Below are 57,671 nucleotides of genomic sequence, written 5' to 3'. Positions count from 1 at the left end.
ATGCACAAACCAGAAAAGGCAATCGCCCGTCCTATATTCGCGCAGCCAGGCCCGAGCAGGCTATTCCCCTGTATGAAGACTTTGTAAAGCAGATGGAAACCCTCTTGGGAAAGGAAGTGGGGAAGGGTATTTTTGGGGCAGATATGAAGGTGTCCCTGCTCAATGATGGCCCGGTTACCATCTGGATAGATACAAAAAGGAAAGAGTAGGAATCAGATAATTAGCAGGCAGCAATACAGAGCCCTTAATTAGAATTGTTTAAAAATATTATGCAAAAAGGATCGGAACAAGTAGTTTTGGCAAAAACGACTTCGGATGGATCTGCACAACGCCCAGGAGGAGGTAGATAAATGGATTAAAGCCCACGGGGTCCGTTACTTCAACGAGCTGACCAATATGGCACAGCTAACGGAAGAAGTGGGGGAGGTAGCCCGGATTATTGCCAGGCGGTACGGGGAACAAAGCGAAAAGGAATCGGACCGGGAAAAAGATCTCGGGGAAGAATTGGCCGATGTCGTATTTGTGGTATTGTGCCTGGCCAATCAGACGGGGATAGACCTGGAGGAGGCTTTTCGAAAAAAACTGGATTTAAAGGCCCGGCGCGACCACAGCCGGCACCAGAATAATCAAAAACTAAAATAATTGCCCCCGGGCTTTTATTTGTAATCTGCTGGTATTTTGAATTTAGAACTTACCGCCCCTACTGACCTCAGGATACAGCAATCCGTTCAAATTACGGGTTCAAAAAGTGAAACAAACCGCCTTTTATTGCTGCAGGCGCTCTTTCCGGAACTTACAATTGAGAATATCTCCAATTCAGACGATGCCCGGGCTATGAGGCAGGGATTGGCCAGTAAAGGGGGTGTGGTGGATATTCATCATGCCGGTACTGCCATGCGCTTCCTGACAGCATATTTTGCCAGCAGGGAAGGAACAGAGGTTGTACTTACAGGCTCAGCTCGCATGAAGGAGCGACCCATTCACGTTTTAGTGGAGGCCCTGCGTTCCATGGGTGCAGATATTACCTACATGGAAAACGAGGGTTGCCCGCCCCTTCGGATTAAGGGAGTGGCACTGAAAGTATCCAGGGTCACTTTGCCGGCAGATGTCAGCAGCCAGTACATATCTGCCTTGTTGCTGATTGCCCCTTCCCTGCCTGAAGGACTCAGGCTGCATTTAAAGGGCAACATTACTTCTGTTCCCTATATACAAATGACTCTGGGTTTATTAAGCCGGCTGGGAATCAAGAATAGTTTTACCGGAAACACGGTTGAGGTATTGCCAAAACAAAGACTCTCTCCTATAACGCTTACGGTAGAGTCTGACTGGAGCTCTGCATCTTATTACTACTCCCTGATGGCACTCAGTGCAGTGGGCAGCAGTGTCCGGCTTTCAGCTTTCCGGGAAGATTCCCTTCAGGGAGATAGTGTGCTGCCGGAAATCTTTAAAAACCTTGGGGTAGTTACAGAATATACCGAAGGCGGTATTTTCCTGAAGCACACGCAGGCTGCTAAAATTGATCGTTTTCAGCTAAACATGGTAAAGTGCCCGGACCTGGCACAAACCCTGGCGGTTTGTTGTTTTGGCCTGGGGATAGGATGCGACCTCGACGGCTTACACACTTTGAAAATAAAGGAGACGGATCGGCTGCAGGCCTTGAAATCGGAATTGACCAAACTGGGTGCAGAAATTTCTGTTACCACACATTCGCTCCACCTGGAACCGGCCACAACCATTATAGAAGCTCAGCAAATAGCAACCTTTAACGACCACCGCATGGCAATGGCTTTTGCGCCCCTGGCGCTTAAAACCCGTTTGATAATCGCCGATGCCGGGGTTGTTTCTAAGTCCTATCCGGGTTTTTGGGAAGATATGGAAAGCCTGGGCCTGCACCTTCGCCAATGCTAAGAGAAAACTGCATGCATACTGATTTCACAGGCTTTTAACAGTCGGGTATGCAGGCTGTCAGGGAACTAATTACATCATTTACTTGACTTCCCCTCCTTCAGGGTAGTATATTTGCAGCTGCTAAACCAGAAAATAGCTATACGCGCATGAAACTATCCCACTTTAATTTTGAACTTCCTAAAGAATTACTGGCTGAATATCCCGCAGAAAACAGGGATGAATCCAAATTAATGGTAATCCACCGTGAAACGGGGAAAATCGAGCACAAATTATTTAAGGACCTGATTGATTATTTTGAGGAGGGGGATGTAATGGTGCTGAACAATACCAAGGTATTTCCGGCCAGGCTTTTTGGAAACAAGGAAAAGACCGGGGCACGGATTGAAGTGTTCCTGCTCAGAGAGCTCAATGAAGAACAGCGGCTTTGGGATGTATTGGTAGACCCTGCGCGGAAGATCCGGATTGGGAACAAACTATACTTTGGTGAAGATGAATCCCTGGTAGCTGAGGTAATCGACAATACCACTTCAAGGGGGCGTACCCTGCGTTTCCTCTACGATGGTTCCTATACGGATTTCAGGCGGAAATTGCGGGAGCTGGGACAAACCCCACTGCCCAAATATATCAAAAGGGATGTGGAGCCGGAAGACGAATCGCGCTACCAGACTATCTACGCCAAGCACGAAGGGGCTGTTGCTGCTCCTACGGCTGGCCTGCATTTTTCCAAACACCTGCTGAAACGCCTTGAAATAAAGGGCCTGGAATTTGCGGAACTCACCCTGCATGTGGGGCTGGGAACCTTCAATCCGGTAGAGGTAGAAGACCTTTCCAAACATAAAATGGACAGTGAGGAACTGATCATTGATGAAAAGGCAACTGAGATCGTAAACAAGGCAAAAAGGGAAAAAAGACATGTAATAGCTGTGGGAACTACCGTCATGAGAGGGTTGGAAAGTGCAGTCTCGTCTGAGCATATGCTCAATACGCACGAAGGCTGGACCAATAAATTTATTTTCCCCCCTTACGAATTCAGTATAGCCACGGCAATGGTAACGAATTTTCACCTGCCGAAATCTACCCTGCTGATGATGGTATCTGCCTTTATGGGGCACGACCTGATGAAGCGGGCTTATAAGGAGGCCATACTGGAAGGCTATCGCTTTTATTCCTACGGGGATGCCATGCTGATCCTTTAAGCACCGGAACCGGGCCCAGGCAGCCCACAAATGAACCCAAGGATATGAAAGGAAGTGAGAAGCGGGATATCAGGGCCATGAGCCGGGAAGACCTGCGTGCTTTTTTTATGTCGGTGGGGGAAAAAGCCTTCAGGGGAAATCAGGTTTACGAATGGTTGTGGCAGAAAGGGGCTCATTCTTTTTCGGATATGACGAATCTGTCACTGGAGCTCCGCGAGCATCTCGACACTAATTTTACCATCAACCATATTGCTGTAGACAAGATGCAGCGAAGCAAGGACGGTACGGTCAAAAATGCGGTAAAACTGCATGACGGACTGGTGGTAGAGTCTGTTCTGATCCCTGCTGAAAACAGAACAACTGCCTGTGTTTCCAGCCAGGTGGGCTGCAGCCTGGATTGCCGTTTCTGTGCCACTGCCCGCTTGAAACGGATGCGAAACCTCAATGCGGATGAAATTTACGACCAGGTTATGGTGATAGACCGGCAGAGCCGGCTGTATTTTAACAGACCCCTGAGTAATATTGTTTTTATGGGGATGGGAGAGCCTCTGATGAACTACCCGAACGTGATGAAGGCCATCGATAAAATAACCTCCCCGGATGGGTTGGGGATGTCTCCCAAGCGTATTACTGTATCCACATCGGGCGTTCCCAAGATTATTCGTAAAATGGCGGACGAACAGCCCAGGTTCAGACTGGCTGTGTCTTTGCATTCAGCCATAGAGGAAACCCGCACCTCCATTATGCCTTTTAACAGCACCTTTCCCCTAAAAGATCTCCGCGAAGCGGTTTGCTACTGGTATGAGAAAACAAAAAGCAGGGTTACCTACGAATATGTAGTCTGGAAGGGGATTAATGATGGCCCTGAGGACATAGAGGCCCTTCTGGAATTTTGCAAGGCAGCCCCCTGCAAAGTCAATCTTATCGAATACAACCCAATTGAGGGTGGTGAATTCCAACAGGCCCCAGATTCGGCTGTGGAGAATTACATACACCACCTGGAAGCTGCGGGGATTACGGTAACGGTAAGAAGGTCTCGTGGGAAAGATATAGATGCTGCCTGCGGACAACTTGCCAATAAGGAAACCGCCTGAACCCAGTTTAAATTACGTTTTATGAATAGCGCAAAGGCACAGAAAGCTGTTACAGCTCTTCTGCAGGGAGGTAGTAATGCTTGCGTATCTGCCGTTTAACATAAAGAAAACGGGCAATTCCGATGGTTAGCATAACTGGTGAAAGGGCCGTAAGGAAATAACCGACAGCCACAATTTCCTGTAATACTTCAATTTTCAGGATGGCAAAGCCAGAACTGAGAAATACTATAAAAGTTCTGAAATAAGCCAGGAAGGTGCGTTCATTGGCCAGGCGGGTTCGTTCAACAGCAAGTAAATCAGTACGGCTTAATTTTAATTTTTCCACATCCAGGAAGTTGCGATCCAATAATTTTGCAAGTTAAAAATACTTTTTAAAAGGACCTTAACCACAAATAAGGGGCCTAAGGCTTTTAAGAAGGCCATTTTCGTTATTTTTACGACGCATTAGTACAAATGGCGGTAAACTCGTAACTCTTGAAAATAGCCTCCCTGATCAAGGAACCTATCGAGCGGGAAATGGAACTGTTTGAAAAGAAGTTCCATGAATCCATGGCTTCTCAGGTGCCGCTGCTCAATCGGATAACCTACTACATAGTAAACCGGAAGGGAAAACAGATGCGCCCTATGTTTGTATTCCTTACAGCCAAACTACTCAATGAAGGGAAGGTTAACGAGCGAACCTACAGAGGGGCATCGGTAATTGAACTGATCCACACCGCAAGCCTGGTACACGACGATGTGGTAGATGACAGCTACAAGCGCAGAGGTTTTTTTTCCATAAATACCCTCTGGAAAAACAAGATTGCCGTTTTGGTGGGGGACTTCCTGTTGGCCCGGGGCATGTTACTCTCGGTGGATAATGGAGACTTTGACCTGTTGCGGATTATCTCGGTGGCCATGAGAGAAATCAGTGAAGGGGAGTTATTGCAGATTGAAAAGGCACGGCGCCTGGATATAACCGAGGAAGTCTATTATGAAATAATCAGGCAAAAGACCGCCACCCTTATTGCGGCCTGCTGCAGTTTAGGAGCCTGCTCTGTGCGGCCAGACTCGGAACACATTGAGACTTTCAGAAAGTTCGGGGAACTATGCGGGATGGCCTTCCAGATAAAAGATGACCTGTTTGATTATGGCGAAGATCGCATAGGGAAGCCTACCGGGATCGATATAAAAGAGCAAAAAATGACTTTGCCGCTTATTTACGCCCTGAACCAGGCAAATTCCAAAGACCGCAAATGGCTAATTAATTCCGTTAAGAACTACAATAAAAACCGCAGGCGTGTAAAGGAAGTTATCGCTTACGTCAAAGACAGTGGAGGCCTGGAATATGCAGAGTCTAAAATGATGGAATTTAAAAATGAGGCCCTGGAGATACTTGCGTCTTATCCCCGTTCGGACTATCGGGAAGCCCTGGAGTTGATGGTGAACTACGTTGTGGACCGCAGGCAATAAGCAATGTTATTTATGCTTTGCGGACTTTTGTTTGAAGGAATTTACTTAGGGGGAAATACCCTCCCCACCCCGGCTTTAAGATAAACGATCCCCCTGCATTTTACTGGCACAAAATTTGAAGTTTTAGAGAATAAGGAAAAAATTTTCCAGCTCAGGCAACCTTTTTAAGACTTATTACGTCTGGCATAATAGAACCCTGTATGAAAATGAAGATTATTTCATTGTTTCAGTCTGAAAAAGCATTGCTGCGCAAGGCGAAATCCGGGAATAGGGAGGCACAAAAAGCCCTTTACGACCAGTATGCGCCAATGATGCTGGCAACATGCAGACGATACATAAAAGACCTTCATTTTGCCGAAGACGTAATGATTGAAGGCTTTGTAAAGGTATTTAAGAACCTCCATAGTTTTCGCTGGCAAGGCAGTTTTGAGGGTTGGATGCGGAGGATTATGATCCGTGAGGCCATCGATTTTCTCAGGAAGCGACAATTTGTTGTCTTTGATCAGGAGCAATATGCATTTCAGAGCAGTTCCTATCAACCGGGAGACTCTCTTGAGTTGGAGCAACTGGAAGAACTGATCGATCAATTGCCGGAGGGTTATCGCCTGGTTTTTGTCCTTTATGCAATAGAAGGCTACAAACATGCGGAAATCGCTCAAATGCTGGAGATAACTGAAGGCACTTCAAAATCGCAGCTGTTTAAAGCGCGAAGGATTTTACAGGAACAGATACAAGCAAATGAATTAAGCAGATATGGCACCCGTTGAATTTGAAAAGAAACTACAAAAAGCCCTGAGCTCCCGTAAGATTCAGCCAAGTGAGGCTGCGTGGGAACGGCTGGAATCAAGGCTTGACGCCGGGAGGCCGGGCAAGCGACAAAACAGCTCCTACAGAATCCTGTTGGTCGCCGCTTCGCTGGTTGTATTAATAGGGCTTCCGTTTTATTTGGGCTTGTTCTCCAAAGAATCCCAGGAGCCTGCCATAGTGGAAAGCCCCGTGGAAAAGACTAAGAGCGAGCAACCGAATAATGCTGCAGAAGTACCATTAAACGAGCAGAATTCGGAAGGCTGGGCGGCGGTACCTGAAAATGAGGAACCTGGAACAGCTGTAAAGCAATCCTTACCGGAACCGATTCCACTATCGGAGGATTCCCGTTTACTGGGCATTGAAGAAGCCAGGCTGTCTGATCCCGGTTCAAAAGTAGTATTGGATTCGGTTAGTTTAAGTAGCCTTGATGCTTTGGTTGCTCTTCAGGTAGATGCTGTTTTGTTGCAGGTGGAAGGCATGGAGGCAGCATCCGGGGAGGTAAGTGATGCTGAGATAGACTCGCTACTTCGGGAGGCACAGGCCCTGATCAGGATGCAAAGCCAAACGGCAACCGATTCTGTGGATGCCCTGGCCTTGCTAAGTGAAGCGGAAGCCGAAATGGACCAGACTTTCAGGGAGCAACTATTCAACAAACTGAGAAAAGGCTTTAACAGAGTGCGGACGGCAGTTGCAGACCGCAACGAATAAGGAACCCACAAAAACATTGAAATATTAAAGGACTCCCGAATAAGGAGGAGGGAGCGGTTTATTCATCAATCATTAAAATCAATTCAAATGAACACCATTACAAGAGTAGTTATCACATTCATTTTAGTGCTCTGTATTTCCGGTCTTAATGCACAGGAGCAAAATCACACATCTGAAATTGCCAAATTAAAGTCGCAGCGCGAGCTGGTGGAAAAGCAGGAGAAGGAAGCCCTGAAACTGGAAGTAGCTGAAATAGATGAGCGCTTCCAAAAGGGAGAAATTTCCGCTGAACAGGCAAAGGACCTGAAAAGTGCTGCTGCACAAAAGAGGGCCCTTAATATTGAAAACCGCCAGCGGATTATAGATAATAAAATTGCGCTTTTGGAACGCAATGGGGAGGACACCCTGACCCTGTCGGATACACTGTCTTACAAGACTCGAATCCGTGTGGGCTGGGGGCAGGAAGAAGATGACATGCGGGTTTTCGGAATCCGTTTTGATGAGAACTGGAAGGAGCAGCCTGTAAAATATGACCGCCGTACCTATTCGGACCTGGTGGTTGCCGTAGGCCTGAACAATGCTATTATCGAAGGGTCTTCCCTCAGTGATTCACCGTATAAAATTGGAGGTAGCCGGTTTTTTGAATTGGGCTGGGCCTGGAGGACCCGGGTTTTTAAGAACTCCAATTTTATGCGATTGAATTATGGCTTCTCCTTTCAGTTTAACGGCCTGAAGCCAGAAGGCAATCAATATTTTGTGACCGAAAATGGACAAACCGAACTGCAGGATTTTGAATTTGACCTGAAGAAATCAAAATTTCGGATGGATAACCTGGTTTTCCCGGTTCACCTGGAATTTGGGCCTTCGAAAAGGCGGGACTATTCGGATAAATTCCGTTATTCGCTCAGGAATCAGTTTCGTATCGGATTAGGAGGATACGGCGGCTTTAACTTGGGTACCCGCCAGAAATTAAAATACAACAGAAACGGGGAAAGCGTAAAGGATAAACTCAAGCGGGGATATAATGCCAGTGATCTCATCTATGGCCTCAGTGCCTACATTGGCGTAGATGGTGTCCTTTTGTATGCCAAATATGACCTGAATCCGATTTTTAAAGATGCCCTGGTGGAACAACGCAATGTATCGCTTGGCCTGCGTTTTGACCTTTAACAGGTAATTAGTAAATACAAAAAAGGCGCTCTGGCGCCTTTTTCTATTCTAGTTCGGTAAGGGCTTCCTGCATTTCCCTACTGAGTTCCTCCCCGGAATAAACTTTTTTGCAATGGCTGCAGCTTACCTGTTTAAATGGTTTGAGGCGATAAACGGGTAACCAGAATAAGTGGATATAATGTGGCAGGACAACAGCGGTTAAGCTATCCTTTTGCTGGCAGAAGGGACATTTTACCCCTTGCAGAGGCTGTTGTTTTTCCTTACCGGTGCGTGTGCCAAAGAATAAAATCATTGGGCTGAGATTGAATGCATATTCAAAGGTATAAATACGGAGCCTTTAAAACCTAAACCATATTCTCCTTTTCCGGGGCAAATCCTTTTCTTATTTTTACCCAACGCCAAAACAACCCTATTGATAGCCAGAAGTACCATAGACAAAGTTTACGAAGCCGCCCGGGTCGAGGAGGTCATCGGAGATTTTGTCAACCTGAAAAAATCGGGTTCTAATTTTAAGGGCCTGAGTCCGTTTACGGATGAACGCACCCCCAGTTTTATGGTCTCGCCCGTAAAACAGATCTGGAAAGATTTCAGCAGCGGAAAGGGTGGGAATGTTGTGGCCTTTTTAATGGAACACGAGCATCTTTCCTATCCGGATGCTATCCGTTACCTGGCGCGGAAATATCAGATTGAAATTGAAGAAACCCAGCAATCTGATGAAGAAAAGGAAAAGGCCAGTGAACGGGAGAGTATGTTCCTGGTAACCGAGTATGCCAGTGAATTTTACGAGGACTGTTTGTGGAACACGGAAAAAGGAAAGGCAATAGGCCTGTCTTACTTAAAAGAACGCGGGTTTAGCGAAGACACTATCAGAACCTTTAAGCTGGGGTATAATCCGGATCAATGGGATGTCTTTACGGAAGCTGCCCTGGAAAAAGGATATCAGTTAAAGTACCTGGAGGCTACCGGGCTTACAATCGTAAAGCCTGCCGCAAACCCGGGAGAAAAAGAGCGCAGGTTCGACCGCTTTAAAGGACGGGTGCTTTTCCCGATTCATTCTATGAGCGGGCGGATACTGGGTTTTGGGGGAAGGACACTCAGCAACGACAAGAAACAGGCGAAGTACCTGAATTCCCCAGAAAGTGATATCTACCACAAGAGCAAGGTGCTTTATGGAATCTACCACGCCAAAAAAGCTATTGCCCGGGATGATGTTTGTTATCTGGTAGAAGGCTATACGGATGTCATACAGATGTATCAGGCAGGTATTGAAAATGTGGTTGCATCCAGCGGGACAGCCCTGACCCCTGATCAGATCCGCCTGATCCGCAGGCTCAGTTCCAATGTCGTTGTCCTTTTTGACGGGGATGCTGCCGGATTGAGGGCTTCCCTCAGGGGTATAGACCTTATTCTGGAAGAAGGGATGAATGTTAAGGTATGTACCTTCCCGGCAGGGGAGGACCCCGATAGTTTTGCCCGTAAGAATTCCAGGGACGCAATAGAGGCGTATTTGAAAGAGCACTCCCAGGACTTTATACAGTTCAAAACGGCGCTGCTACAACAGGAAGCTGCCAACGATCCTATTAAGAAGGCAGAAACAGTAAGGGATATAGTAGGGAGCATTTCAAAAATCCCGGATCGCATCAAAAGGGAGATTTACATACAGCAATGTGCCTCCCTGATGGGGATATCCGAAGCGGTATTGTACAATACCCTGGCACAGATGGATCGGAAACAGCAGCGGGATGCTACTAAAAAAACACTACCGCAGGGAAGTGTTCAAATGCACAAGGAACCACCCGAAGTCCGTGTGGATGTACAGTACGAACTGGAGCGGAAGATTATAGAGATGTTACTGCTATATGGAAAGCAGTCTGAGGAGTTCGAAGACCTGGTGTTAAAGGAGAACGAGGCAGGAGAACTGGTTTTGGAACCCGAGCGGGTTCAGGCAAAGGTTTTTGAGAAGGTCTATCTGGATTTGCAGGATGACGAAATAGAGCTGGCCAACAGCCACTTCAGGCATATTTATTACCGGCTTATTGAGCGCTTAAATGCCGAAGCCGATTTTGAAATCCGGGAACTGCTCAACGAACCGGACCAGGAACTGGTACAGGAAATTTCATCCATTCTGATGGAAGAGGAGCGATACCAGCTGCACCATTGGGAACGAAAAGATATTTATCCTAAAGGGAAAGAACATTCCATTGCACAACTGGTCAGCGAAACGATACTGTCACTTCGTTGCTTCCTGATCAAGAAACGGATAGCTGCCCTGCAGGAAAAAACCGGAGAACAACTCTCAGAGAGCAATCCGGAATTGCTGGACGAAATTATGAGCTACCTGCATCTGAACAAACTGCTCAACAAGAAACTGAACAGGGTACTCTCCTAAAAGGAAATAAAAAAACCACGCCAAAGCGTGGTTTGTAATGCTTTAAAAATCAAATACTTTAATACAATTCGAGGGCTTTTGCCTGCTGTAAAAGGTCCACCATATTATCCACATTGAGTTTTTTCATCAACCGCGCCTTATAGGTACTTACAGTTTTCTCATTGAGGTGAAGGCCTTCTGCCACTTCTTTGTTTCGTTTGCCGCTGGCAAGCATTTTCAGCACTTCCACTTCTCTTGTAGATAATTTCCGGAAAAACCTTCTCGGTTTCTGGCTGCCTTCATCAAAGGCCAGGCGTTGAGCCAGTTCGTTGGTAATAAACATGCCTCCCTGACTGATTTTTTCAATGGCATCAATGATGTATGAGGGATTGGCGCTCTTGGAAAGATAGCCGCTGGCTCCTGCACGTATGGTACTCAGGGCGTAAACGTCCTCAGATTGCCCGCTGTATATCAATACTTTAACCTCCGGATACTCCTGTTTCATTTTCCTTAAGGTGGCTATTCCGTTTATTTCGGGTATATCCATTTCAAGGATAACAACGTCCGGTTGCTGGGTGCTGAGTTGCTGGAATAATTCATTGGTAGTTGCTACATCTGAAATGATTTGAAAATCAGAATGATCATTTAACAATTGATTGATTCCAAGCCTGACAATGGGGTGATTGTCTGCAATTATAACTTTTGTCATCGTTAGTTGGTTTTCGCCTTGAAAACACGCCTGTCTCCAAAGACTGACATGCAATGTAGGGTTAAATTTGAAATGTTAAGTTACAAAATTGTCAAATTTTGCAGTAGAAAGCGCATTTTTCACATATTTATTCGAGGTAATACCCTGATTGTTAGCTAAGAGGTTTATTTCAGATCCGAAGGAATTTCGCACACGGGGATGGGAAGCATTTTATGTCGATTAACGGTATTGTAGCGTTTGTAGATACGAAAAACTTCCTGTTCCCTGCCACTGAAATCATCAATGGTTCTTCCTTTTGAATCCATATCCATGGCCCATTCCAGTTCCGGATAGGATGCCCCTATCTGCTCTTCATCCGTCCGGTCATCTCCCCATAAGCCATCTGTTGGCGGTGCTTTGAGAATTTCCTCATTGACTCCCAGATGTTCAGAGAGGGTATAAACTTCAGTCTTTAAAAGGTCTGCGATCGGGCTGAGGTCTACCCCGCCATCCCCGTATTTTGTGTAAAAGCCAACCCCGAAATCTTCAACCTTATTGCCGGTACCCGCTACCAGCAGTCTTTTGAGGGCAGCGAAATAATAAAGGGATGTCATTCGTATACGGGCCCTTGTATTGGCAAGGGACATCAGTCGGTCTTCCTCGTCCTTAACATCCGGGAAAGCCTCAATCAGTCCGTCAAATACTGGGGTGAGATCAATCCACTCTGAACGCACATTGGGATACTGCTGTTTTAACCAGAAAATATGATTGGCGGCACGGGTTATCTGATTCTTGGATTGGTGTATGGGCATTTCCAGGCAGAGTACCTCCATCCCCGTCATGGCGCAAAGCGTACTGGTCAGGGCGGAGTCTATACCCCCGGAAACCCCGACTACAAATCCTTTCATTTCTGCATCGGTTGCGTAATCCTTTAGCCAATTAACTATATGATCAATTACCTTTTCTGTGTGCATGTCAATACTGAATCAATTCGAAAACCATTAACTTTGTCGCGTAAAAATAGCATCTAGAACCGTAATAAGGAAACCTTGAGAAAAATAGTTGATTTTGACTTCAAACCCCTGATACTGCTTTTTATTTGTGTGCTTTCAGCCGGTTGTGAGGAAAACGGAAAACAGGTTTCGGATGCGGTATTAAGCACCCCGGTGGAAATCAGGCTCAACCGCTTTGATGTGGCTTTTGACCAGATGGAAACGGAAGGGCTGCCTGCCCTGAAAGCTAATTACCCTTACCTTTTCCCTGAGCAGTATGCGGACAGTATCTGGTTGGCAAAGCACAGGGACAGCCTGCAAAGAGAAATCCGGGCAGAGGTCCGCAGGGCCTTCTCCAATTTTAAACCGCTAACGGCAGAATTGGAGTTGCTCTTTAAACATGTCCGCTATTATTTCCCCGATGAAAGCCTGCCGCAAATAACCACCCTCACCAACGATGTGGACTACCAAAACCGGGTGATCCTTACAGACAGCCTGCTTTTGATTGGCCTGGATAACTACCTGGGGGCCGATCACAGGTTTTATGCAAATATGGATCGTTATATCGCCAAAGAACTGGATTCCCGTTATCTGAGCAGCGATGTGGCCACAGCATTTGCCAGGCGTCGGGTCCCTTTTCCGGCGGAGCGTAGTTTTATTGCCCAGATGATTTATTACGGGAAAATATTGTACCTGAAAGACCTGTTGCTACCCTTGGCATCGGATGCCGTAAAAATAGGGTACGAGGATACAGAACTGCAATGGGCAATGGATAATGAAGGGCAGATCTGGCGCTATTTTATAGAGCGCGAACTTCTCTACAATACAGACCGGGAACTGGCGCCCCGCTTTCTGGATCCTGCTCCCTTTAGTAAATTCCGATTGTTGCTGGATAATGAATCCCCGGGCAGGCTGGGTCGCTATATGGGCTGGCAGATCGTTCGCTCTTATATGGAAACAAACGAGGTTCCCCTTGAAAAAATGCTGAGGCTGAGCGGGGAGGAACTTTTTAAGAATTCAAATTATAAACCCCCTAAATAAATGGCTAAAACACATACTTCTGAAATTACCCTGAAAGTTACCCTGGATGAAAACCGGGTACCTGAAAAATTAAACTGGTCTGCTGAAGACGGGGGCATACAGGACGAGGAAGCCAAAGCAATGTTGCTTTCAGTCTGGGACAGTAAGAACAGGGAATCCCTGAAAATTGACCTCTGGACCAAAGACATGCCTGTTGAGGAGATGAAAATCTTTTTCCACCAGACCCTTGTGGCCCTGTCGGATACCTTTATGAAGGCTACTCAGGATGAAAAAATGACGGCGACCATGAAAGATTTTTGCGATTATTTCGCAGAAAAGCTGGAACTTAAAGGGGATTAAGCGGCCTAGACGCAATTCCCCGGCCTGTCCCGCTAATTCCTAAACAGACTGATTTATGAATTCAGATAACCCATTCGGCATATCGCAACTGGGAAAACCGCAGAGAAAGTCCCCGCTTCACCTTGGCAGCAGAGACGGTGATATGTTATTCAATTTTGTGGATGATGCAGATAAAATTCTTTTTAATACTTCCATAGGGGAATTCACACGTTGTCTGAATCAGAAAAAGTATCCGCTGGCCCTTGAAAAAGCCGGGCCCAGGCAAAATATATTATTTGAATCCGGAAAGTCCCGTGCAGCTATTGTTACCTGCGGGGGGCTGTGCCCTGGGATCAACAACGTAATCCGTAGCCTGGTCATGGGCCTCCATTATTTTTACGGGGTTAAAACCATTTATGGTATTCCCTACGGATATGAAGGCCTTACTATGGACTGCCCCCATCCGGTGCATCACCTTTCCCCTGATGTGGTAAAGGATATCCACCAGTTTGGCGGGACCATCCTCGGATCGTCCAGGGGTGCCCAGGATGTAGGGGAGATGGTGGATTATTTGGTTTCACATAAAATAGATATGCTCTTTACCATAGGAGGGGACGGAACCCTGAAAGGGGCAGATGCCATTGGGAAAGAGATCGGTCGCCGGGGGTTGAATATTTCAGTAATTGGTATTCCCAAAACCATTGACAATGATATTGACCTGATAGATAAGTCATTTGGTTTTGAAACATCATTTGATGTGGCTTCCCCCATTATCCGTGACGCCCACAACGAGGCTACTGGTGCCTTTAACGGGATAGCGATTGTAAAGCTCATGGGGAGGGACAGTGGTTTTATAGCAGCTTCGGCTGCTATGTCCATGCCGGTGGTCAATTTTGTTCTTATCCCAGAGATGCCTTTTACCCTTGAAGGTGATAACGGGTTTTTAGAATTGCTGGAAAAGCGCCTTGCGCTAAAACACCATGCAGTAATTGTTGTGGCTGAAGGAGCCGGCCAGCACCTTTTTGAAGAAGGTTCATCTGTAAGGGATGCCTCAGGCAACATCAAACACAGGGATATTGGTATCCTTTTAAAAGAGCGGATATCAGCCTATTTTGAAGCGCGCAAAATAGAGCATACCATCAAATATATAGACCCCAGCTACATCATCCGCTCCGCTCCTGCCAATGCCAGTGACAGTGTTTTTTGCAACCGCCTGGCCTATCAGGCAGTTCATGGCGCCATGGCTGGCAAAACCCGCTTTGTTGTCGGATTGTTGCACAATAAATTGGTATATCTTCCGATAGCCACAGTGGTCAACCAACGCAAGAAGATCGACCTGGAAGGTGAATTCTGGTTTGCCGCGCTACAAAGTACCGGGCAGCCCTATCGTATCGGTTAAGACTTAAAAAGCTGTTCGTAATATTCCTCAGCCATGCGATGGCTGGAGAAGGCAGGGTCTACTTCCTGCATAGCCGTAAAAACGATTTGTTGCCATTTATCCGGCTCTTCATAATAGATGGGAACTACCTCCGTTTCCAGGATTCGGTATAATTCCTGGCTGTCCTGCTCATCCTGTACGCTGTGAGGTTGGTGGTAATCTGCCTCGGGGAGCACAAATGCATTTTCACCATGCCTGGCAAATTCAGGTATCCACCCGTCGTTCACCGACAGGTTTACGGAGCCATTCATGGCGGCTGTCATTCCACTGGTACCGGAAGCTTCCCTTGTAATTCTCGGGGTATTGAGCCAAACATCGGATCCCTTTTTCAAAAGGGCTGATAAGGCCATTTCATAGCCTGTGAGGACGGCAAGGTTTGGAAATTCCCTGCTGAAATCGACCAGCTGGTTAAATGTATTAATGGCGTGGTAATCTTCCGGATAGGGTTTGCCAGCCCAGATTATTTGCAGGGGTTGATCCGGCCTTGAAAGGAGTCTTTTAAAGCGTTCAATATCCCTGAGGAGCAGGTCAGCTCTTTTGTACCCCGCAAATCTGCGTGCCCAGACTACAGTCAGGACCTTGGGATCAAACAGTTTTCCGGTCTGGTCCAGTACCACATCAAAAAGCTCTCTTTTAAGGGTTTCTTTACGTTTCCAATAAGCCTTTGACTGCTTTTTCTCAAAGGCAGCCCTCAGGGGTTTATCTGTCCAGAAACCGGGGTGCTGCGCATTGGTTATTGGGAATATCTTGTGGTCCAGGCCAAAGGGTCGCCACATATCCTGGGCTACCCTGGAATGCAATTTGGAAACCGCATTGGCTTTTTTTACAGCACGCAGGCCAGCTACTGTATAGTTGAGGTTTCCATCTATGCACTCTTGTTGTAATTCCTGATGATTCAAGGTCCTGGCAAAAAAACCTCTGTTGTTCAGATTTTCGCCCTTACGCACCATATTCCCGCCGGCTTCAGGAGTGTGAGTTGTAAAGACCATTTGGGAGGAGGATACCCCCTTATTCTTCAGGTAGTAAAAAGCCGGAAGCGCATGTCCTTCGTTCAGATGATAGATATCCGCTCCCCCGAGGGCTTCAACCACTTTGGCCCCTCCGATACCCAGTACAATATTCTGGGAAATTCGGGTCTCCTCATTGGAGTCATACAGTTTATCCGTTATGGTCCGGGATAAATAGTCGTTTTCCGGAAGGTCGGTACTCAACAGATAGATTGGGACGGTCCCGAAAATTTCAGGTTTGAGTACATATGCCTTTACCCGGACATCCGGATTGTTATTTATCCTTACCCGGATATCCAGGCCGCTGTCTTCGAGAAAACTGTATTGCTTTTCAACCCAGTCTACCCTCAGGGTCTGGTCTGAATAGCGGAATTGGTCATAATAGCCGTACTTCCAGAGCATCCCGATTCCAATCATATTCTGACGCAGATCATAAGCAGACCGCATATGTGATCCGGCCAAAAATCCCAGACCGCCTGAATATATTTTCAGGCCCTGGTGTATGCCAAACTCCATACTGAAATAAGCTACCCTTTTACTGTATTTTTTTGCGGTGCGGTAGGGATGGTGCCAACTACCGTATTTTGAAGCTATATTCATCTGTTGGTGTACTTTATAAGGTCCCGAAAATACGGATTATTATGTTCGGTACATTGGTTTTTTAATGGCTACTCGGTTAAAAGACAAGTTAATAGGTCCATATGATTGGAACCAGGAGCAGGGTAGTCAGCAGGAAAAGTATCAAAAGGGGAAACCCCACTTTAAAGTAGTCTGTAAAGCTATATCCGCCTGCGGAAATTACCATGGCATTTGTAGTAGTCCCCACAGGCGTCAGGAATGCCGTGGAGGCGCTTACCGCAACGGCAATCATAAAGGGTTTCGGATCCAGCCCCAGTGACTGTGCCGCCATCAACGCTATTGGGGCCATCAACACTGCCGTTGCAGAGTTGTTAATGGTTTGGCTGAAGGCGGTAGTCAGGACAAAGATACCCCCCAGCAGCAGGGTGGGGTGCCAGTTGCCCAGGTATGTTACAAGGGAATTGGCGGTTGCCGCCGCCAGGCCTGTTTTCTGAAGGGCCAGGCCCATAGGGATCATGGCAGCGATCATAATTACGCTCCCCCAGCTAATGCGGTTATACGCCCTGGATATAGGGATACAACCCGTAAGCAAAACCAGGCCGGCACAAAGCAGTGCAGCTATGGCCCCGGGAAGCCAGTTGAATACAAGCAACGAAATCAACAGCAGCAGACTGCCCAGGGCAATATAAGACCTGGCGGTAAGTTGCGTAACTTCTTTAGACATGGCTTCAGGGCTTCCGGTAATTACGATATTCCGGTAGGTTTTTTTAAGGTTTTCCATATTTTCCCAGGAGCCCCTGATTATAAAGGCATCTCCTGCCTTTACATTGATCTGGTGGTCTGTTAGCGGTTTGTTATTCCGGGAAGCCCCGAGCAGTTGTATTCCGTAGTTGCCCAGATAGGATCCCATAGACAGGGTACGTCCCACAAAATCAGATTTGGGGGAAATCAGGATTTGAGCCATTCCGACCTCCTGGTTAATAAATTCTTTTTTAAGTTCTTCCTGATTGAACTCTTGCGGAATCAGCCCCAGTTTGCATTCCAGAATAAGGCGATCTACCGCATCAGCAGTGCCCTTTACCGTAATGATGTCATGATATCTCAGTTCCGTATCATTTTTTGGGAATTCCACATAAGTAGAGGGCTGTTCTATAAGTTTGGGATGTCGCCTTCTCAGGCGTAGGACTGAAATCCCGTAATTCGCCTCCAGTTTCCATTGCCCAAGGTTGGTATTGAGCATGGGAGACATAGAGCGTATCCTGAGCCGGTACACCTCGTTGCCGATACTGTAATTGGAAATCCAGCTGTGCATTTCGGCATCAATATTAACAGGTTTGTTACGTGTCTCCCGCTGTGGTAACAGGTGAAACCCCACAAAGCGGAAATACAGAAGTGAAATGATCAGCAGGGGCAGGCCAATCAGGGAAAACTCAAAGAAGGAGAAGCCCGTTAAGCCTTCCTGCAGCAGGGCGTTACTCACAATAATATTGGGAGGCGTACCGGTAAGGGTGAGCAACCCCCCGGTATTGGAGCCAAAAGCCAGTGGCATAAGCAATTTGGAGGGGAAGGTTCCCGCACTCCAGGCGGCTGCCAGTGTTACCGGCAACAAAGCGGCCACCGTACCCGTATTGCTCACAAAACCAGAGAGAATGCTGGATCCGGAACTGACAATCAGCAGCAATCGCCTGACGTTATTCCGGGCCCAGGAAACAAACAGCTGTCCGGCCAGGGCAGTCCATCCGGTTCTCGAAAGCGCCTCGCCCAGGATAAAAAGGGCTGCAATCATGATAACGGTTGGATTGCTGAACCCACTCAGGGTTTCCTCAAGATTCAGTATTCCACTTAAAAATAATGACAACATGGCCATCAGGGCCACTACATCAGGGGGCCATTTGCCCCAGATAAAAAGCAGGATTGTACCGCCCAGGATGAGGAGTAATACCGTCATGAGCCAGGGGTTAGTTTTCTATGGCCAGCAACGGGGTTTTGGACTGCAGGCTCAGAATACGGGTAAGCCTGCCTTCAGAAGGGGTCCCTTTGAGGGTATGGTTGTTGGGGAAAATAGCGATCATATCCATTTCATGCTCTTCAACATAGTCGAAGATGGCAGCCACTACATCGTCTTTTTCGATAAATACGTGGTTGGAGTAAAAAGATTCCAGATAGTATTCCAGCAATTCCTCATTGGTTTCTTCTTCCTCAGAGTATCCGTAGCCACCTTCATGCCCGGCTACCGTAAGAACATGTACCACGGCATTAAATTTCCGGCAGACATCCAGCAGGGTTGCCAGGTTTCGCTTATCGTCAATTTCCCGCTGGCCGAGGATCAGCGCTATCTTTTTAAGCCTGAATTCTTCTGTGATCTCGCCCGGGATCACCAGAACAGGACAAGTTGCCTCCAATACCATTTGCGAAGTATGGGTTGTGGCCGTTGGATCGTCAGAGCCAGAAGTGCCCATGATAACCAGATCGCATTGCAAATCCAGCTGTTTTTGCAACAATGCCTCAACCGTGGGTTCCGGAAGGGAGGTCCAGCTGAGCTTAGCCACGAAGGCCTTGTTTAAAGAGGCTTTAATGCCCGTAAAGGCATTCTCGAAATCCGGGTGTTTCTCATCGGCGCCGATAAAACAAATTTTAAGGTGCATGCTGCTGTGCCTTCCGGCAAATTCAAAAGCGTATTGCAGTGCTTTTTCGGCGGGTTCCGAAAAATTGTAGGGAATAAGGATAGAAGCGATTCGTTCCATGGAATGCATTTAAGTATTCATCCCATAAAACTACATCCTAGAACTTTAAAATCACAGCCAAAAGCCTTAATTCTTTACATAAAAACCGGATGCATCCATTTGTACAAATGCAAACCACTTAATTACTCATGGGTACTTCCATCAGTAAAACCTCGCTTTTTTCATTGAATTGAAAAAGAACCTCAGAAATATCCCAAATTCCCAGGGCATCCCTTTTGCCGAGTTGTTCCCCGGCTACCTGAACACTACCATTCAAAACGAAAACATACAGGCCGTTTCCGGGTTCCCTGATTGTATAGCTTTGCTCTGCATCAGTGTCAAATTGCCCCAAATGGAACCAGGCCTGCTGGTGAATCCACAACCCGGAATGTTTGTCTTTCGGCCCCAGCAGGGTATGCCAGTTATTTTTCAGGTCGCCTGGGTTCAGGCTTACCTGGTCGTAACGCGGGCTAACATCAGCCGTATCCGGGATAATCCAAATCTGGAGGAAGGCCACTGCCTTTTCTTCGTTCTTGTTGTATTCGCTATGGCGCACTCCTGTGCCCGCACTCATAACCTGTACGTCCCCCTGTCTGATGACAGCTGTATTCCCCATGCTGTCCTTGTGTTCCAGGTCCCCTTCAAGGGGTATGGAAATAATTTCCATATTCTGGTGGGGGTGGGTCCCAAAACCCATGCCAGGGGCTACCCAGTCATCATTAAGTACCCGGAGCACTCCAAAATGCATCCGCTGCGGGTTGTAGTAGTTTGCGAAACTGAAGCTGTGGTAGCTTTTCAGCCATCCGTGGTCTGCTCGCCCTCTGGAGGTGGCAGAGTGAAGTTCTTTTTTCATACCCTCGGTGTTTTTTAAGGCCTGGTGAAATTACAAAACATTGTCCCTTTTGGGTTTTAAGGAAAGGTTAAAGCCTGGATTGAAATTATCCCAGTGGTTACTGATAAGCTGTAAGGATATGGCTATCTTATCTACTGATTAATGCGGGAATATCTTTTGGATAATGAAATCTTCTGAACTACTCTTTATTTACAATGCCGATTCAGGATGGGGAAACGCCCTTTGGGACAGCCTTCATAAATGGATACGCCCTGAAACCTATAACTGTAGTCTATGCCGCCTCACCCATGGAGCCTTCGGCAGCCGAAAAGTCTGGAAGGATTTTATCGATGAACTCCATTTGCCGGTCCGCTTTCTACACAGGGATGAATGGCCTCAAATGGGACCTGAAGGCCTCACTGCGCCCCGGGAGCTACCGGCAATTTACCGCATAGATCAGGGAAAAGCCGAGTTGCTTATGGGGCCGGAATTGTTGAATTCCTTTAAAGATATTGGAGAGCTGATAGGGGCTCTGCGCGCGAAAATCCAGGGCTAAATTCTCTTGCTACCCATTGGGCCGCGACTGCCGGAAGGCCTCGTTAACGGAATCGATGTATGCCAGCAGTTCCTCCCTGCCCAACCTGTGGGAGGAGGAGGTGATAAAATAAGGAGGGGCAGCCTGCCAGCCCTCCTCAAGCATCGCCTGCAGATAGTTTTCCACCTGATGTTCACGGGCTTTTGGTTTAAGTTTGTCGGCCTTGGTGAAAACAATGCAGAAAGGAATCTCCTTGCCAACCAGCCATGCCATAAAATCCAGGTCTATCGGCTGAGGATTGTGCCGGATGTCGATCAGGACGAAGGCTGAAATCAATTGCTGTCTTTTGGTAAAATATTTTTGGATAAGAGCCTGAAACTCTTTTTTATCCTTTTTGGAAACCTTGGCATATCCATAACCCGGCAAGTCTACCAAATACCAGTTATTATTGATCTTAAAATGATTGATAAGCTGTGTCTTTCCGGGTCTGCCGGAAATTTTCGCCAGATGTTTGCGTTCGGTCAGCATATTGATAAGGGAAGACTTCCCCACATTTGACCGCCCGATAAAGGCGTATTCCGGGATGGGCTCGGAAGGGCAACGCGAAACATCGGTGTTGCTGGTAATGAATTCAGCTGATTTTATTTTCATGCTATCAGGTAGGAACCCGCAGGAAACGCGGACGCTTAAAATTTCCGCTTTTCGAGCCAGGCAGCCAGGATGCTGTTAAAATCGGTGGGGTGCTCCATCATTGGGGCGTGCCCGCACTTCGGAATCCAGAACAGGTCTGAATCCGGCAGTAGTTCATGGAATTCCTTGGCTACCTTTGGAGGGGTTACCGAATCGTTCTCCCCCCAGATTATACAGGTAGGCGTTTTCATTTTTGGCAGGTCCTTGGACATGTTATGGCGGATGGCACTCTTGGCAATAGCCAGGGTTTTCACTAGTTTCATGCGGTCGTTAACCGTGGCGAATACCTCATCCACAATTTCCTTGGTTGCTACCTTCGGATCGTAGAATACGTCCTGGGCTTTTTTCTTGATGAATTCATAATCACCCCTTTTGGGATATCCGTCCCCCATTGCGCTTTCATACAGGCCGGAACTGCCAGTAATAACCAGGGCACGAACCATATTTGGGTATAGTTTGGTATGCAGCAGGCCTATGTGTCCACCCAGTGAATTTCCAAGTAGGATAACATCTTTAAAACCTTTGTACTCAATAAAACCCTCCAGGTATTTGGCAAAGTTCTTGACATTGGTTTTGATCAGAGGCATATCGTAAATTGGTAATTCCGGCACCAGTACTTTATACCCCTTTTCCGGAAAGTAATTGGTGACTCCCTGAAAATTACTTAACCCACCCATTAATCCATGAAGGATGATCATGGGTGTGCCTTCTCCTTTCTCTATATACCGGTACTTTCCGTCGGTTACGATATGCTCTTCCATACAGGTATTACTGCTTGTCAGTTGGCAAATATAGGTAATTCCACCCAATACCCTAAGAGATCTCATTTATCTGAAGCAGGTCTCATAAATTACTTTTTAGAGGTATGAGGGATTCTTCTTCCCACCTTTCAAATCCATACAGCCCGGTTAATTGCAAGGCAATTTAACAGATGCAGAGCAGCATTTTATCAACAAAGTGGTAATTTGTGGTAAATTGTGGTAATAAATTCTATATATTTGAGTTTATAAATAGAATCAACCAGCTTTTTTTGTGATTAGTTTCATTGGGACATATGAATGTAAGGCCGATACCAAGGGGCGTATCATGATCCCTGTGGCCCTCAAGAACCAAATGGTCCCTATCCTCAAAGATGGTTTTGTGATCAAGCGTTCGGTTTTTCGTTCCTGCCTGGAATTATATCCTATGGCAGAATGGAACCAGCTGATGCAGCAAATGCACAAAAAGAATCGATTCCGCAAAAAGAACAATGATTTTATACGCCGGTTTACAGCTGGCGTAAAGATGGTTGAAATAGATGGGACCGGCCGTTTGCTAATCCCAAAAAACCTGATATCGGTTGCCGGTATTGAAAAAGAGGTAGTGCTTAGTTCTGCCATCAACATTGTCGAGATATGGGATAAGGATAGCTATGAAGAAGTACTGGAAGAGACAGCAGTAGACTTTGCCGATCTGGCAGAAGAGGTGATGGGTGATGACGGGGATGAATTATCATAGTCCCGTCCTTTTAAAAGAGTCCGTAGCAGGGCTCAATATCCGTCCAGACGGCGTTTATGTGGATGTCACCTTTGGAGGTGGCGGACACAGCAGGGAAATTTTGAAACAACTGGGCCCCGGGGGCAGGCTGATCGCATTTGATCAGGATGAGGATGCCCGGGCCAACCAACCGGATGACGATCGGTTTTTGCTGATCGAAGAAAACTTTCGGTTTATAAAGCGGTTTTTGAAGTTCTATGGCATTTTGAAGGTAGATGGAATCTTGGCTGATCTGGGGGTGTCTTCCCATCAGTTTGATCAGCCCGAGCGTGGGTTTTCCACTCGTTTCGACGGGGCCCTGGATATGCGGATGCGGCAAAAGGATGCCCTTTCTGCCAGGGAAGTGGTAAACTCCTATTCTTTTGAAGAATTGCGCAGGATTTTATATGAATACGGGGAACTGCGTAAAGCCGGCCCCATGGCAGGAGCAATCGTCAGGGCGCGGGACAAGCACCCGATAGAAAGCACGGTTGAATTGAATGAAGTAATCATGGATTACCTGCAGAAGGGAAAGGAATTCAAAGGGCTTGCACAGGTATACCAGGCCATTCGAATGGAAGTAAACCAGGAATTACCGGCACTGAAAGAATTATTGCAGCAGGCCGAGCAGTTATTGAAGATCGGAGGACGGCTGAGCTTGATCAGCTACCATTCCCTGGAAGACCGGTTGGTAAAAAGATATATGCGAAGCGGGAAATTTGAAGGGGAAGTGGAAAAGGACTTTTACGGCAACCCGCTGGCTCCTTTTAAGAGTATTGGAAAGCTCATTACTCCATTACCTGAGGAAATAGAACGCAATCCCAGATCGCGTTCAGCAAAGCTTCGGATCGCCGAGAGGATAGAAGTAATTAAGAAGAACAAATAATAAGATGAAAAAAGGATTGGTAGCCATTTTGAAAGGGACCTTTTTGGTTAGTGGGGATGCCACGCGCAATTGGATGCTTATCGTGTTTTTCTCCCTGCTGGCAACAGTAATGATTGCCAGTTCGCACGCAGCAGACCGAAAAGTACATCAGATTGCCGCCCTTAGTGAAGAAGTAAAGCAACTCAGGAGTGAGTTTGTGGAAATACGCTCACAGGCACAGCGCCTGAAACTGGAATCTGCGATTCGTGAAGCCGTTGCACAGGCTGGATTGCTGCCGGCAGAAACACCCCCAAGGAAAATAATCGTAGCTGCAAAAAAATAAACATGGCCGTCACCCCAAAGAACATCATGATCCGTTTATATATAGTAGCAGGAAGCCTGTTCTTCTTTGCAGTTGCGGTGATGTTTAAACTGGTCAATATACAGACGGTGGATGGAGACAAATATCGCGAACTGGCCCTGCAGCGGACGGAAAAAATGTTCACCATTGCCCCAAACCGCGGAAATCTCTATTCCGATGACGGGAGTTTGCTGGCTACTTCCGTTTCCAAGTATACCATTCGTTTCGACGCCATGACGGTGTCTGAAGAAGATTTTGAAGCAGGGGTGGGCCCCTTGTCAAGGTCCCTGGCCCAGTTGCTGGATAAGAGCCCGGACCATTACGAGCGACTCCTCCGAAAGGCTCGGATCAACAAAAACAGATATACCCTGGTAGCCCGTGACCTGGATTATTCATCATTTACGGCTGTGAAGGAATTCCCGCTTTTTGAAAAAGGCCCCTATAAAGGAGGTATGATTGTGGAGCAGCGCACGGTTCGGGAGCACCCCCTGGGAAAGATTGCCGAACGCAGCGTGGGCTATGAGCGCTTCGACCAGGAAGGCTACGCCACCCGTGTAGGGCTGGAAGGTGCCTTTGGGAGTTATTTAAGGGGGATTGAAGGCAAACGGCTTAAACAAAAGATTGCCAAAGGACAATGGAAACCTATCGGCCTGGATAATATTATTGAGCCCAAGGACGGTTACGATGTCATATCCACTATAGATATCAATATTCAGGACATTGCCCACCATGCTTTATTAAAGCAACTGGAGCATTATAAGGCTGAGCACGGGACTGTAATTGTTATGGAGACCAGTACCGGGGAGATCAAGGCGATCAGCAACCTGGGCCGCACCAGTGAAGAGACCTATTACGAACGTCTGAACTATGCCATTGGGGAATCGCACGAACCCGGCTCCACCTTTAAGCTGATGTCTTTAATTGCTGCCCTTGAAGACGGATTAGTAGACACCAGCACCGTTGTGGATACCGAAAAGGGGCGCTGGAAGATATACGACCGTGTAGTGAGGGATTCCAAACACGGTGGATATGGGAAAATAAGTGTCGGAAGGGCTTTTGAAGTGTCTTCCAACACAGCCTTTGCCAAAATCATCCATGAAAATTACAAGGATCGCCCGCAGCAATTTGTAAACCGCCTGATGCAGATGGGTCTGCACAAGGAACTGGGAATGCCCATAAAGGGTGAAGGGAAACCGGTATTGCGAAGCCCGGGTGACAAAGGCTGGTCCGGTATTTCTCTGGCCTGGATGTCTCACGGGTATGAGGTGTCCCTTACGCCTTTGCAGACCCTGGCTTTCTATAATGCAATTGCCAACAATGGCGAATTGCTGAGACCCAGGTTGATCAAAGAAGTGCGGGAGTGGGACCAGACCGTAGAACATTTTGAAAAAGAAGTGCTGAACCCTGCTATTTGTTCCCCTCAAACGGTCCGTAAGGTTCAGGATTTACTGCGAAATGTTGTAAGCGAAGAACACGGTACGGGCCACCGCCTCTATTCTCCTAATTTCTCTATGGCCGGGAAAACCGGTACAGCCCAGAAAAACTACGCTTCAAAAGACCCGGACAAGCTTGGGTACATCTCCACATTTGCGGGATACTTCCCGGCAGAAAAGCCTGAATATTCCTGTATAGTCGTCATCCACGAACCGGATAAAAGCGTTGGCTATTACGGGGCCGATGTTTCCGGACCGGTCTTTAAGTCGGTAGCACAAAAAATTCTGGCCAACCGGCCCATGGTAGAGCATCTGGCGACTACTGAAATCGATCCGGGTAATATAAGCCAGGACTACGAAGTTTATTTTGAGGTTTCACGAGACAAAATCAAGGCTATCCCCGATTTACGGGGAATGAGTGGGATGGATGCGGTTTCCATCCTTGAAAACCTCGGGATTGAAGTTGAAATTCGTGGAAATGGGAAGGTGAAAAAGCAATCTGTAGGTAAAGGAACCGCCCTGAAAAATGTAAAGAAAATAATACTGGAGCTCTCATGAGACCATTGAAAGACCTTTTGTTTGGAGTTTCCCTTCGGGCGGTTAGCGGGCAAACCGCTACCCCGGTTGGCGGGATATGTTTTGACTCCAGGAAAGTAGGTAAGGGAGATGTTTTTGTGGCTATTCGGGGTACCATTTCTGACGGACACCGGTTTATCGGACAGGCCACATTATCCGGGGCAGTGGCCATCATTTGTGAAGAGCTTCCGGATACCCTGGAAGACGGGATAACCTATGTGGAAGTAGCCGATGCTCAGGAAGCCCTTGCCATTATGGCTTCCAATTTTTACAATAAACCGTCGCGAAACCTCAAACTGGTTGGCGTTACCGGCACCAATGGAAAGACCACGGTTTGCAGTCTTTTATATCAGTTATTTCAGAAAGCAGGATATAAAGTAGGCCTTATCTCCACAATCCGCATTATGGTTGACAGGCAGTCTTACCAAACCCAGCACACTACGCCGGATTCGCTGACTATCAACAAGTATCTAGCAAAAATGAACGAGGCCGGGGTGGAGTACTGTTTTATGGAAGTGAGTTCACACGGAATTGCTCAGAAAAGAAGCCTTGGGTTGGAATTTACTGGGGCTGTGTTTACTAATCTGACCCATGACCACCTTGACTACCATGGTAGTTTTGCGAATTACAGGGATACCAAAAAATTGCTTTTTGACGGGCTTCATAAACAGGCTTTTGCACTGGTCAATACAGATGATAAGAACGGCCTGGTTATGCTGCAAAATACTGCTGCTAAGAAATATACCTATGCCCTGAAAACCTATGCCGATTACAGGGCCCAGATCCTGGAACAGCAGCTGGACGGACAGCTACTAAAGATTGAGGACCAGGAGGTTTGGACCAAACTGATAGGGGAATTTAATGCTTACAATATACTGGCTATCTATGCCACAGCCCGTTTACTGGGGTTGGAAATATTAGAAATCCTGAAAGGGATCAGCAGCCTGCAAACCGTGGATGGCCGCTTTCAGTATTTTATCTCAAAACAGCGCATAACAGCCATAGTTGATTATGCCCATACGCCGGACGCCTTAAAAAATGTACTGGTTACTATCAGTGCATTGAGGACTGGAAATGAAAACGTCATCACCGTAGTGGGGTGTGGTGGTGATCGTGACAAGTCTAAGCGTCCGGTAATGGGGCATATCGCAACCGAATTGAGCAACACCGCCATTTTCACCTCAGACAATCCAAGAACGGAGTCTGCGGAGGGTATTATCCGCGAAATGGAGGCTGGGGTTGAGCCACAGCATTTAAAAAAGGTGCTTTCCATAGCAGATAGGGAACAGGCTATTCGCACTGCCTGTAAACTGGCGCGGCCCGACGATATTATTCTGGTAGCCGGAAAAGGACACGAGACCTATCAGGAGATTATGGGAGAGCGCAGGGATTTTGATGATTTCAAAATTGTAAAAGGTATTCTGGACAGCCACCAGTCTTCGGAAAAAGTCTGAAGGGGTAGAAGGAGATATATAAACAAGGAATAAGAGAGACAAAATGTTGTATTACTTATTTGAATATCTGGAAAAGCAGTACCAGTTTCCCGGTGCAAGTCTGTTTCAGTTCCTGACATTCCGGGCAGCCATGGCAGTGCTGTTGTCGCTTATCCTTGCAACAGTCTATGGAAAACGCATTATCCTGTTTCTCCGCCGTAAGCAAATAGGCGAGACGGTCCGGGACCTTGGGCTGGAAGGTCAGAAGGAAAAAACAGGAACCCCGACCATGGGGGGCATTATAATAATCTTATCCACGCTTATCCCCACCCTGCTTTTCGCCAAGCTGGACAACATCTATATAATTCTGCTGATCGTAACCACTCTTTGGATGGGAACCATTGGGTTTATCGATGATTATATCAAGATTTTCAGGAAGAACAAACAAGGTCTCAAAGGTCGCTTCAAAGTATTGGGCCAGGTAGTCCTGGGGCTGATGGTTGGGGCTGTACTCTATTTTCACCCGGAAGTGACCATGAAAGAGAAGAGCACAACGGTCATTACCCAGGCGTATGAAGTGGAACAGGTGGAGGGCAGGGAAGTAAAGTCCCTGAAAACGAACGTTCCCTTTTTTAAGAATAATGAACTGGATTACAGCCGTTGGGTGTCCTGGATAGGAGAAGGCGCCGAAAAGTACGCCTGGCTGCTTTTTATCCCCATTGTAATCTTCATAGTAACCGCAGTTTCCAACGGAGCAAATCTCACCGATGGGATAGATGGCCTGGCCGCCGGGACCTCCGCCATTATTGTACTCACCCTTGGGATATTTGCCTGGGTCTCGGGTAATGTCATTTTCTCCGATTATCTGGACATATTCTTTATCCCGCGGGCAGGGGAGATGGTCATATTTATAGCCGCCTTTGTGGGGGCTTTGGTAGGGTTTTTATGGTACAATGCCTTTCCGGCCCAAATTTTTATGGGAGATACCGGCAGCCTCACCATAGGCGGGGTGATTGCGGTTATCGCCCTGATCGTTCGAAAAGAATTATTGATTCCCCTGCTTTGTGGCATCTTTTTCGCCGAATCCATTTCGGTAATGCTGCAGGTGAGTTATTTCAAATATACCCGTCGCAAATACGGAGAAGGAAAGCGCATATTCCTGATGTCGCCATTGCACCACCACTACCAGAAGAAGGGATACCATGAAAGCAAAATCGTAACCCGTTTCTGGATTGTGGGAATCCTGCTGGCCATCATAACCATTGTAACCTTAAAAGTGCGCTAAAATGGAGACTGGGGATATGCGTTGCAGGCCGGAGCTGGTAGCCCAACTAAAAGCAGGAGGCCGGCTGGTTGTACTGGGGGCAGGAGAAAGCGGGGCGGGTGCGGCCCTTTTGGGGAAACAAAAAGGCTATGAAGTTTTTGTCTCGGACAAAGGCGAAGTAGCTGCCAGGTATAAAGACGTTCTTACAAAGACTGGAATACAATGGGAAGAAAACGGCCACTCTGTTGAGCGTATTCTGGAGGCGGACCTTTGCGTGAAAAGTCCGGGTATTCCGGATACGGTTCCCCTGGTGGAGCAGCTTCGGCAAAAAGGGATACCTGTATTATCCGAAATTGAATTTGCCTCCTGGTTTACCAATGCCATACTAGTTGGTATTACGGGGAGCAACGGAAAAACCACCACTGCCATGCTTACCTATCACCTTTTAAAGGAAGGGGGCCTGGATGTAGGACTGGCAGGGAATATTGGAGATAGTTTTGCCCGGGTAGTGGCTACTGAAAAGCATGCTTACTACGTGCTGGAGATCAGCAGTTTTCAGCTGGACGGAATCTGTTGTTTCAGACCGGATATTGCGGTGATTACCAATATTACCGAAGACCATCTGGACCGGTACGGATACCAGATGGAAAACTATATCCGCGCAAAGTTGCGGATTGCCGAGAACCAGCGGCCAACGGATCACCTGGTCTACGACCTGGATGATCCTATCCTGGCGGAGCGGATCAAAGCAGAACAGATCCCGTCCCGCTTATGGCCCGGATCCCTGGATAAACCCCTGCAAGCAGGAGCCAGTCTTAAAGGAAATGAAATAAAAATTAGTACAGATAACGAAACTATGAAAATGAAAACGGACAGCGTTGCCCTCGAGGGTCGTCACAATTTGAAGAATACCATGGCGGCAGCTACCGTTGCCCGACTGTTAGGCATTCGAAAAGAAAGCATTCGCCAGAGTGTGGCAACCTTCCAGGGTGCCCCGCACCGCCTGGAAAAAGTACTGAAAATCCATCATGTTCAGTATATCAACGATTCCAAGGCTACTAATGTGAATGCCACTTATTTTGCCCTGGACAGTATGAGCACTCCCACGGTCTGGATTGTGGGAGGTATCGATAAAGGAAATGATTACAAGCCATTAATGCCTCTGGTACGGGAAAAAGTAAAGGCCATTATCTGCCTGGGGCTGGATAATTCCAAGATTGTGGAGGCCTTCGGAAATGCGGTGGACCTTGTAGTTGAAACCTATGCCATGTCGGAGGCCGTAAAAGTGGCCTATAAGATTGCAGAGCGGGGAGATACCGTATTGCTGTCTCCAGCCTGTGCAAGCTTTGATTTATTTAAAAATTACGAAGACCGCGGAGATCAGTTTAAGGCCTGTGTAAAATCATTATAAAAGTGAAAACAATCCTGAAAAACCTGGAAGGAGATAAGGCGATTTGGGCGGTATCTGCCCTGCTTGCCCTGTTTTCATTCCTGCCGGTATACAGCGCCAGCAGCAATCTGGTTTACGTGGTGGGCAATGGGACTACCATGGGCCATCTGCTTAAGCACGGACTACTGCTGTTTCTTGGATTCGGGATCATTTACGGGGTTCACAAAATCCCTACTCATTTTTTCAAGGGGCTTTCCATAATCGCTTTACCGGTGGTATTGCTGCTTTTGATTTACACCCTGGCTCAGGGTACTACAATAGATGGGGCTAACGCCAGCAGGTGGATTCGCCTGCCTCTTGTAGGGATTACATTCCAGACCTCCAATCTGGCCGCTGTTGTCCTGATGATTTACACCGCGAGATATCTGAGCAAGATAAAAGACAGGAAAATTCGCTTTTCCGAAAGCCTTGTACCCCTTTGGCTTCCGGTATTTCTGGTCATTATGCTAATTCTTCCTGCAAATTTTTCTACGGCTGCCATTTTATTTGCCATGGTGCTGATATTGTGTTTTCTCGGAGGCTATCCACTTAAATATCTTTCGGGGATAGTGGGTGCCGGAATGGTTTCCCTCTTGCTATTTATTTTACTGGCAAAAGCCATGCCGGGGGTTTTCCCCAATCGGATAGATACCTGGGCCAGCCGGATCGAGAGTTTCTGGGATGGAACTGACAGTGAAGGAGATTACCAGATTGAAAAAGCTAAAATAGCTATTGCGAGCGGAGGCCTGGTGGGCAATGGGGCTGGAAAAAGCGTTATGAAGAATTTCCTGCCGCAGAGCTCATCAGACTTTATATATGCCATTATTATAGAGGAATACGGACTGATAGGCGGTTTTTCCCTGATGTTCTTTTACCTGTTGTTGCTATTCAGGATTGTGGTTGTTGCCAATGCAAGCAGCAGTGTCTTTGGTAAGCTGGTGGTAATGGGCGTGGGTCTGCCTATTGTATTTCAGGCCCTGATCAATATGGCGGTAGCCGTGGAATTATTCCCGGTTACAGGACAGACCCTGCCACTGATCAGCAGTGGGGGAACTTCCATATGGATGACATGCCTCGCAATAGGGGTTGTATTAAGTGCAAGCAGGAAGCAGCAGGAATCTGCTGAAATGGAGCTAAAAAATGATGAACATCCTTTGGAAGTATTAAGTGGACAACTATAGGTTTTTACTATCCGGGGGAGGAACCGGAGGACATATATACCCGGCAATTGCGATTGCCGATGAGCTGAAAAAGCGTTATCCGGCAGCAGAATTCCTTTTCGTGGGAGCTAAAGACCGGATGGAAATGCAACGGGTCCCGGAGGCGGGCTATCCCATAAAAGGCCTCTGGATCAGTGGCCTTGAGAGAAAACTAAGCTGGAAAAACCTGGTTTTTCCATTAAAACTAATAAGCAGTCTGATGCAGGCGAGGAAAATCATAAGGGACTTTAAACCACACCTGGTAATAGGGACAGGGGGCTTCGCCAGTGGTCCAACCCTCAGGATGGCGGCTGCCAAAGAAATTCCCGTGGTGCTGCAGGAACAGAATTCCTATGCCGGGATCACCAATAAATGGCTTGCAAAGAGGGCTGCAAAAATATTTGTAGCCTATAAGGGAATGCAGCGTTTTTTCCCTGAAGACCGCCTGGTTTTTACAGGTAATCCTGTCCGGGGGAATCTTTCACAGGCCTTGCCTGGAAAGGAGGCTGCACTAAAGCAATTCGGACTAAACCCACAGCGCCAGACTCTGCTGATTCTGGGAGGCAGCCTGGGAGCCCGGCGGATCAATCAACTGATTGAAGCGGAACTGGAATTTTTTAAAGCCTGCGGGGTACAGTTGCTCTGGCAATGTGGTAAAGGATATTTTGAACAGTACAAACACTATGACGATAAGCAGGTTCGGGTACGCGATTTTATTCGTGAAATGCCGGCTGCCTATGCCGCAGCAGACCTTATAATTTCAAGGGCAGGAGCTGGATCCGTATCTGAATTAAGCCTGGTGGGAAAACCGGTAATCTTCATTCCATCCCCCAACGTGGCAGAAGACCACCAGACCAAAAATGCCGAAGCCATTGCTGCCGAAGAAGCAGCCCTGCTGATAAGAGAAGCAGAATTAGAGACAGCCTTCCAAAAGTCCTTTAAGGCGCTTTGGGAGAATAAAGAGCAAAGGCAATTAATGGGTGAGCGAATTAAAAATCTGGCCAGGCCAAAGGCAACAGAGCAAATAGTGGACGAAATAATCGAATTACTAGGCGGGAAATAATGGAGCTGAACGAGATACAACGGGTATATTTTATTGGAATCGGGGGGATAGGAATGTCTGCCCTGGCCCGGTATTTCAAAAGATTGGGAAAAAACGTACGTGGCTATGACAGAACCCGGGGAGCGGTTACCGATGCCCTCGAGAAAGAAGGGATCCCTGTTCATTTTATGGATCTGGGCAATGGAATCCCGGGGGCGTTTTCAAGTCCGGAGGGGACGCTGGTTGTCTATACCCCTGCCGTACCTGCCGACCTGGGAGAATTGCAGTTTTTCAGGGAAAATGGTTTTACCCTTAAGAAAAGGGCCGAAGTTTTGGGGATGATCAGCAATCATACCCGCTGTCTGGCGGTGGCCGGAACCCACGGAAAAACTACTACGAGTTGTATTCTGGCACACCTGCTTCAGCAGGCAGGGCTGCCCATTATGGCTTTTCTGGGAGGGGTATCTGAAGACCTCGGAAGCAACTTTGTGATGAACGGAACGGACTTTTCTGTAGTGGAGGCAGATGAATTTGATCGTTCCTTTTTGTGGCTGAAGCCGGAGATAGCCTGTGTCACTTCCATGGATGCAGACCATTTGGATATTTACGGGACTAAGGAAGCACTTGAGGATACCTTCCGTGCCTTTGCCGGGCAACTCAAACCGGGAGGCAAACTTATAGTCCCAAAGGGATTGCCGCTGCAGGGAATTACCTATGGAATAGAAGATGATTCGGATTTCTGTATCCGTAATCTGAGAATAGAATCGGGGGCTTATCTTTTTGACCTGCATACCCCCTCAGAACGTTTTGATGCCGTCCGTTTTCAAAAACCAGGAAGGCACAATTTAATGAATGGATTAGCTGCTTTTGCCATGGCGGTTCAGGTTACGGATCAGACGGACCGCCTGGTAAATGCTTTGGGAAGTTTTAAAGGGGTACAACGCCGTTTTTCATACAAGATCAAAACGGAGGAACTCATCTTTATCGATGACTATGCCCATCATCCTTCGGAAATAGACGCGGTTCACCAGGCAGTCCGTGAAATGCATCCCGATAAAAAAGTGCTGGCTATTTTCCAACCGCATTTGTTTTCCAGAACCAGGGATTTCGGGGAGGCTTTTGGTAAAAGCCTGGGTCATTTTGACCAGATCCTGCTGTTGGAAATCTATCCGGCAAGGGAAAAACCAATAGAGGGGATTAATTCAGCCTGGCTCATGGATCGCATTACCAACCCCAACAAAAACTTAATTGAAAAAGCCGAATTGATTTCGGAAATAAACCGACTCAAACCCCAAATCCTGATAACCATGGGAGCGGGTGATATAGGAAATGAAGTAAACGCTATTAAAAATGCATTAAGCCATGCGAGTTAGTTGGAATAGTTTAAAGTTATTCGGATTAAGTGTCTGTATAGTAAGCATGTACGCTTTTTCTGAGCGCAGGAGTACAAAGCGAAAAATAAGTGAGGTATCGGTTCAATTCGAGGGTTCCGACAATTTATACATGACCGAAATTATGGTTAATAAATTGTTAATACAAAATTATGGCCCCCTCCGTAATGCACCCAAAGAAGAAGTAGTTTTGAATACTATAGAGTCGGTTCTTCGGACCCATGATATGGTGAAAAATGCCCAGGTGTATCTTACAATTGACGGTAAACTTAACACCAGAATTAAGCAAAGGCAGCCAATCGGGCGCGTAGCGGGAAATACCCAGTATTATCTGGATGATGAAGGTGTGAAAATGCCACTTTCCCGAAATCATTCTGCGCGCGTTCCTATCATTACGGGTAATATAACAGGCGAAAGTCTGGAGGACGTCTATGTGATCTTGAAATACATAAATGAAGATCCATTTTTAAGTAAAAACGTAATCGGAATTCACATCGAATCCGTTTCGGATTACCGCTTAAAATTTCGTCTTGAGAATTTTGTAGTGCGGCTGGGAGACGTCGCCGACCTGCCTGCAAAATTCAGCAACTTTAAGGCGTTTTACGCCAAGGCAGTACAAGACAAAACCCTGGCGCACTATCAGGTAGTGAGCCTTGAATTTGAAAACCAGGTAGTGTGCACTAAAATTTAAATGATCATGGAAGAAACGAAATATTCTGTTGGCCTCGATATCGGAACTACAAAGATTGTTGCGATCATCGGGAAAGAAAATGAGTATGGAAAAATCGAGGTCCTCGGCATCGGCCGGTCCCGAAGCCTGGGTGTCCATCGCGGGGTGGTCAATAACATTACCCAAACCATTCAGTCTATACAACAGGCGGTGGAACAGGCAGAAGCAAATTCGGGTTTAAAGATCAATACAGTAACCGTAGGAATAGCGGGGCAGCATATCCGGTCCCTGCAGCACAGCGACTACATAACCCGGGCCAATTCCGAAGAAGTTATAGGGGAGGAAGATCTCGAAAAATTGTGCAACCAGGTCTATAAACTGGTCATGTTGCCGGGAGAGGAGATCATCCACGTATTGCCGCAGGAATATAAAGTAGACGGGCAGGCCGAAATCAAACAACCCATTGGGATGTATGGCGGGCGCCTGGAAGCGAATTTCCACGTTGTTGTCGGACAGGTCTCTTCCATCAAAAATATTGGAAGGTGTATTAAAAGCGCCGGCCTGGACCTGGACAATATTACCCTGGAACCCCTGGCCTCTGCCAATGCTGTGCTGAGCCAGGAGGAAAAGGAAGCCGGGGTAGCCCTGATCGATATAGGGGGTGGTACTACGGACCTGGCCATCTTTAAGGACGGGATCATCCGTCACACAGCTGTTATTCCTTTTGGGGGTAATGTGATTACAGAAGACATCAAAGAGGGCTGTTCTATTATCGAGAAGCAGGCTGAACTGCTCAAGATCAAATTCGGATCGGCCTGGCCTGGCGAGAACAAAGACAATGAGATTGTCTCCATCCCCGGCCTGAGGGGAAGGGAGCCCAAGGAGATTACCCTGAAAAACCTCTCAAAGATCATTCACGCCAGGGTTGTGGAAATTATCGAACAGGTATATCTGGAAATAAAAAATTACGGGCACGAGGAACAAAAGAAAAAGCTGATTGCGGGTATCGTCCTAACTGGAGGAGGAAGTCAGTTAAAGCACCTGAAGCAACTGGTGGAATACATCACGGGCATGGATACGCGTATTGGCTACCCCAATGAACACCTGGCCGGCGATTCCGAGGCAGAGATAGCCAGTCCGACCTATGCCACAGCGGTGGGCCTGCTTATGAATGCAGTGGAGAACAAGAATCGCAATTCCGTCCGTGGAGATGAAAAATTGACTGATGAAGACCCGGAAATGGTTTTGGAGGAAGTCGAGAACTCCGGCCAGACAAATGATGGCCGTAAAAAAGAACGCAAATCGGTACTCGATAAATGGGCCGATAAGCTGAAGGAATTTCTGGATAATGCAGAATAGCGCGAATTGAAAACAACGAACAGTATATAGTAACCCAACGAAAAAACAAACACATGGAAATGGATAACATCACCTTCGATCTGCCCAAAAATCAAAGCAATGTGATCAAGGTTATCGGTGTAGGCGGTGGAGGTAGCAACGCAATTAACCACATGTTCCAGGCAGGAATCAATGGGGTGGACTTTGTGATCTGCAATACGGATGCCCAGGCGCTTCAGAACAGTTCGGTACCCAATAAAATACAACTTGGGGTATCCCTTACAGAAGGTTTAGGTGCCGGAGCAAACCCGGAAGTTGGGGAGCAGGCGGCCCTGGAAAGTATGGAGGAGATCAAGCGGATGCTGTCAACCACTACCAAGATGGTATTTATCACCGCCGGAATGGGAGGAGGCACGGGTACCGGAGCTGCCCCTGTCATTGCCAAACAGGCAAAGGAAATGGATATTTTAACCGTTGGGATCGTTACCATTCCATTTCAGTTTGAGGGAAAAATGCGTTGCCAGCAGGCCCAAAAGGGTATAGAGAAACTTCGCGGCAATGTGGATTCGTTGATTGTTATAAACAACAATAAATTAAGGGAAGTTTACGGTAACCTCGGGTTTAAAGCCGGCTTTTCAAAGGCTGATGAGGTTCTGGCAACCGCAGCCCGCGGGATTGCCGAGGTAATTACCCACCACTACACTCAGAACATTGACCTGAGGGATGCCAAAACGGTACTCTCTAATTCTGGTACTGCCATTATGGGTTCTGCAACTGCCACCGGGGGCGCCCGTGCCCAGGAGGCCATCATGAAGGCACTGGATTCTCCTTTGCTCAACGACAATAAGATTACAGGGGCTAAAAATGTCTTACTGCTGATCGTTTCTGGTTCACAGGAAATCACCATTGATGAAATTGGTGAGATCAATGACCATATTCAGATAGAGGCCGGCCACGGGGCGAATATCATAATGGGAGTTGGCGAGGATCAGGACCTTGGCGAGGCCATTGCGGTAACAGTTATTGCCACTGGCTTTAATGTGGACCAGCAGGACGAGATTGTCAATACCGAGTCCAAAAAGATTATCCATACCCTTGAGGATGAACAAAAGGCCCAGCAAAACCTGATGGAGACCAAGGAGGAAACCACGGATACACGGGTGGTGCACACCCTGGATCTGAGTGAAGACCCTGAAGTTCTTCCCGAGGAGAAGGCAAAACCGGATCAGCGAACGGCTATGGACCTTATCCCGACCACCAGCTATATTAAGAATTTCAATGTTTTTTACGAAGAAGTGGTAGCCGAGGCTGTGGAAGAAGATGGTTTTATCATAATCGATTCCAAAGATCTGATCAATGATATTGAAGTGATAGACCCACAGATTGTTTCCGCTACTGAGCAGGAAGACCAGTTCGCCCTCCGCTTTGATATGCCCCTTGATCAGGTAACCGAAAACGAGGAACCCGAAGAAGCAGAAAATGTGATCACCTTTGACTTGAATGACGATGACATCCGGGATTTGAATGTCAGGGAACATATAGAAATCACGCCTGTTCTGGAATATAAAAAAGAAGGGGAGACCCGTTACAGCCTGGATGACTACATGGAGTTGGAACGAAAGCTGACAGGGGCCACCTCCAAGGCTGAACAATACGAGCCTAAATTGGTGGAAGACGATCTGGTTTTTGAGAAGAAAACCATAGACAAACCGGCCGCGCCGTCCCAGGACGAGTCTGCAGACCCAACAGACAGGCCCATTGATGAAATATTGCGGGAACGTGCCGATGAAAGACGCCGGAAGCTAAAGGATTTCAATTACAAGTTTCAGCATAACCGTTCCAGCATAGAGGAAATTGAAAAGGAACCAGCCTACAAACGACAGGGGGTAGACCTCAATAAGAATACAGATAAGGATGCCAAGGTATCCCGTACGACTTTAAGTGAAGACAGTAACGATGAAATGCGTTTGCGATCTAACAACTCTTTTCTGCATGATAATGTGGATTAAACGCAGCGGATCCTAAAGGCCTTAATATATGCAAACCCGGGAAGCTATCGCTTTTCGGGTTTATTTTTTTATCTTTGCTGTCCTTTAAAAATACAGGAATATGAGTCTGGAAACACGGGTAATGACAGAGATGAAAGCCGCAATGAAGGCCAAGGATTCGGTGGCTTTGGAATCGCTGAGGGCCATTAAATCTGCCCTTTTGCTCGCCAAAACTGAAAAGGGCGGAGCAGCTGGACTGTCTGAGACAGATGAGATTTCGCTGGTTCAGAAATTGGTAAAACAACGCAGGGACAGTGCGGAAATATATACCCAACAGGGACGGCAAGACCTGGCAGATCCGGAATTGGCCCAGATCGCTGTCCTGGAAAAATTCTTGCCAGAGCAATTATCCGAAGCCGAGATAGAAGCAGTAGTCACTTCAACAATCCAAAAAGTGGGAGCTGAAGGGATGAAGGATATGGGCAAGGTAATGGGCATGGTCTCCAAAGAACTGGCAGGAAAGGCAGATGGCAAGACCATTGCCGGTATTGTTAAAACACAACTGGCGTCCTGATTTAATATTGCCGGGAACCTACCATTTAGGTACACTAAAAGGGGTGCTGAAAAGAAATACCAATTGAGCGCATTTTATTAGCTTCGGAAAGTACTTTTTACGTAAATTGCGCCCTCAAATAATCAGGCATTTAATGTCACCGGCCGCGTAGTTCAACTGGATAGAATATCAGATTTCGGCTCTGAGGGTTGGGGGTTCGAATCCTCCCGCGGTCACATCAAGCACAAACCCCGCAACGCAAGTTGCGGGGTTTTTTGTTACCCAAAAGCCGACAAAGCTCGCTTAAGATCGGCTTGAGGGGGAACAAAAAACCGCAAGGCCACTAGGCCTTGCAGGCTTGTATTTGCAGGAGTGAGTGCAATGAGGATCAGGAGCGCAGTGAATAATCCTATAAAGCCTGCCTGGAGGAAAGAAACAGCCGCAAGGCCACTAGGCCTTGCAGGCTTGTATTTGCAGGAGTGAGTGCAATGAGGATCAGGAGCGCAGTGAATAATCCTATAAAGCCTGCCTGGAGGAAAGAAACAGCCGTAAGGCCACTAGGCCTTGCAGGCTTGTATTTGCAGGAGTGAGTGCAATGAGGATCAGGAGCCGAGCGAGTAATCCTATGAAGCATTCTAAGCTTGCTCTGGCATTTCAAACAAACAAAAAGTACAGCGCCGACAGGCGTTGTGGACTTTGCATTTGCAGTAGTGAGCGCAGTAAGGATCGGGAGCAGAGCCTGAAATCTTATTTAATCGGAATCTGTGTGCAAGGTTTTTTCAGCACGACGCCCTAACTTCATAACCGGGGAGGGGAATAACTGTTCCCCTTTCCATTACCGTCAGGACTTCTGAAGGACCAAATGCGGATTTTCGCGGTGCTTTTACTGGGTATTTAATTTTGTATCTTAGAAATACTCTTCAATAAAAACCAAAAGTTATGAGAACCGTTCTTTTATTAATCTGTATTTCAAGCCTTTCCTTTGCCTACGGACAACGTGACTGGGACCAGGTGGAAATAACTTCTGAAAAACTGTCAGATGGAATATATGTTCTTTTTGGTGCGGGCGGCAATATGGGATTGGCTGTAGGCGATGATACGGCCTACCTGATTGATGACCAGTTTGCTCCGCTTACGGAGAAAATATTAGCAGTGATATCTTCCATTACCCCCAAACCTGTAAAGTTTATAGTAAATACGCATTTGCATGGGGATCATACGGGCGGAAATGAAAACCTCTCGGCCAGGGGCGGGATCATTATCGCACATCAGAACGTGCACAGCCGCATGAGTGACCCTCAGGGCAGGGGAGGGGGCAGGAACTTTGGCGCATTACCCGAAATAACGTATACAGAACGGATGACCCTTCACCTGGACCCGGAGCGGGCTATGTATGTCATGCATGTGAACAATGCCCATACCGATGGGGATTCCTATATCTATTTTCCGCAGGATAATGTACTTCATATGGGAGACAATATGACAAACGGCTATCCCTTTATTGACCTGAATTCAGGAGGCGATATAGACGGATTGATCAAAAATCTGAATATGGTACTCTTTATGGTAAATGATGATACCCGTATCATTCCCGGACACGGCCCTGTGGTTGGCCGCACGGATATAGAGGTATACAGGAACATGCTTATGAGCATCCGGACGCGGGTTAAAAAGGCCAAAGATGAAGGGGGAAGCCTGGAGGAGGTACTCCAAATGGGCCTATCCGCAGAATGGGATGCTGAAAAGGGCCAGGGCTTTATAGGCCCGGCTCAGCTAATAGAGTCGGTTTACAAGACTGTGGATTAGTAGATCCCTGAAATTAGGTTATCTCCCTACTTTCTGAGGAAAGGTATAGAGGATTCCCAGATTTACGGTAGCCCAGGGACTCCCGTCAACCTCTATTCCCACATAAGAGATATTTACTTCAGTCTGGGCTCCCATCAGGTAGCCGATTATGGGCCGGTAGTAGAGCCCTCCGTCATTGCCTTCATTGATGCCCAAAGCATAACCGCCATCGGCCCCGAATGAAAAGGAATTGGAAAGCCAGATGCGAAACGAGGCGGCCAGGGGCAGGAATTGTACATTGGGTAAATCTACACCAACCACCTGGTTGTCAAATTTTTCCGGAAAACCATTAATAAAACCGGTTGCAACCCCTACATCCACCACTTCTCCCAGGGCGTGCATATAACCGGCATCCAGTCCGGCCACCAAACTGACTGCGTCATTGGCTTCACTGCTCATGGGCAGTGCTCCGTGTATACCGAGCTTAAAGCCCTGCTGGGCAAATAGGGAAGTTGTAAGAAGGACAAAAGTCAAACAGAAGAATAGTTTTTTCATAATTGATGGTTTGGCTTTTAAACGCTGAGGGTACTGGATTTAGTGGATCAATCCCGATTTTGTTGTAAAACAGCTGAAAACTGAGGTGATTTGATCTTTTGTCCGACCTCTGAAGGCCATTTCCCAATCGATCTACCAGAACCAATAGGCCAGGTTCCATAGAAACAGAAACGTCCAGAGGAAGGTCCGGCTGGTATTCCATTTTACAAGCTTTTGGAGATCGGCCGGGCTTGCTTCCCCTTTTGAAATCTTATTATGCAGCGGTACAAAAATGGAAAACGTAAGTAACCAGGTCAGCAGCACTCCCCCGCAGTAGATTAGATTGTGAAGGTCTGCCAGTTGGAATACCCGCAGCAGCGACCCTATCAGCTGACTGATCATCAGGGGCACCACCAGGTAGCTGATGCGAAACGTATAGCTGTAATGCCAGCTTTGTAACTGCTCTTTGGAATAATACAGGAAACTCGGGTAGATAATCAATTGTACGCAGCAGATGAGTAAGAACATTGCAGCGTCGGCGAGCAGGGTCGCGAACTCCAGAAGTTGTATCATGAGAGCTTTTTTTAGCTTTTATGCCCGAGCGACAGGCTTTACAATAGCCCAGATTACCTCCTTGTAGTGGTTACGAATAGTCTTTTAGATAGTTGTGTAATTCGTTTAATTTTTCCGGCTTGTTAAAGGCTCCACCATAAAAAGCTGTTACGGTGGTTGAGCTGTCGTCCTGTATTCCCCGGGAGCAAACACACATATGTTTGGCATCCATTATTACGGCAACGTCCTTTGTCTGTAAAATTTGCTGCAATTCTGTGCCAATCTGGTTGGTAAGGCGCTCCTGAACTTGGGGGCGTTTGGCAAAGTATTGTACTATTCTGTTGAGTTTTGACAGTCCGATAACCTTTCCGGAGGAGATATATGCTACGTGTGCCTTTCCAAAGATGGGCACAAAGTGATGCTCGCAGTTGGAATAAAAAGTGATATTTTTTTCCACCAGCATCTGGTTATAGCGGTATTTATTTTCAAATAGCGTTACCGATGGTTTATTGGCCGGGTTAAGGCCGGAAAAGATTTCTTCCACATACATTTTAGCCACCCGCTCCGGCGTTCCTTTCAGGGAATCGTCTTTGAGATCCAGTCCGAGAACCCCCATTATTTTTTCAAAGTAAAATGCGATTTGCTCCTTTTTTTCAGGGTCGCTCATTTGAAAAGCATCTGCTTTCATAGGTGTTTCCATCCCCGTTAAGAGGTGCTCATTTCCTATTTCCTCATGGGCATGCCCATTGAGCCCTTTTTTTTCTTTAAATAAATTATCAAGCATTTTCCTCGGTTTTCTAAGTACTGATTTATAATAAGGCGGGAATCCTAATTTTGTTCCTCCAGTTGTTTGATTTCGTTTAGTAAAGCCTCAGCCTCGGCATATTTAGAGTCTCCTTTACTGCGGTTGACCTGGGAGAGCTTGTGCGCTTCCTTCAGCAGTTTCTCATAGCGTTGCTGTAATTTTTCGAGAGGAGTCTTCTTTTTAAATATTCCGTACATGGTGTAGTATTTGAATGAGGATCCAAATTACTTATAATGTTTAATAAATACTGTTAAAGATTAAACAAAATTTTAAAAGTAACTTATCTTCAAGATAAGTCCTCTTTAAGCGGTAGTTTATAAAAATTACCGGGACACCCTTCAAATTGCAGATGGAAAGGGGTTTATACCGAGGCCGGATCTTTTTGCTTGGCTACAATATGCCGTAAAATCAATTGGGCGTGTTCCCTTGAATTTTCTATGAACCATTTATGTGTTTCCATTCCGCCACAAATAACCCCTGCCAGATATAGTCCTTTAATATTGGTTTCCATTGTTTCCGGATTATAGTCAGGTAACCTTTTAGGGTCGTCCGACAAGCGAATCCCGGCCGCTTCAAGAAAGTCAAAGTTGGGTTGGTAGCCGGTGAGGGCCAGTACGAAATCATTTTCAAGCGTTCGTTCTCCCTCAGGGGTATCAATTATCAGTTCATTTTCCCGTATTTCGGTAACGGTGCTATTGTAATAAGCGGTAATACTGCCTTCTTCAATCCGGTTCAGGATGTCTGGGCGCACCCAGTACTTGACGCGCTGCCCTACTTCAGGCCCCCTGATAATCATACTCACCTCAGCCCCTTTCCTCCAGCACTCCAGAGCTGCATCCACAGCCGAATTGCTAGCCCCGATAACGGCCAGTTTCTGACTGGCGTAATAGTGCGGGTCTTTGTAGTAATGCGATACTTTTGGCAGGTCTTCTCCGCGGACGCCCAGGGGGTTGGGAAGGTCGTAAAATCCGGTAGCTATGATCACATTTTTGGCGCTATAAGAGGCTTTGTCAGTTTGGACTGTAAAGGTTTCCTCCTCCTTTGCTATTTCTGAAACCTCCTCAAAAAGATGGATATTGAGCTTGTTTGAGGTCACTATTCTCCGGTAGTATTCCAGGGCCTCATTGCGTTTGGGTTTGGCTTCCTTGCTTATAAACGGGATTTCATCAATTTCCAACCGCTCTGAGGAAGAGAAGAATTGCATATTGACAGGATAATTAAAAAGGGAATTTACAATTGTACCCTTTTCAATTATCACATAGGGTATTCCTTTTTTTTTGGCTTCCAGACCGCAGGCTATTCCGATAGGTCCTCCGCCAATGATGATCAGCTCCATATATTCCTTTATTTTCTTTCAGCAATCCCTGCAAAGCTAGCCAATATTCATGAATCTTTAAATGGCTCCTGAAAATGCGGAAGCTTATGATAAAAATCATCTTTTTAAATGACAGTTTGGAGGATCTTTAGATAACTTATTAAAGCTAATGATTATGACTGTTCAGGACCGCATTCCGATTTCCTCTATCATGAGTACCCAATTAGTCGTTTTAAATACCACGGATGGTCTGGAGAAAGCAGAACATTTGTTTAAAAAACACCATATTCGCCATATCCCGGTTATTAAGGGCAAGGGAATTGTGGGTATGCTGAGCCTTACGGACCTGCTGCGGATCAGTTTTGCAGATGGGGCCTATGAGGAAGAGGAGGAAATAGAGTCAATTGTCTACGATATGTTCAGTATTTCCCAGGTCATGGCGAAGAATGTAAAGACGGTCACTTCCGATACCACCATAAGGGAGGTAGCCAAAATCCTTTCTCAGGAGGAGTTTCACGCCTTACCGGTAGTGGATAATGATGAATTGGTGGGAATTGTTACCACCACGGACCTTATCAAATATTTACTGGCTCAGTACTGATTACTGATTGCCAGCCAGTAAGCGAATCGCATCTGTGGGGTTGTCTGCACCAAAGACAGAACTTCCAGCAACCAAGACATCTGCCCCGGCCGAAACGAGCTTTGGGGCATTTTCGAGGGTAACCCCTCCATCCACCTCAATGAGGGTGGAACATTTCCGTTCTTCAATCATGGATTTCAGTTCCGTGATTTTCCTGTAAGTGTTCTGAATAAAGCGCTGTCCTCCAAACCCGGGATTAACACTCATTACACAAACCAGATCAATGTTTTCAAGGGTATCGGCCAAAAAGGAAACAGGGGTATGCGGGTTTATGGCAACACCGGCTTTCATCCCTGCTGCATGTATAGCCTGCAGGCTTCTGTGCAAATGGGTACAAGCTTCGTAATGTACCGAAAGGACGTCTGCACCAATGTCGGCAAAGGTCTGTATGTAGCGGTCCGGGTCTACAATCATCAAATGCACATCCAGCGGTTTGGTGGCGTGTTTTTTAATAGCCTTGATCACTGGCATGCCATAGGAAATGTTGGGTACAAAAAGCCCGTCCATTACATCTATATGATGCCAGTCTGCCACAGAGTGATTGACCATTTCAACATCCCGTTGCAGGTTTCCGAAGTCTGCGGCAAGCAAAGAAGGGGCGATAAGCGGACGGTGCATAATGCTTGGATTTTGATACGCGTAAAGGTAGTTTTTTTCCAGAATGTGGCAGGCCTGAAAATCTGTCCAATAAAGACATTAACACGGCTTTGACCTGGTTGAGCCGTAATATATTCTAAAAATTCAGTTCCTGATTACCCAAAAGAAAAAACTCCGGTAATCAGCCGGAGTTTATTCATCAATCAAAAAACGAACAGTCATGATAAACTGCTGTTGCACTTCACAAATTACAATTTTAATACCAAATATCCAATATAAAATTTGGCTTTGATCGCATTCGTGCCTCCTTATCCGAGGTAGGTTTTCAGGATTTTGCTCCGGGAGGTATGCTTCAGCCTCCGGATAGCTTTTTCCTTGATCTGACGCACGCGCTCACGGGTCAGATCAAAGGTTTCTCCAATTTCTTCAAGGGTCATGGAATGCTGGCCTGCAAGACCAAAATACAGTCGGATGACATCCGCCTCCCTGGGGGTTAGCGTCTCCAGTGCCCTTTCAATTTCAGTACGCAATGACTCGTGCAATAACTCTTTGTCCGGATTGGGGGATTCCCCGCTTCGCAAAACGTCATAGAGGTTGGAATCTTCCCCGTCAATCAGGGGGGCATCCATGGAAACGTGCCGGCCTGAGTTCTTCAGGGATTGTTTAACGTCTTCAACGGTCATGTCCAGCTCCTTCGCGATCTCTTCTGCGGAAGGGACCCTTTCGTGGGCCTGCTCCAGAAAAGCAAAAGTCTTGTTGATCTTATTGATAGACCCGATCTTATTCAGCGGCAGCCTTACAATCCTGGACTGCTCTGCAAGGGCCTGCAGGATAGACTGGCGAATCCACCAAACGGCATAGGAAATAAACTTGAATCCACGGGTCTCGTCAAATCGCTGTGCAGCTTTAATCAAACCCAGGTTTCCTTCATTGATAAGGTCCGGGAGGGTAAGCCCCTGGTTCTGGTATTGTTTGGCAACAGACACCACGAATCGCAGGTTGGCTTTGGTCAATTTTTCCAAGGCAGCCTGGTCTCCGGCCTTAATCCGCTGGGCAAGTTCCACTTCTTCATCGGCAGTGATCAGATCCACCTTGCCAATCTCCTGAAGATATTTATCCAGAGAGGCGGTTTCACGGTTCGTTACCTGTTTTGTAATCTTAAGTTGTCTCATCTATCCTTCCTTAATAAATGTGTAGTAATGCTACTACTGCATTAAGTTATACGTACAAATCACTCAAATGTTACATTTGGGGTGAGAAATTTAGTTTTTCCGGGTGAACGGCATAAAAAAACCCCTCAGCGAGGGGTTTTAAGTATTTCAATAAGGATTGTTTAATCCCTGGAACGACTCGGTCTGCGATCTCCACGGCCTCTGTCATTCCTTCCTCCGCGATCGTTTCTGCCGCCACGGTCATTTCTGCGGGGCGGGCGTTCAACGTATCCTTCAGGTTTTGGCAATAATGCCCTTCTGGATACCTTGTCTTTCTTGGTACGGGGATCAATACCCAGGTATTTCACGTCAAAGACATCACCCATATTGACAACATCGGTAACATTTTCGGTGCGCTCCCAGGCCAGTTCGGACACGTGCAGCAGCACTTCGTTCCCCGGAGCTTCCATGTATTCAACTACAGCCCCAAAATCCAACATCTTGATCACTTTTACTTCATATATACTGCCTTCGTCCGGTTTAAAGGTTATAGAGGCAATTTTATCAAGGACCTGGTCAATACCGTGCTGATCGGTTCCCAGAATCTCAACCAGACCTTCCCCGGTAACCGGATCTTCATTGATTACAATGGTAGTCTTGGTCTCTTTCTGCAGTTCCTGTATCACTTTTCCGCCAGGCCCGATCAATGCGCCAATGTAATCATTTGGAATGGTGGTGTTCACCATTTTAGGAGCATGCGGTTTTACATCGGAATTAGGTTCGCTGATTGTGTCGATTAGCTTTTCCAGGATATGAAGCCTTCCTTCACGTGCCTGTTTCAGGGCCTTTACAAGAATTTCATAAGAAAGTCCCTTTACCTTGATATCCATCTGACAGGCTGTAATACCATCGGCTGTACCGGTCACCTTAAAGTCCATGTCTCCAAGGTGGTCTTCGTCTCCCAGGATATCAGAAAGTACCGCGTAATCTCCGCTTTCACCATCGGAAATTAAGCCCATGGCGATCCCGGATACGGGTTTCTTTAATTGTACCCCGGCATCCATTAGTGCCATGGTTCCCGCACAGACAGTGGCCATAGAGGAAGATCCGTTACTCTCCAGAACTTCAGAAACCACTCGCACGGTGTATGGGCAGTCATTGGGGATCATCCCTTTCAGAGCCCTTTGTGCCAGGTTTCCGTGTCCAATCTCCCTTCTGGAAGTACCTCTTATAGGTCTTGCCTCTCCAGTTGAAAAGGGCGGGAAGTTATAATGCAGGTAAAAAGTTTCTTCACCTTCATAGGAAGGCATGTCTATCTGGTTTGCTTCCCGGGAGGTTCCCAGGGTTACTGTAGCTAGGGCCTGTGTTTCCCCTCGTGTAAAGATGGAGGATCCATGGGTGGATGGCAGATAGTCTACCTCGCACCAAATCGGACGAATTTCATCTGTTTTTCTTCCATCCAGACGCAAGCCTTCCTTGAGGGTGAGCTTACGGACAGCCTCTTTTTCGGCCTTATAGTAATATTTCTTGATCAGATCGCCCAGGCTTTCCTGCTCTTCTTCACTGAAGCTGGCCAGAATTTCCTCCTTCAATTCGGAGAATGCGGCACTGCGTTCCTGTTTGGAAGACCCGGCCCTGGCAATTTCGTAAACCTTGTCGTAGGCCATGTCGTGGATTTTCTTCTCCAGGGCTTCGTCTTCAGTTTCCGTTTCGTACTCCCGTACCTCTTTTCTTCCAAAAGCTTCAGCCAGTCGCACTTGTGCAGCAACCTGTGCCTTTATGGCTTCATGAGCAAACTTGATGGCTTCCACCATGTCTTCCTCTGAGATTTCTCCCATTTCGCCTTCTACCATCATTACGGAGTCAGCAGAAGCACCAATTACCATATCGATATCTGAAACTTCGAGCTGGGCACGGGTTGGGTTGATGACGAATGCACCGTCTACACGTCCTACGCGTACTTCAGAGATAGGACATTCGAATGGAAAGTCCGAAAGCTGTATAGCTGCAGAAGCAGCCAGACCGGCCATTGCATCCGGCATCACGTCGTCGTCGTGAGACATGAGCTGTATCATTACCTGCGTCTCGGCATGGTAATCTTTCGGGAACAGGGGTCGCAATACACGGTCTACCAGACGCATGGTCAGGATCTCGCCATCGCTGGGACGTGCTTCCCTTTTAAAGAATCCGCCCGGATACCTTCCGGAGGCGGCAAATTTTTCGCGATAGTCCACAGTCAGTGGCAGAAAATCCACATCGCTGGCTTTGTAGTTGGAAACCACGGTGCAAAGCAGCATGCATTTGCCGGATTGAACAACCACGGAGCCATGGGCCTGTTTGGCCAGTTTTCCAGTTTCGATAGAGATTTCCCTACCGTCACCAAGGTCGATGACCTCTTTAAATATTTTTGGTGTCATAAAATGAAATTATTGCCTGCTATTGATTGCAGACGAAATTAAACAATGGTCTGCCGTCTCGCCGGACGGTCTGTGTGTTGTGTTGGGTCGACCAATGAAAAACCGGAAGTAAGCTTTTTATGATGCCCAGATACTGGGACTTGTATGTAAAGGAAACGAAAGCGTTTCCCAAAAAAGAACAGGGAAGCCTGGGCTTCCCTGTAATTGTTATTTACGGATATTCAATTCTTTGATAAGCTCGCGATATTTTTCAATATCCTTCTTTTTAAGGTAATCCAGCAGACTACGACGCTTACCTACTAATTTCACCAGGGATCGCTCTGTATTGAAATCCTTCTGGTTGTTCTTAAGGTGTCCTGTCAGGTGATTAATCCTGTGGGTAAAGAGGGCGATCTGCCCTTCCGTTGAACCGGTGTTACCCTCTGATCCGCCGTGTTTCTTAAAGATTTCGGCTTTTACTTCTTTGCTTAAATACATGCCAATATTGTTGTAAATGATTTTTATGTATATGATTGATTTTCAATCAGGCTGCAAAGATAGAAATAATTTTAAAACGCCTGCCGATTATCGAAAATGTTTTTACCGGATTAAACCTTTTGGGCCTGACCACTGTCAAAGAAATGTTAACTATTAAAAAAACAAGTTATGAAAAAGCCTCAATTCAAACAATTCGCAATCGCTGCCCTGCTTATGGGTGGCTTGCTAACCTCCTGTGAAAAAAATCAGGATGAACTCCCAGAACCGGATGCCCAGGACAGCTTTGAAGTAGTTGCCCTGCAGCAAGCCGACGAATCTGAATGGGTTTCCGAAGAAGTCATTAATGTGGCAGAGGAAGTCTATGCAGCCGAAGAATTGGCTGCCAGCGGAAAAGGAACAGCCAAATCCGGTTTTATTCCTGAATGCGTTACCATTACCACGGTTCAAACGGATACTTCCGTGGAAAAAACAATTGACTTTGGAGAAGGATGTGAAACTCCCAATGGGAATTTTATCAGCGGGGCTGTAATCCTTAGCTACTCCAAGGACATGGAACAGGCAACAAAAACGCTGAGCCTCAGCCTTTCCGAATTTACTTTTAACGGGATCGCCGTTGAGGGGGGTGCGCAAATACTGCGGATGCGATCCAACACCAATGGAAACCCTCAATCGGATATCAGTTCTGCGTTTAACGGGACCTGGCCCGACGGGGAAACGGCTTCCTGGGAAGGTAACCGTACCCGGGAATGGATAGAAGGATACGGAAGTGGTTTCTGGGGGGATAATGTATTTTTGATTACCGGATCCCAAACCTTTATCAGCCGTGCCGGGAATACCTATAACCGGACTGTCCTGGAAGCACTGCGCAGGGAACTTTCCTGCAGGTTTATCGTTAGCGGTGTATTGCAGATAAATCGGAATGACCTCAGTGCATCCCTGGATTTTGGCGATGGAAACTGCGATGCCTTCGGAGAACTCACCTATCCTGACGGCACAACGAAAACAGTACCCCTAAGAAGGTTCAGGCCTTAATTTGGAGATTGTTGTACGCGAAAAACCCCGGATTTATCCGGGGTTTTGTTATTAAATAAGTTGTTGTTTTATTGCCTGAGGGGGTTGTTCTGAATCAGATCCAGATAGAGATTGATTTTCTTTTTCAAATCCCTGCGGTGCACGATAAAATCCAAAAAGCCGTGTTCCATAACGAATTCAGAGGTTTGGAACCCGGGAGGTAACTCCTTTCCGGTAGCTTCCTTTACCACGCGCGGGCCGGCAAATCCGATCAGCGCTCCCGGTTCAGCAATATTGATATCTCCCAGCATGGCATATGAGGCTGTGGTACCACCGGTAGTAGGGTCCGTACAAAGCGAGATATAAGGCAGTTTCGCCTCTGCAAGCTGAGCTAGTTTTGCCGATGTTTTGGCCAACTGCATTAAAGACAAAGCAGCTTCCATCATACGGGCTCCCCCGGACTTTGAAATCATGACAAAGGGCAATTGATTCTCAATACTATGGTCTATAGCCCTTGCGATTTTTTCCCCGACTACACTTCCCATAGACCCGCCTATAAAACTAAAGTCCATACAGGCAATCACCACATCTTTGCCCATAGATTTTCCCACGGCAGTGCGAACGGCGTCTTTGAGGCCCGTTTTTTTCTGGGCTGCCTTCAGGCGTTCATTGTATTTCTTGGTATCCTCAAACTTCAGCGGGTCTTTGGCACTCAGGTTAGGATCCAGTTCTTTGAATTTATTATCGTCAAATAATATTTGGAAGTACTCCTTGCTGCCAATTCGGACATGGTAATCATCTTCCGGACTTACGTAGAAATTTTTGGCAAGCTCTTCCGATTCAACGATTTTCCCGGTAGGGGATTTGTACCAAAGGCCCCTGGGGGTGTCTTTCTTTTCCTCCGTGGCAGTTTGAATTCCTTTCTCTTTTCTTTTAAACCAAGACGACATAGAATAGAACTTTTATAGTTTAAATTATATAGTGCCTAAAGCGTGTTTACGTTGTTGAGGTCTTCAAAGGCCTTTTTCAGACGGGCCACAAAGGTCTTTTCCCCTTCCCGCAGCCATACCCTCGGGTCGTAGAATTTTTTATTGGGCTGATCCCCGCCTTCCGGATTCCCGATCTGGGATTGAAGGTAGGCGTTCTTGTCCTGTATATAATCCCGCACACCTTCCAAAAAGGCATATTGCAGGTCCGTGTCGATATTCATTTTGATAACCCCATAACCGATAGCTTCACGGATTTCCTCCAGGGTAGATCCGGATCCCCCGTGAAATACAAAATCGATGTGGTTTTCCTCCACCTGATATTTCTTACTGATATATTCCTGGGAATTCTTCAGTATTTTGGGGGTAAGCTTCACATTTCCGGGTTTATAAACCCCATGGACATTTCCGAAGGCCGCTGCTATGGTAAAGCGGTGGCTCACTTTGGAGAGTTCCTCATAGGCATAGGCCACCTCTTCGGGCTGGGTATACAATTTTGAATCGTCTACATCGGTATTGTCTACACCATCTTCTTCCCCACCTGTAATACCCAGTTCAATTTCCAGGGTCATGTTCATTTTACTCATTCGCGCCAGGTATTCTTTGCAGATTTCAATATTCTCTTCCAGCGGTTCTTCTGAAAGATCGATCATATGCGAACTGAACAGCGATTTTCCGGTAGCGATGAAATGTGCCTCGCTGGCATCCAGCAGCCCGTCTATCCAGGGGAGCAGTTTCTTGGCGCAGTGGTCTGTGTGCAGGATTACCGTGGCACCATAGGCCTCTGCTAACTGATGCACATGCTTGGCACCGGCAATGGCCCCTTGTATGGCAGCCTGCTGTCCCTCGTTGGAAAGTCCCTTTCCTGCATTGAATTGCGCGCCTCCGTTGGAAAACTGTATGATAACCGGCGATTTCAGTGTCGCAGCCGTTTCCAGTACTGAATTAATGGTGTTGGATCCGATGACGTTTACGGCGGGTAATGCAAAATTATTTTTCTTGGCGTAAGCAAATATTTCCTGTACCTGGTCGCCTGTAGCAACTCCTGCTTTTATGGAATGGGCCATATTTCTGGTCTTAGTTAGTAGTTTTAATAATGAGGCAAAAGTAATAAATAATACCCTTTAAAAAGGATAATTAATCCCTATCTGGACTACCGAATTTGCAAAATTGTAATCTCTGAACCATCTTTTGGATGGAATTTCGGCCGGATTATAGGTCTTAAACCCTATATCTGCCCGAAAAACAAAGTAGGTAAAATCATAGCGAAGTCCAAAGCCTGTCCCCAGTCCGATATCGGCCAGGGAACCAAAACCAGTAAAGGTTGCGGCCGGGTCGTCTTCCCGGTCCCAGATGTTCCAGATATTTCCAAGGTCTGCAAAAAGTGCCCCCCTGAAATTCCCAAAAAGCGGAAAACGATACTCAAGGTTCATGGCGATTTTAAAATTTGCTTCATTGAAGTCATTGATATTCTGGCTGCTTCCCGGACCCAAAGAATAAGGAAACCAGGCACGGTTGTCATTGGAGCCTCCTGCAAAATAACTCCTGAGAAACGGGATATCGTCGGCATTTCCGTAGGGAATGGCAATACCGATAAAATAGTGGAATGCCAAAACATCCGTAGCGGACAATTCCCAATGCTTGATATAGTCGAATTCCGTTTTAATATATTGGGAGTAGGGGACACCAAAAACCAGTTTATTCCCGTCTGTACTTTCTTCAAAAGGGATTATGCGGGAGATCGCGGACAATAAATTCCCGGCACTTTCAATTTTCCAGCGAAAACTGTAAAAACTATTGTCGTTGATATCCGTTTTATTATCTCTTGTATACGAGTAATTGGTGGTAAAAATCAGATTGTTTTCCGTTAGGCGGTCCCGCCTTTCTGAAATTCGGGAGACATCTATATAATCAGGATCCGAAGGGGGAATAAGGTTGTTGTCCAGGACGGTGTCAATAAATCCATTTGTGCCTTCAGGGATGGAGAGCCGTAAGGGATCCGCAGGATCTCCGGTTGTGACAAACAGGGTGTCAAGACCCGGAACCGCCTCGTAATTGTCGGCAATGTCATCCAGGCGGCGGTAGGTACTTTGGTACACATTGAAAAAACGGTCCGGGTTTACATTTCTTACGAACTGTACATTAAGCAGTTCTATTTGATGTTTGGAGTGGTCGGTTGGGGACCAGTTATAACCCAGTATGTTATTGAAGGTTTGCTTGTCGAGCCCCAGATTCTTCTGGAAGGTGGTACCCAGGGAAATCCGGGTTTTGGGCAGCATGTAAAAGGGTATCAGCTTCGCAGCGTTGACGCCGGGAAACCATATCCTGGGAAAAGTTAGGTTAATATCCCCTCCAACTTCCGAGAAATAATCTTCAGGCAGGGACTCATCGCTCAGCAAGCCAAAATTTCCACGTGCTGAAAGGCTCAGCGTTTCGGCACCTCCGAATATGTTTCGGGTAATAAGAGCAGCTCCTAATCCGATCCCCAATCGCTGTATATTCGAATGTGTGATATCGAAATCCAGGCTTAGTGAGTTCCTGGGCCGGGCCGCCAGGTAGACATTTGCATCCAGGCGATCGTTTTCCCGGTCCAGCAATTCAATATTCGGATAACGGAAAGTATTCAGATTGCTGATCTGCCGGTAGGTCCGCAGGCGGTCAATATCCCGGTAAACGCTGTCCTTTTGCAGGAAAATGGCATCTGTCAGGGCCTTGGGTTTATACCGTAAGCGATTTTTATAGTAAATCGTATAATTGTTGTATTCAAGGGTTTGCAGGCTATCTGTAGTATCCGTAAAATTATGATCTGCAAAAATGTTAATGTTCCCCATACGGTGTACCCTGTACTCCGTGCCGTTTGCAGCACTGTCTTGCCTGGATCGCAAATTGTCGATATTGAGTTCCACATTCATCTGCTGATCTTCCCGGACCTTAACCGTATCCCGGATAATATCATAGCTGATGGAGCTTTCCTGAAAGTTCCAGATTCCCGAATTACGGAATACAGTAGTTAGCCTCTCACGCTCCCGCGTAAAATTGTCCAGATTAAATTGCTCTCCTTCCTGAACCAGAGAATTATCCCTGTTGAGTTGATATAATGAATCTATGGCTGCAGATGCAATATCCTGGCTTAAACTGTCTATTATGTAGGGGTTTCCCAGATCCAGGATGTAGCGTGTTTCAGCTCGCTTCCTCCCAATGCTATCGATGCTAATACGGCCGGTATTGTTGAAATACCCCTGGGTATTGTAGTAATTGCTCAAACGGCCAAGGGTCTTTTCCACTTTGGAGCTGTCAATGATCACCGGGGCCTCTCCTACATTCTTGAGCCATTCGCTGTACCCCTTTACCAGGAAAGATTCTCCCAGCCTTTCAACCTGTTTGCGAGAAAGCAGCGATTCCAGCCGTTGTTGCCGTTTCTCCTTTTTGCTCAACCAGTCCTGAAATGAAGAATCCGGATCTTTTTTGGCCAGGTTGTAGAGGTGCAATCGAAGCGGGAAGCCCAGAACCCTGCTGTTGGGTTTTTGAATGACCAGGCTGTTTATGGCCGGATCCCCAATCTTTTCCCCATCCGCAAGAATTTCGTAATCGCTTAACAGCAGTTGATCGTCTTCCACGCGTTTAAGCGCATTGCAAGAACAAATACAAATCCCCAGAAATAATAATCCTATTTTAGCGGTGGGTAATACAACTTGCCGTCGGGCTCTCATAGAATCCAAAATTACATTTTTTGAATGGTTGCTAAAAGCGAAATCAAGTTTATAAGAAGCCTGCAGTTAAAAAAGAATCGGCAGCGAGAAGGCCTCTTTGTTGCCGAGGGAATCAAACTCGTTTCAGAGGTATTGCAATCCAAAATCAGGCCATACCGCCTTTTTACTACTGAAAGTGAACTGCTCGAGGGAGATTTTGAGCAGATTTCAGAACTGCAGCTTAAAAAAATGAGCAGTCTGGTCCAACCCAACAAGGTATTGGGGGTGTTCGAAATCCCGGAAGCGAAACCACCGCGTTTCCAGGGCTGGACGGTAGTACTGGATGGGGTTCGCGACCCAGGGAACCTGGGGACGATCATCCGCCTGTGTGATTGGTTTGGCATCCCGGAACTCCTTTGTTCAACCGATACGGTAGATTGCTATAACTCTAAAGTACTGCAGGCAACCATGGGCAGCATTGCCCGTGTCAGCGTATCTTATGGCAGGCTGGATGCTATCCTCAAAGAGATCGATATTCCCATTTTCGGAGCAAGTATGGAGGGGAAGCCCCTGCCTTCGGAAATTTTACCAGATTCTGGAATCCTGGTAATGGGGAGTGAATCACATGGAATTTCCGAAGCGCTTACAAAACGGGTAAATACAATATTATCCATCCCGTCGGCTGCGGGCGGGGCGGCTGAGAGCCTTAATGTGGCTACAGCAACTGCTATTTTTCTGTATGCGGTACAAAACCGCAACCAGAACGCTACTCAAAAGTAAAATTCACAAAAATCCCCCGGGTTCGCATCGCCAGGATATTTCCGGTCCAGGGGCTGGCAGGGTCCCGGTCGGGTACCAGTTCATCCGAAATGGCGAATACCCCCCTGATCGAAGGAGAAAACTTGAAATACTCCAGGTAGAAATCAATGCCAAAGCCCAATTCGTAGTTAAAAACTTGTTTTTTCATTCGAAAAGTACCACTGCTGTTATCATCAAGGGCTGTTTCATTGCTGCCCAGGTTGAGTGCCATCCCTGCGCCCCCTACAATAAAAGGCTTCCAGTTTCCTATCCTTCGGGTGGATGCTTTGAGCAACAGCGGGAAATTGATGTAGGTAGATTTGACCTCCCGCAGGGCATCCGATTCTTCCGTAAAACCGGTAAAGCCCAGAGTACGGGAAGAGTAGAAAAGACCAGGTTCAAACCTCAGATCCAGAAACTCATTTATCCGCATTTCCCCGATCAGGCCAACGTTAAAACCTAACGATTTGTCCACCAGCACGTCTGGCAGGTCATTGCGGTATTCAAATTTAAAATCGTACTGGTTAAAGCCAAGGTAATACCCCCAGTTCAGGAATTTTTTGTCTTCGTTCTCCAGGTTCATGATAGGCTTTTCATTGAATTGCCCCTGGGCAAGCTGGCTTAGGGCAAGCGCGATGAAAAGCAACCGGAACTGTTTCATACCTTTATTTTGTGGCGGTGTATATGGTGGCAACTCCAAAAGTCTGGGGCCTGTGTTTCATACCTATAAACCCTATTTTACCCAAAATATTGTTGAAAGCCTTCCCATGTGGAAAGACAGCTGCAGATTCGGATAAGTAAGAATAGGCAGAAGCCTCTTTTGAAAATAGCTTGCCAAAGGCCGGCAGCAGGTATTTGCTATAGATCCCATAACCCCACTTAAAGGGTTGTTTTTCCGGTACTGAAGTTTCCAGAATGGCTAATATGCCTCCCGGTTTTAGCACCCGGTATATCTCCGAGAGGCCTTTTTCGAGACTTTCAAAATTTCGGACACCAAAAGCTACTGTTATGGCATCGAAGCTGGAGTCCGGGAAGTCCAGGGCCTCGCTGTCTCCCACAACCATTTCAATGGTATTATCGAGATGGCGTTTTTGTATTTTGTGTTCTCCTACCTGCAGCATTCCCCTGGCGATATCCAATCCAACAATCCTGCTGGCGCCGGTTTTGGCCAGTGCGATGGCCAGATCACCTGTCCCGGTGGCTATATCCAGAATGGAATCGGGCTTTTTTGCTCCTACCAGTTTAACGACCCTTTTACGCCAGCGGATGTCAATTCCAAAGGTAATAATACGGTTCAGACCGTCATATTTGCCCGAAATGGTATCAAACATTTGACGCACCTGTTCCTTTTTGCTCAGCTCCGAATCTTTGTAGGGGAGAACCTCCTTGCCCATTGAGTATGAATTTGAGCGCAAAGATACTATAACGGACAGGATTAAACAGGGGTTTTACATTGAGCTTGCTGATAAGAGTATTTGGTGAAGACATGCCCGGGAATTATAAAATTGCGTAATTTTGCTACGTTTTTGGTTCCCATATCCAGACCTGAAAACGGCATGGGGAAAACCTTATAAAGTTTCCCGCCTATCGTAACCCAATTACGTACTGAATGAAGATTATTATTGCAGGAGCAGGGGAAGTTGGCTTTCATCTCGCAAAATTACTTTCATACGAATCACAGGACATCACGCTGATCGACACGAATAAGGAAAGCCTTTCCTATGCGGAAGGACATCTCGATATCCGTGTTCTCAGGGGCGATGCCACCAGTATTTCTGTGTTGACGGAGGCTAAGGTTAGCAGTTCAGACCTGGTAATTGGGGTTACTTCTTCAGAGACTACCAACATTACCCTCTGCATGCTGGCCAAGCAGCTGGGCTCTAAGCGAACCATTGCCAGGATCAGCAATACCGAATTTATAGACCATAAAGACACAATTGAATTCTCCGAGTTGGGCATTGACGAATTGATTTCCCCGGAAGAACTGGCTGCAGTGGAAATTAAGTTATTGTTAAACCAGTCTGCCTTCAACGATACCTATGAGTTTGAACAGGGATTGCTGATAATGGTAGGTGTTTCCCTTCCAAAAGGAGCCCCTTTCATCGGAAAGACAGTGCAGCAGGCTGCCCAGATCTTTCCGGAATTCCATTTTATGCCCATAGCCATGCAGCGCAAAGGGACACAGTTTACGCTCATCCCCAGGGGTGATACTGAGTTTATGGAGGCAGACCAGGTCTACTTTATCACAGATAGGAAAGGGGTAGAGGAGTTGTACAAGCTAACCGGTAAAAAGCGGGAGGAAATTAAAAAC

At 46.8% G+C, this 57,671-nt stretch carries 56 protein-coding genes and 1 tRNA gene (2 of these 57 cut by a window edge); 34 read left to right on the top strand and 23 right to left on the bottom strand.

Annotated elements, in window-relative coordinates; genetic code table 11:
• From dtd to rlmN, 5 genes are all read left to right on the top strand, one after another.
• Positions 1–209 carry the final stretch of a D-aminoacyl-tRNA deacylase gene (gene dtd / locus ACT6NU_RS02465; RefSeq protein WP_445382878.1) on the top strand. The gene continues 244 nt to the left of window position 1, outside the view, so 209 of the gene's 453 nt are visible here — the last part of the coding sequence; its start codon lies beyond the left edge, outside the window; the stop codon is at positions 207–209.
• Between the two features lie 106 nt (positions 210–315).
• Entirely contained in the window at positions 316–642 is a 327-nt protein-coding gene (locus ACT6NU_RS02460) for a nucleotide pyrophosphohydrolase (protein ID WP_445382877.1), read from the top strand.
• A gap of 36 nt (positions 643–678) precedes the next feature.
• Positions 679–1,908, top strand: a complete 1,230-nt coding sequence (locus tag ACT6NU_RS02455) for a 3-phosphoshikimate 1-carboxyvinyltransferase (protein ID WP_445382876.1) — start codon at positions 679–681, stop codon at positions 1,906–1,908.
• A gap of 146 nt (positions 1,909–2,054) precedes the next feature.
• The gene (gene queA, locus ACT6NU_RS02450) at positions 2,055–3,104 is read left to right on the top strand and encodes a tRNA preQ1(34) S-adenosylmethionine ribosyltransferase-isomerase QueA (RefSeq protein ID WP_445382875.1); all 1,050 of its coding nucleotides are present in this window, start codon (positions 2,055–2,057) and stop codon (positions 3,102–3,104) included.
• A 44-nt stretch (positions 3,105–3,148) separates the two neighbouring features.
• Positions 3,149–4,198, top strand: a complete 1,050-nt coding sequence (rlmN, locus tag ACT6NU_RS02445; RefSeq protein ID WP_445382874.1) for a 23S rRNA (adenine(2503)-C(2))-methyltransferase RlmN — start codon at positions 3,149–3,151, stop codon at positions 4,196–4,198.
• A 49-nt stretch (positions 4,199–4,247) separates the two neighbouring features.
• On the opposite strand, the gene ACT6NU_RS02440 is transcribed toward rlmN, so the two are convergent.
• Entirely contained in the window at positions 4,248–4,544 is a 297-nt protein-coding gene (locus ACT6NU_RS02440) for a DUF202 domain-containing protein (protein WP_445382873.1), read from the bottom strand.
• 128 nt (positions 4,545–4,672) lie between these two features.
• Between ACT6NU_RS02440 and ACT6NU_RS02435 the strand changes: the two genes are divergently transcribed.
• The 5 genes from ACT6NU_RS02435 to dnaG all read left to right on the top strand — a co-directional run bounded on the left by ACT6NU_RS02435 (position 4,673) and on the right by dnaG (position 10,724).
• Positions 4,673–5,650 (top strand): polyprenyl synthetase family protein, encoded by a 978-nt coding sequence (locus tag ACT6NU_RS02435; protein ID WP_445382872.1) that lies wholly within the window; start codon positions 4,673–4,675, stop codon positions 5,648–5,650.
• A 200-nt stretch (positions 5,651–5,850) separates the two neighbouring features.
• Complete coding sequence (locus ACT6NU_RS02430; RefSeq protein WP_445382871.1) at positions 5,851–6,417, top strand: RNA polymerase sigma factor; 567 nt, start codon at positions 5,851–5,853, stop codon at positions 6,415–6,417.
• Positions 6,404–7,165, top strand: a complete 762-nt coding sequence (locus ACT6NU_RS02425; RefSeq protein ID WP_445382870.1) for a hypothetical protein — start codon at positions 6,404–6,406, stop codon at positions 7,163–7,165. Before ACT6NU_RS02430 ends, ACT6NU_RS02425 begins: the two co-directional genes overlap by 14 nt.
• Positions 7,166–7,252: 87 nt before the next feature.
• Positions 7,253–8,335: a hypothetical protein gene (locus ACT6NU_RS02420; RefSeq protein ID WP_445382869.1), complete on the top strand. Its 1,083-nt coding sequence runs from the start codon at positions 7,253–7,255 to the stop codon at positions 8,333–8,335.
• A 412-nt stretch (positions 8,336–8,747) separates the two neighbouring features.
• Positions 8,748–10,724 (top strand): DNA primase, encoded by a 1,977-nt coding sequence (gene dnaG / locus ACT6NU_RS02415; RefSeq protein ID WP_445382868.1) that lies wholly within the window; start codon positions 8,748–8,750, stop codon positions 10,722–10,724.
• 58 nt (positions 10,725–10,782) lie between these two features.
• On the opposite strand, the gene ACT6NU_RS02410 is transcribed toward dnaG, so the two are convergent.
• Both ACT6NU_RS02410 and nadE read right to left on the bottom strand, forming a co-directional pair.
• Positions 10,783–11,412: a response regulator gene (locus tag ACT6NU_RS02410; RefSeq protein WP_445382867.1), complete on the bottom strand. Its 630-nt coding sequence runs from the start codon at positions 11,410–11,412 to the stop codon at positions 10,783–10,785.
• A gap of 164 nt (positions 11,413–11,576) precedes the next feature.
• Positions 11,577–12,365 carry an NAD(+) synthase gene (nadE, locus tag ACT6NU_RS02405; protein WP_445382866.1) on the bottom strand — a complete coding sequence of 263 codons (789 nt, stop codon included), beginning with the start codon at positions 12,363–12,365 and terminating at the stop codon, positions 11,577–11,579.
• A gap of 75 nt (positions 12,366–12,440) precedes the next feature.
• On the opposite strand from nadE, the gene gldB reads away from it, so the two are divergent.
• The 3 genes from gldB to ACT6NU_RS02390 are packed head-to-tail and all read left to right on the top strand — an operon-like array spanning position 12,441 to position 15,141.
• Positions 12,441–13,424: a gliding motility lipoprotein GldB gene (gene gldB, locus ACT6NU_RS02400; protein ID WP_445382865.1), complete on the top strand. Its 984-nt coding sequence runs from the start codon at positions 12,441–12,443 to the stop codon at positions 13,422–13,424.
• Complete coding sequence (gldC, locus tag ACT6NU_RS02395; protein WP_445382864.1) at positions 13,425–13,763, top strand: gliding motility protein GldC; 339 nt, start codon at positions 13,425–13,427, stop codon at positions 13,761–13,763.
• Between the two features lie 55 nt (positions 13,764–13,818).
• Complete coding sequence (locus tag ACT6NU_RS02390; RefSeq protein ID WP_445382863.1) at positions 13,819–15,141, top strand: ATP-dependent 6-phosphofructokinase; 1,323 nt, start codon at positions 13,819–13,821, stop codon at positions 15,139–15,141.
• Here the strand turns inward: ACT6NU_RS02390 and glgP are convergent.
• The 4 genes from glgP to ACT6NU_RS02370 form a co-directional block, all read right to left on the bottom strand.
• Complete coding sequence (glgP, locus tag ACT6NU_RS02385; RefSeq protein ID WP_445382862.1) at positions 15,138–16,787, bottom strand: alpha-glucan family phosphorylase; 1,650 nt, start codon at positions 16,785–16,787, stop codon at positions 15,138–15,140. The genes ACT6NU_RS02390 and glgP overlap by 4 nt on opposite strands.
• 88 nt (positions 16,788–16,875) lie before the next feature.
• Complete coding sequence (locus ACT6NU_RS02380; RefSeq protein WP_445382861.1) at positions 16,876–18,714, bottom strand: SLC13 family permease; 1,839 nt, start codon at positions 18,712–18,714, stop codon at positions 16,876–16,878.
• Positions 18,715–18,724: 10 nt separating this feature from the next.
• Positions 18,725–19,510 (bottom strand): universal stress protein, encoded by a 786-nt coding sequence (locus ACT6NU_RS02375; protein ID WP_445382860.1) that lies wholly within the window; start codon positions 19,508–19,510, stop codon positions 18,725–18,727.
• A 118-nt stretch (positions 19,511–19,628) separates the two neighbouring features.
• Positions 19,629–20,342, bottom strand: coding sequence for a pirin family protein (locus ACT6NU_RS02370; protein WP_445382859.1), 714 nt, complete (start codon positions 20,340–20,342; stop codon positions 19,629–19,631).
• 163 nt (positions 20,343–20,505) lie between these two features.
• Between ACT6NU_RS02370 and ACT6NU_RS02365 the strand changes: the two genes are divergently transcribed.
• The gene (locus tag ACT6NU_RS02365) at positions 20,506–20,877 is read left to right on the top strand and encodes a GTPase (protein WP_445382858.1); all 372 of its coding nucleotides are present in this window, start codon (positions 20,506–20,508) and stop codon (positions 20,875–20,877) included.
• Between the two features lie 9 nt (positions 20,878–20,886).
• Here the strand turns inward: ACT6NU_RS02365 and yihA are convergent, their stop codons facing one another.
• Together yihA and ACT6NU_RS02355 are read right to left on the bottom strand one after the other, a co-directional pair.
• Positions 20,887–21,507: a ribosome biogenesis GTP-binding protein YihA/YsxC gene (gene yihA, locus ACT6NU_RS02360; RefSeq protein ID WP_445382857.1), complete on the bottom strand. Its 621-nt coding sequence runs from the start codon at positions 21,505–21,507 to the stop codon at positions 20,887–20,889.
• 35 nt (positions 21,508–21,542) lie between these two features.
• Complete coding sequence (locus ACT6NU_RS02355) at positions 21,543–22,307, bottom strand: alpha/beta fold hydrolase (protein WP_445382856.1); 765 nt, start codon at positions 22,305–22,307, stop codon at positions 21,543–21,545.
• Between the two features lie 271 nt (positions 22,308–22,578).
• Here ACT6NU_RS02355 and mraZ point away from each other — a divergent pair, with 271 nt between their 5' ends.
• The 16 genes from mraZ (at position 22,579) to ACT6NU_RS02275 (ending at position 40,409) form a co-directional block, all read left to right on the top strand.
• Complete coding sequence (gene mraZ, locus ACT6NU_RS02350) at positions 22,579–23,043, top strand: division/cell wall cluster transcriptional repressor MraZ (RefSeq protein ID WP_445382855.1); 465 nt, start codon at positions 22,579–22,581, stop codon at positions 23,041–23,043.
• Positions 23,018–23,947 carry a 16S rRNA (cytosine(1402)-N(4))-methyltransferase RsmH gene (gene rsmH / locus ACT6NU_RS02345; protein WP_445382854.1) on the top strand — a complete coding sequence of 310 codons (930 nt, stop codon included), beginning with the start codon at positions 23,018–23,020 and terminating at the stop codon, positions 23,945–23,947. The genes mraZ and rsmH overlap by 26 nt, the downstream gene beginning before the upstream one ends.
• Before the next feature lie 4 nt (positions 23,948–23,951).
• Positions 23,952–24,269 carry an FtsL-like putative cell division protein gene (locus tag ACT6NU_RS02340; RefSeq protein ID WP_445382853.1) on the top strand — a complete coding sequence of 106 codons (318 nt, stop codon included), beginning with the start codon at positions 23,952–23,954 and terminating at the stop codon, positions 24,267–24,269.
• Between the two features lie 2 nt (positions 24,270–24,271).
• Positions 24,272–26,278, top strand: coding sequence for a penicillin-binding protein (locus ACT6NU_RS02335; RefSeq protein WP_445382852.1), 2,007 nt, complete (start codon positions 24,272–24,274; stop codon positions 26,276–26,278).
• Positions 26,275–27,750, top strand: coding sequence for a UDP-N-acetylmuramoyl-L-alanyl-D-glutamate--2,6-diaminopimelate ligase (locus ACT6NU_RS02330; RefSeq protein ID WP_445382851.1), 1,476 nt, complete (start codon positions 26,275–26,277; stop codon positions 27,748–27,750). The genes ACT6NU_RS02335 and ACT6NU_RS02330 overlap by 4 nt, the downstream gene beginning before the upstream one ends.
• 43 nt (positions 27,751–27,793) lie before the next feature.
• A complete protein-coding gene (gene mraY / locus ACT6NU_RS02325) occupies positions 27,794–29,014 on the top strand; it encodes a phospho-N-acetylmuramoyl-pentapeptide-transferase (RefSeq protein WP_445382850.1) in 1,221 nt (406 codons plus the stop codon).
• 1 nt (position 29,015) lies between these two features.
• Complete coding sequence (gene murD, locus ACT6NU_RS02320) at positions 29,016–30,404, top strand: UDP-N-acetylmuramoyl-L-alanine--D-glutamate ligase (protein ID WP_445382849.1); 1,389 nt, start codon at positions 29,016–29,018, stop codon at positions 30,402–30,404.
• A 2-nt stretch (positions 30,405–30,406) separates the two neighbouring features.
• Entirely contained in the window at positions 30,407–31,603 is a 1,197-nt protein-coding gene (locus tag ACT6NU_RS02315) for an FtsW/RodA/SpoVE family cell cycle protein (protein WP_445382848.1), read from the top strand.
• On the top strand, positions 31,590–32,684 hold the full coding sequence (gene murG, locus ACT6NU_RS02310) for an undecaprenyldiphospho-muramoylpentapeptide beta-N-acetylglucosaminyltransferase (RefSeq protein WP_445382847.1): 1,095 nt from the start codon (positions 31,590–31,592) through the stop codon (positions 32,682–32,684). Before ACT6NU_RS02315 ends, murG begins: the two co-directional genes overlap by 14 nt.
• On the top strand, positions 32,684–34,036 hold the full coding sequence (gene murC, locus ACT6NU_RS02305) for a UDP-N-acetylmuramate--L-alanine ligase (RefSeq protein ID WP_445382846.1): 1,353 nt from the start codon (positions 32,684–32,686) through the stop codon (positions 34,034–34,036). Before murG ends, murC begins: the two co-directional genes overlap by 1 nt.
• A gap of 46 nt (positions 34,037–34,082) precedes the next feature.
• A complete protein-coding gene (locus ACT6NU_RS02300; RefSeq protein WP_445382845.1) occupies positions 34,083–34,745 on the top strand; it encodes a cell division protein FtsQ/DivIB in 663 nt (220 codons plus the stop codon).
• 6 nt (positions 34,746–34,751) lie between these two features.
• Entirely contained in the window at positions 34,752–36,083 is a 1,332-nt protein-coding gene (gene ftsA, locus ACT6NU_RS02295; RefSeq protein WP_445382844.1) for a cell division protein FtsA, read from the top strand.
• Positions 36,084–36,136: 53 nt separating this feature from the next.
• A complete protein-coding gene (gene ftsZ, locus ACT6NU_RS02290; RefSeq protein ID WP_445382843.1) occupies positions 36,137–38,071 on the top strand; it encodes a cell division protein FtsZ in 1,935 nt (644 codons plus the stop codon).
• Between the two features lie 100 nt (positions 38,072–38,171).
• Positions 38,172–38,624 (top strand): GatB/YqeY domain-containing protein, encoded by a 453-nt coding sequence (locus ACT6NU_RS02285; protein WP_445382842.1) that lies wholly within the window; start codon positions 38,172–38,174, stop codon positions 38,622–38,624.
• 141 nt (positions 38,625–38,765) lie between these two features.
• Positions 38,766–38,839: transfer RNA gene (locus ACT6NU_RS02280), tRNA-Arg, on the top strand.
• Between the two features lie 703 nt (positions 38,840–39,542).
• On the top strand, positions 39,543–40,409 hold the full coding sequence (locus ACT6NU_RS02275) for an MBL fold metallo-hydrolase (RefSeq protein ID WP_445382841.1): 867 nt from the start codon (positions 39,543–39,545) through the stop codon (positions 40,407–40,409).
• 18 nt (positions 40,410–40,427) lie between these two features.
• Here the strand turns inward: ACT6NU_RS02275 and ACT6NU_RS02270 are convergent, their stop codons facing one another.
• The 5 genes from ACT6NU_RS02270 to ACT6NU_RS02250 form a co-directional block, all read right to left on the bottom strand.
• A complete protein-coding gene (locus ACT6NU_RS02270) occupies positions 40,428–40,943 on the bottom strand; it encodes a hypothetical protein (RefSeq protein ID WP_445382840.1) in 516 nt (171 codons plus the stop codon).
• Between the two features lie 132 nt (positions 40,944–41,075).
• On the bottom strand, positions 41,076–41,495 hold the full coding sequence (locus ACT6NU_RS02265) for a hypothetical protein (protein ID WP_445382839.1): 420 nt from the start codon (positions 41,493–41,495) through the stop codon (positions 41,076–41,078).
• 70 nt (positions 41,496–41,565) lie between these two features.
• Positions 41,566–42,258: a GTP cyclohydrolase I FolE gene (gene folE / locus ACT6NU_RS02260; protein WP_445382838.1), complete on the bottom strand. Its 693-nt coding sequence runs from the start codon at positions 42,256–42,258 to the stop codon at positions 41,566–41,568.
• A gap of 44 nt (positions 42,259–42,302) precedes the next feature.
• Positions 42,303–42,476, bottom strand: a complete 174-nt coding sequence (locus ACT6NU_RS02255) for a Lacal_2735 family protein (RefSeq protein WP_445382837.1) — start codon at positions 42,474–42,476, stop codon at positions 42,303–42,305.
• A gap of 164 nt (positions 42,477–42,640) precedes the next feature.
• Positions 42,641–43,615, bottom strand: coding sequence for a YpdA family putative bacillithiol disulfide reductase (locus ACT6NU_RS02250; RefSeq protein ID WP_445382836.1), 975 nt, complete (start codon positions 43,613–43,615; stop codon positions 42,641–42,643).
• Positions 43,616–43,769: 154 nt separating this feature from the next.
• Here ACT6NU_RS02250 and ACT6NU_RS02245 point away from each other — a divergent pair, with 154 nt between their 5' ends.
• Positions 43,770–44,195: a CBS domain-containing protein gene (locus ACT6NU_RS02245; protein ID WP_445382835.1), complete on the top strand. Its 426-nt coding sequence runs from the start codon at positions 43,770–43,772 to the stop codon at positions 44,193–44,195.
• Here the strand turns inward: ACT6NU_RS02245 and rpe are convergent, their stop codons facing one another.
• The 4 genes from rpe to rpsO form a co-directional block, all read right to left on the bottom strand.
• Positions 44,196–44,852 carry a ribulose-phosphate 3-epimerase gene (gene rpe / locus ACT6NU_RS02240; RefSeq protein ID WP_445382834.1) on the bottom strand — a complete coding sequence of 219 codons (657 nt, stop codon included), beginning with the start codon at positions 44,850–44,852 and terminating at the stop codon, positions 44,196–44,198. It abuts the gene before it with no gap.
• A 287-nt stretch (positions 44,853–45,139) separates the two neighbouring features.
• On the bottom strand, positions 45,140–46,003 hold the full coding sequence (locus ACT6NU_RS02235; protein WP_015755741.1) for a sigma-70 family RNA polymerase sigma factor: 864 nt from the start codon (positions 46,001–46,003) through the stop codon (positions 45,140–45,142).
• A 161-nt stretch (positions 46,004–46,164) separates the two neighbouring features.
• A complete protein-coding gene (locus ACT6NU_RS02230) occupies positions 46,165–48,399 on the bottom strand; it encodes a polyribonucleotide nucleotidyltransferase (RefSeq protein ID WP_445382833.1) in 2,235 nt (744 codons plus the stop codon).
• 207 nt (positions 48,400–48,606) lie between these two features.
• Positions 48,607–48,876 (bottom strand): 30S ribosomal protein S15, encoded by a 270-nt coding sequence (gene rpsO, locus ACT6NU_RS02225; protein WP_445382832.1) that lies wholly within the window; start codon positions 48,874–48,876, stop codon positions 48,607–48,609.
• A gap of 168 nt (positions 48,877–49,044) precedes the next feature.
• Between rpsO and ACT6NU_RS02220 the strand changes: the two genes are divergently transcribed.
• Positions 49,045–49,908 carry a hypothetical protein gene (locus ACT6NU_RS02220; protein ID WP_445382831.1) on the top strand — a complete coding sequence of 288 codons (864 nt, stop codon included), beginning with the start codon at positions 49,045–49,047 and terminating at the stop codon, positions 49,906–49,908.
• 68 nt (positions 49,909–49,976) lie between these two features.
• Here ACT6NU_RS02220 and accD read toward each other — a convergent pair whose 3' ends face one another.
• From accD to tamL, 3 genes are read right to left on the bottom strand one after another with little or no spacing between them, the layout of a single operon-like run.
• Positions 49,977–50,837 carry an acetyl-CoA carboxylase, carboxyltransferase subunit beta gene (gene accD, locus ACT6NU_RS02215; protein WP_445382830.1) on the bottom strand — a complete coding sequence of 287 codons (861 nt, stop codon included), beginning with the start codon at positions 50,835–50,837 and terminating at the stop codon, positions 49,977–49,979.
• Positions 50,838–50,872: 35 nt separating this feature from the next.
• Positions 50,873–51,940 (bottom strand): class II fructose-bisphosphate aldolase, encoded by a 1,068-nt coding sequence (fbaA, locus tag ACT6NU_RS02210; RefSeq protein WP_445382829.1) that lies wholly within the window; start codon positions 51,938–51,940, stop codon positions 50,873–50,875.
• A gap of 57 nt (positions 51,941–51,997) precedes the next feature.
• Positions 51,998–54,583, bottom strand: coding sequence for a translocation and assembly module lipoprotein TamL (gene tamL / locus ACT6NU_RS02205; protein ID WP_445382828.1), 2,586 nt, complete (start codon positions 54,581–54,583; stop codon positions 51,998–52,000).
• 24 nt (positions 54,584–54,607) lie between these two features.
• On the opposite strand from tamL, the gene ACT6NU_RS02200 reads away from it, so the two are divergent.
• Positions 54,608–55,342, top strand: coding sequence for a TrmH family RNA methyltransferase (locus tag ACT6NU_RS02200; protein ID WP_445382827.1), 735 nt, complete (start codon positions 54,608–54,610; stop codon positions 55,340–55,342).
• Here ACT6NU_RS02200 and porT read toward each other — a convergent pair.
• Positions 55,329–56,021: a type IX secretion/gliding motility protein PorT/SprT gene (gene porT / locus ACT6NU_RS02195; protein WP_445382826.1), complete on the bottom strand. Its 693-nt coding sequence runs from the start codon at positions 56,019–56,021 to the stop codon at positions 55,329–55,331. The two genes, ACT6NU_RS02200 and porT, sit on opposite strands and share 14 nt — an antisense overlap.
• A 4-nt stretch (positions 56,022–56,025) precedes the next feature.
• On the bottom strand, positions 56,026–56,754 hold the full coding sequence (gene ubiE, locus ACT6NU_RS02190) for a bifunctional demethylmenaquinone methyltransferase/2-methoxy-6-polyprenyl-1,4-benzoquinol methylase UbiE (RefSeq protein ID WP_445382825.1): 729 nt from the start codon (positions 56,752–56,754) through the stop codon (positions 56,026–56,028).
• Positions 56,755–56,969: 215 nt separating this feature from the next.
• Here ubiE and trkA point away from each other — a divergent pair, with 215 nt between their 5' ends.
• Positions 56,970–57,671, top strand: the 5' portion of a protein-coding gene (gene trkA, locus ACT6NU_RS02185; protein WP_445382824.1) for a Trk system potassium transporter TrkA. The gene runs 648 nt beyond the window's last position; the window shows 702 of its 1,350 coding nt (coding positions 1–702); the start codon lies at positions 56,970–56,972; its stop codon lies beyond the right edge, outside the window.

The organism is Robiginitalea rubriflava (genome assembly GCF_052540725.1).
This window is presented reverse-complemented; position numbering and strand designations above follow the sequence as displayed.

Bases quoted from the DNA above. Each gene is read 5' to 3' on its own strand.
- ACT6NU_RS02335 (WP_445382852.1), top strand. From the start codon at position 24,272: ATGGCCGTCACCCCAAAGAACATCATGATCCGTTTATATATAGTAGCA.
- murC (WP_445382846.1), top strand. From the start codon at position 32,684: ATGGAGCTGAACGAGATACAACGGGTATATTTTATTGGAATCGGGGGG.
- ACT6NU_RS02275 (WP_445382841.1), top strand. From the start codon at position 39,543: ATGAGAACCGTTCTTTTATTAATCTGTATTTCAAGCCTTTCCTTTGCC.
- murD (WP_445382849.1), top strand. From the start codon at position 29,016: ATGGAGACTGGGGATATGCGTTGCAGGCCGGAGCTGGTAGCCCAACTA.
- ACT6NU_RS02430 (WP_445382871.1), top strand. From the start codon at position 5,851: ATGAAAATGAAGATTATTTCATTGTTTCAGTCTGAAAAAGCATTGCTG.
- ACT6NU_RS02355 (WP_445382856.1), bottom strand. From the start codon at position 22,307: ATGGAAGAGCATATCGTAACCGACGGAAAGTACCGGTATATAGAGAAA.
- ACT6NU_RS02460 (WP_445382877.1), top strand. From the start codon at position 316: ATGGATCTGCACAACGCCCAGGAGGAGGTAGATAAATGGATTAAAGCC.
- ACT6NU_RS02420 (WP_445382869.1), top strand. From the start codon at position 7,253: ATGAACACCATTACAAGAGTAGTTATCACATTCATTTTAGTGCTCTGT.
- glgP (WP_445382862.1), bottom strand. From the start codon at position 16,787: ATGAATATAGCTTCAAAATACGGTAGTTGGCACCATCCCTACCGCACC.
- ACT6NU_RS02365 (WP_445382858.1), top strand. From the start codon at position 20,506: ATGAAATCTTCTGAACTACTCTTTATTTACAATGCCGATTCAGGATGG.
- ACT6NU_RS02230 (WP_445382833.1), bottom strand. From the start codon at position 48,399: ATGACACCAAAAATATTTAAAGAGGTCATCGACCTTGGTGACGGTAGG.
- ACT6NU_RS02255 (WP_445382837.1), bottom strand. From the start codon at position 42,476: ATGTACGGAATATTTAAAAAGAAGACTCCTCTCGAAAAATTACAGCAA.
- yihA (WP_445382857.1), bottom strand. From the start codon at position 21,507: ATGAAAATAAAATCAGCTGAATTCATTACCAGCAACACCGATGTTTCG.
- ftsA (WP_445382844.1), top strand. From the start codon at position 34,752: ATGGAAGAAACGAAATATTCTGTTGGCCTCGATATCGGAACTACAAAG.
- ACT6NU_RS02340 (WP_445382853.1), top strand. From the start codon at position 23,952: ATGAAAAAAGGATTGGTAGCCATTTTGAAAGGGACCTTTTTGGTTAGT.
- mraY (WP_445382850.1), top strand. From the start codon at position 27,794: ATGTTGTATTACTTATTTGAATATCTGGAAAAGCAGTACCAGTTTCCC.
- ACT6NU_RS02425 (WP_445382870.1), top strand. From the start codon at position 6,404: ATGGCACCCGTTGAATTTGAAAAGAAACTACAAAAAGCCCTGAGCTCC.
- ACT6NU_RS02390 (WP_445382863.1), top strand. From the start codon at position 13,819: ATGAATTCAGATAACCCATTCGGCATATCGCAACTGGGAAAACCGCAG.
- ACT6NU_RS02300 (WP_445382845.1), top strand. From the start codon at position 34,083: ATGTACGCTTTTTCTGAGCGCAGGAGTACAAAGCGAAAAATAAGTGAG.
- folE (WP_445382838.1), bottom strand. From the start codon at position 42,258: ATGCTTGATAATTTATTTAAAGAAAAAAAAGGGCTCAATGGGCATGCC.
- ACT6NU_RS02200 (WP_445382827.1), top strand. From the start codon at position 54,608: ATGGTTGCTAAAAGCGAAATCAAGTTTATAAGAAGCCTGCAGTTAAAA.
- nadE (WP_445382866.1), bottom strand. From the start codon at position 12,365: ATGCACACAGAAAAGGTAATTGATCATATAGTTAATTGGCTAAAGGAT.
- ACT6NU_RS02380 (WP_445382861.1), bottom strand. From the start codon at position 18,714: ATGACGGTATTACTCCTCATCCTGGGCGGTACAATCCTGCTTTTTATC.
- fbaA (WP_445382829.1), bottom strand. From the start codon at position 51,940: ATGGCCCATTCCATAAAAGCAGGAGTTGCTACAGGCGACCAGGTACAG.
- gldC (WP_445382864.1), top strand. From the start codon at position 13,425: ATGGCTAAAACACATACTTCTGAAATTACCCTGAAAGTTACCCTGGAT.
- ACT6NU_RS02270 (WP_445382840.1), bottom strand. From the start codon at position 40,943: ATGAAAAAACTATTCTTCTGTTTGACTTTTGTCCTTCTTACAACTTCC.
- ACT6NU_RS02235 (WP_015755741.1), bottom strand. From the start codon at position 46,003: ATGAGACAACTTAAGATTACAAAACAGGTAACGAACCGTGAAACCGCC.
- rpe (WP_445382834.1), bottom strand. From the start codon at position 44,852: ATGCACCGTCCGCTTATCGCCCCTTCTTTGCTTGCCGCAGACTTCGGA.
- ACT6NU_RS02410 (WP_445382867.1), bottom strand. From the start codon at position 11,412: ATGACAAAAGTTATAATTGCAGACAATCACCCCATTGTCAGGCTTGGA.
- ACT6NU_RS02330 (WP_445382851.1), top strand. From the start codon at position 26,275: ATGAGACCATTGAAAGACCTTTTGTTTGGAGTTTCCCTTCGGGCGGTT.
- accD (WP_445382830.1), bottom strand. From the start codon at position 50,837: ATGTCGTCTTGGTTTAAAAGAAAAGAGAAAGGAATTCAAACTGCCACG.
- rpsO (WP_445382832.1), bottom strand. From the start codon at position 48,876: ATGTATTTAAGCAAAGAAGTAAAAGCCGAAATCTTTAAGAAACACGGC.
- ACT6NU_RS02285 (WP_445382842.1), top strand. From the start codon at position 38,172: ATGAGTCTGGAAACACGGGTAATGACAGAGATGAAAGCCGCAATGAAG.
- tamL (WP_445382828.1), bottom strand. From the start codon at position 54,583: ATGAGAGCCCGACGGCAAGTTGTATTACCCACCGCTAAAATAGGATTA.
- queA (WP_445382875.1), top strand. From the start codon at position 2,055: ATGAAACTATCCCACTTTAATTTTGAACTTCCTAAAGAATTACTGGCT.
- ubiE (WP_445382825.1), bottom strand. From the start codon at position 56,754: ATGGGCAAGGAGGTTCTCCCCTACAAAGATTCGGAGCTGAGCAAAAAG.
- porT (WP_445382826.1), bottom strand. From the start codon at position 56,021: ATGAAACAGTTCCGGTTGCTTTTCATCGCGCTTGCCCTAAGCCAGCTT.
- rlmN (WP_445382874.1), top strand. From the start codon at position 3,149: ATGAAAGGAAGTGAGAAGCGGGATATCAGGGCCATGAGCCGGGAAGAC.
- ACT6NU_RS02375 (WP_445382860.1), bottom strand. From the start codon at position 19,510: ATGGAACGAATCGCTTCTATCCTTATTCCCTACAATTTTTCGGAACCC.
- ACT6NU_RS02265 (WP_445382839.1), bottom strand. From the start codon at position 41,495: ATGATACAACTTCTGGAGTTCGCGACCCTGCTCGCCGACGCTGCAATG.
- ACT6NU_RS02245 (WP_445382835.1), top strand. From the start codon at position 43,770: ATGACTGTTCAGGACCGCATTCCGATTTCCTCTATCATGAGTACCCAA.
- ftsZ (WP_445382843.1), top strand. From the start codon at position 36,137: ATGGAAATGGATAACATCACCTTCGATCTGCCCAAAAATCAAAGCAAT.
- ACT6NU_RS02220 (WP_445382831.1), top strand. From the start codon at position 49,045: ATGAAAAAGCCTCAATTCAAACAATTCGCAATCGCTGCCCTGCTTATG.
- ACT6NU_RS02250 (WP_445382836.1), bottom strand. From the start codon at position 43,615: ATGGAGCTGATCATCATTGGCGGAGGACCTATCGGAATAGCCTGCGGT.
- ACT6NU_RS02370 (WP_445382859.1), bottom strand. From the start codon at position 20,342: ATGAAAAAAGAACTTCACTCTGCCACCTCCAGAGGGCGAGCAGACCAC.